This is a genomic window from Pseudomonas profundi (genome assembly GCF_008638305.1).
Lineage (GTDB): Bacteria > Pseudomonadota > Gammaproteobacteria > Pseudomonadales > Pseudomonadaceae > Halopseudomonas > Halopseudomonas profundi.
Window position 1 is genome coordinate 57,672 of record NZ_VTPZ01000012.1, and the last position, 57,671, is coordinate 115,342.

Below are 57,671 nucleotides of genomic sequence, written 5' to 3' on the forward strand. Positions count from 1 at the left end.
GGGACGTCAAAGATGTCGGGGCTGTCAGCGGGGCGGCTGATTTTGATTTCCAGGGCGATAAGGGCGCCTGGTTATTGCACCAGGGTACAGCCAGCGTACAGCTGGAGCGGTTGAGTTGGCCGGCATTGGCGAATCTGCCCGCCGACGTGCGTCCGGTCTCCCTGCAGGCTGTTATTGAACCAGAGCCGGGTTCCACTGAAGGCTGGCGGGCCGCGTTGCCGCTGACGTTCAGCGCGACCCTGGGCGGTCCGGTTACCGGTACGCTCGATACCAGGCTCAGTCTGACCAACAACCCGGCGCTGCAAGCTGAGTTACATCAGGGTCGTCTGCAACTGGTGGGTGGCCGTATCGATTATGCCGGCGCCCGATTCCAGGATCTGCGGGCCGATTTGTCTTTCGAGGGGCTGGTCAATCAACAGTTGCTGAGCCTTACCCTGGGCAAGTCATCCCGTCTTGATTCAGCTGCATTGCGACTGGGCGAGGCAGACGTCTCGCTGATCGATACGCGACTGGAACTGGCCGGACTCAAGCTAGATATACCGTTTGACGGCCAGGACGCCACACGGCTCGACGCACCCATCCGCCTTGGCGCTTCCAGACTGGAGCATGCCATGCTACGCCCGCAAAGTTGGAGCCTGGTTGGCAGGCTGGGCTATGGCGAAAAAGGCCTGGACTGGAAGGGCGTGGCGGCGGCGGCAAGCGGTTTGCAGTTCGGTCTGGACATGACCTGGCCAACAAACGCCGGCTGGCGGGCACGGCTGACGCCTGACGCAATCTTCCTGCGCGCGGACAATCCGCTCGCGCTGACGCTCACCGATTGGCCTGCATTGCTTGACCTGAGCGCAGGCAAGTTGACCGCCAACTTCGATGCCAGCGGTCATTCCTCTATCGAGCGGCTGTCCGGGCGGATCGACCTTTCGGGCGGCAGCGGCATATATGACCGCACGGAATTCAGCGGCCTTGATCTGCCGCTGACCATGGAACTGAAAGGTGAACAGGTCACCCTGGCAACATCGGCTATAACGCTACAGTCCATCAATCCCGGCCTGCCAGTCGGCCCTGCCCGTTTTGACGGCCGCTATCAAGCGACACTCGGGCAAACGCTGGCTGGCGAGCTGCATATCGAACACGCCTCCACTGATTTGCTGGGCGGTCGGCTATTGCTGCAACCGACCACACTCGATTTTTCCCATGCGCGTCAGAAGCTCATGGTGCAGATGCAGGGCGTCGAGCTGACCGAGCTGTTCAAAGCCTATCCAGCGGAAGGGCTCAGTGGGCACGGCATTATTGACGGTCAGTTGCCGGTCACCCTGACGGATAACGGCGTAATCATCGAGAATGGTTCGCTGAGGGCGCGTGAGCCGGGTGGTGCCCTGCAGTATCGCTCGGACAGGCTTGCCGGGCTCGGCGACAACCCCGGCATGCGTGAGCTGGTGCTAGCGCTGGATGATTTCCGGTACAGTGTGCTCGCGAGCGATATCGACTATGCCGAAAACGGTACACTCGTACTCGGCCTGCGTCTTGAGGGGCATAATCCAGAGCTGCAGCAGGGCCGTCCGGTGCACCTCAATGTACGTCTGGAAGAAGATATCCCGGCGCTGCTGGCCAGCCTTCAGCTGAGCGGACAGGTCAGCGATATCATTCAGAAACGGGTTCAGGAGCGGCTGCTGCAGCGGCGCTGACCCAGCAGAGGAGAGCCTCATGCGTTGGCGAATGTTTCCGATAGCGGCAATGGCTGTGGTGTTCATGGCAGGTTGCGCACCCACGGTAAAGCTGGAAGCGCCCAGTGAACCAATCAACATCAACCTGAACGTGAAGATTCAGCATGAGATCTACGTCAGGGTCGACAAGGAGCTCGATGAGCTCTTCAGTGAATCGAGTGGGTTGTTCTGACAATCCCGGGGGAATGACATGCGTATGACTATCAGGATGGGCGGCCTTTTACTGGCGCTGATGATGAGTATGCCGGTGCTGGCGATGAGCCTGAACGAGGCGATGTCGGCGTTGCCGGCGGCTAAAGCGGCCGGCCAGCTTGGCGAGCAACCCAATGGTTATCTCAGTGTGGTGAACCCGGGCGGCGAGGCGGCGGAAATTGCCAGTCAGATCAACCAGGCACGCCGTAATGAATATCAGAAACTGGCCAAGGAAAACGGTATCCAGCAAAGTGACGTGGAGTCGATGGCCGGCAAAAAGGCCATCGAGCGTACAGCGCCGGGGCAGTACATCATGCTCAATGGGGTGTGGATGAAGAAGTGATGTGACTCGGGGGCGGTTCATCTCAACCGTCCCTGAGTAGGTCTTACGTAGGCGTTAGCTGGCGCGAGGCGACAGGGCTGCGCCGACACGCTGCAAGTACCTCCCTGTAAGCTCGTCGATGACATCCCTGTCATCGCACGGTCGGCTCAGTCCTGTCGCCTCGCTTCGCATGAATGTTCGAGTTGCCGGATGGCAAATTCCAAACAGGTTTTTCTTCGTATCACGCGGATGTTCGAACAAGCCTGCCGGCTGTCAGGGTGGAGCAAGTGTTGAAAACAGGGATGTTTTCACCAAGCCCCCATGGATGGGTTCACGGCGTCTTGCGTAATCCTGACTGATGGTGGGCGACTGGCTCCTGACCTGGCAGCACATGCAAACGCANTGATGGTGGGCGACTGGCTCCTGACCTGGCAGCACATGCAAACGCATTGTCGTGAAATAGCGAGTCTGTGTTGGAGCTCGGGTTAGCTGTCGCCTCGCTTTGCATGAACGTTCGAGTTGCCGGATGGCAAATTCCAAGCAGGTTTTTCTTCGTATCACGCGGATGTTCGAACAAGCCCACCGGCTGTCAGGGTGGAGCAAGTGTTGAAAACAGGGATGTTTTCACCAAGCCCCCACGGATGGGTTCACGGCGTTTTGCTCAATCCTGGCTGACGGTGGGCGACAGGCTTCGATCTGGCCTGGTGGATCGCTGCGCTGAATCTCCCCTAACCCCTCTTTTTCAAAGAGGGGGACTGGTCGGAGTGGTGGCTGGTTAGGTTTCAGGCTCGGACATACCTAATGCTGCAATTACGCCGATGCAGGACCAGGCCCACCGGCTCTCAGGGGTCGGTTGAGCCTTACTTGTCGGCGTCCGCGTCCTCCTTGCGTTCCTCATCCTTTTTGAAGTTCTCCCAGTCTTCCCAGTCATGTGGCGTGCCGGCCTTGGGCGGCTCGGGGTGGGTAGCACGTTCCAGTGATTTGCCCTTCAGGCTTGAGTCCTTGAGTTCGTCCTTTTTGTCTTCTTCCAGTCCATGCTTTTTCAGATATTCGTCGGCGCGCATATAACCTCCGCAGGAGTCGGCAAAAACCGGTGTGGTTATATCTCCGACAAGCCGAATCCGGCACTGTTGCATTTTGCCTGGTGCAGGTCGGTCGGCGAGACAGGTTATCGCCACGACATTGTGCTGCAAGCTCGTACGGGCGCCTTCGCATTCTGCTAGGCTTCCGGCTTTGTCGGCATATCTAAGGGATGAGTTTGATGCTTACGATTGACCTACTCAATAATTATGCATTCTGGCTGGTGCTCGGGTTTCTGCTGCTGATTTCGGAGCTGGCCGCTCCGGGCGTGGTTGCGGTGTTTTTTGGAATCGGCGCGCTGGTAGTCGGACTGCTTACGCTCGTGGGCGTGATTGACAGTCTGCCGGTGCAGCTGTTGTGTTTCTCGGTGGTCAGCCTGCTGGCGCTGTTCGGCTTGCGCCGGCGGTTTCGCCGTTGGTTGCATGGTGACGTATCCGACCGGGCCAGCGGGCCGGATGAGGGCGATCTGGTCGGCGCACGGGTTGCCGTACTGGAGGATTTCGAGCAGGGCGTAGGCGCAGTGCAGTTGAACGGCGCCAAATGGGACGCCGAGTCCGACGAACCATTGAAAACAGGCGACGCTGCGTGGGTTTCGGCCCACCGCGGCATCGTTTTAAGGGTGACTGCAAAGTGCCCTGTGACAGCTGAATAACCACACAACGGAGTAACAGCATGGAAATCGCTACAATCATTTCATTGGCCTTCCTGGCCCTCATCGTCATCACCATCGCCAAGACCGCGCAGATTGTGCCGCAACGGTCAGCCTACGTGGTCGAACGGCTGGGCAAGTACACCAAGACCCTGGACGCGGGCTTTCATCTGCTGATTCCCTTCGTCGACCGGATCGCCTATCGCCATACCCTCAAGGAAGAAGCCATCGACGTAGAGCGTCAGGCCTGTGTGACCAAGGACAACATCCAGGTAGTGGTCAACGGCGTGATCTATCTGCAGGTGGTCGATCCCAAGGCCGCAAGCTACGGCATCAACGATTACCGCTACGCCGCCATGCAGCTGGCGCAGACCACGCTTCGTTCGGTGGTCGGCAAGATCGATCTGGACAAGACCTTCGAGGAACGCGAGACCATCAACGTGCAGGTCGTCGACGCACTGGACGAAGCTGCCCGGCCCTGGGGTGTGAAAGTGATGCGCTATGAGATCGCCGATATCGAGTTGCCCGCGACCATTCTCGATGCGCTTGAGAAACAGATGCGCGCCGAGCGGGAGCGTCGTGCGGTGGTGGCACAGTCCGAAGGCGAGCGTCAGGCCAAGATCAACGTTTCCGAGGGGATCAAGCAGGAGACCATCAACCTCTCCGAAGCCGACAAGATGCGCCAGATCAACGAAGCCGAGGGTAAGGCGCGTCAGATCGAACTGGTCGCTGAGGCCACCGCCCAGGGCTTGCGCCTGGTTGCCGAGGCGATCAATACCCAGGGCGGCAAGGATGCTGTTGCGCTGCGCGTTGCCGAGCAGTATGTGAATGAGTTCGGCAAACTGGCCAAGACCAACAACACCATGATTCTGCCCGCGGAGCTGAGCAATATCGGCGCTGCCGTCGCGGCGATTACCAAGACTCTGGATACGGTCAAGCAACCGAACGTTTAACCCACTTCGGCCAGCGCACCGGCATTGCCGGTGCGCCAGGCGCTGCAGCAGGCTCCCTGTTTTACCGCATCAACCTCTTACCCCTCAGCTCCCGCTGTAGCGGCCTTGCCGCGATTTTCCTTGTACCCCTCCAGCACCGACAGCAACGCCGGAATAACCAGCAGCACCAGCATGGTCGAGAAGCCCAGGCCGAAGGCGATTGATGTCGCCATGGGTATCAGAAACTGTGCCTGCAGCGAGGTCTCGAAGAGCAGGGGCAACAGGCCGCCAATAGTGGTTAGCGAGGTCAGCAGCACAGCGCGCAGCCGCTGGACTACCGCTTCGCTGATGGCGTCATTGATGTCTAACCCCAGCTTGCGCTGATCCTGATAGAAGCTCACCAGAATGATCGAATTGTTGACCACGATCCCGGACAGGCCGAACAGACCGAACATCGACAGGATGGTCATGTGCAGTCCCATGAACCAGTGCCCGAGCAGGGCACCGACCAGTGCTAGTGGGATCACTGACATGACGATCAGCGGCGTGGTCCAGGAGGTGAATACCCAGACCAGCACCGCATACATCAGCAACAGGCCAATGATCAGCCCTGCCTTCATGTCGGCCATGGTCTCGCGCTGGTCCGCCGAGCGGCCTTCGAAGCTGTAACGAACGTTGTGCGCAGCGGCCAGGTCGGGCAGCACGCCGTTGATGACTTCCATCACCTCACCGGCGGTGGTCTGCGTCGGGTCGAGGTCGGCGGTGACCTCCACGGCCAGATGGCCTTCTGCATGGCGCAGTGCTTCAAAACCCTGCCCCGCACTGAAAGTAGCGACCTGACCCAGCGGCACGAAGCGACCATCGTCCAGCCGGATAGTCATATCCCCGAGGCTGGCCAGTTGTTCACGCTCCTTGCGCGGTAGCTGCACGCGTACTTCGATTTCATCCGAGCGATGCTGATAGATCTGGGCAAGGCGGCCGTCGTAGGCGGCGCGCAATTGTCGTCCAAGGCTTTCCGTACTCAGTCCCAGCGCCTGGCCGTAGGGCGTGAGGCTGTAGATCAATTGCTCGCGGCCCCAGGCCATATCGTCTTCGGTGCTGATGACGCCGCCAATGGACGCAATCATCACGCCCAGGGCGTCGGCGGCGTCTTTCAGTTGCACCGGATCATCGCCGGTCAGGCGCACATTGATATCCTTGCCGGGCGGGCCCCCGGTGCGCTCATTGATCACCAGTCGATCGATACCGGCGGGGAGTTCGATGCGCTCGCGCCAGGCGCGGATGAATTGCTGGTTTCGAACGTCACGGTGATCCGGCGATTGCAGCTCGACCATGATCGATCCAAGCTGGTCACCGGCCCGACCCATGCCAGAGGGGCCGGTTACTTCACCCAGGCTCACCACTGCGGTCAGGATCAAGTCTTCACCCAGCGCCTGCTCGGTGTCATTCAGGGTTTCCTGCAGATGAATCAGGAACTGATCGACCTGCTCGCGTGGCGTGCCCGCGACGAAGCTCACACTGGCATTGAGCACCTGCGGTTCCGGCGTCGGGAAGAAACTGAAGCCAATGCGCCCCCCGCTGATCAGCCCGACGGTAAGGATGACGCTGACCAGCGCGCAGGCGAGGGTGGCGCCCCGGTGGCGCAGCGACAGTTCACTCAAACGCCGGAATCGCTGCTGACGGAAACGATCGAAACCCACATCGAAGCGCGCACGTACGGCGTCCACCCGATTGCCCACGCTGCGTAGCCAGCCTGTACCGGTATTGATCGGCTTCGGTTGGAAGGCATTGCGCAGATGGTGGGGCAGGACCAGAAAACATTCGAGCAGTGAGGCGATGAGGACACAGATCATCACCGTCGGGATGTCGCCGAGAATGCTGCCGTAGATGCCACCGATCATCAGCAGCGGCATGAAGGCGGCAATGGTGGTGAGCGAGGAGGCCACGACGGGCCAGAGCATGCGGTGCGCCGCGCCGTCCGACGCCAGCCCTGGCTGCTCGCCATTGCGAAAATGCGCATCAGCATCTTCACCGACCACGATCGCATCGTCGACGATCACACCCAGCGCCATGATCAACGCGAACAACGAGATCATGTTGATCGATCCACCGATCAACCAGAACACCGCCAGTGCGGCGAGGAACGCGGTGGGAATACCGACCGCGACCCATAGCGCCACGCGACCGGGCAGGAAGAAATACAGCAACAGGATGACCAGTGCCAGCCCTCCGACGCCGTTATTGATGAGCAGGCTGATGCGCTCGTCGATAGCTTCCCAGGCCTGATCATGTACGTGTAGGGAAAGGTCCGGCGGCAAGGTCGGGCGCACTTCGGCAAGCCAGTCGTTGAGGATTTCCGCCGCCACCAATGAGTCGCCATTCTCGGCGCGCTGTAGTATCAGCTCCACCGCCGGATAGCCTTTGAAGCGTAGCTCCGGCTGATTGCGCATGGCTTCCTGGCGGATGTTCGCCACATCCCCCAGGCGCAGGTGATTACCTTCGCCGGGTTCCAGCGGGAGGTTGGCGAATTGCTCGGGCGCGCGGCGCTGCTCGACTGCACGGAGCTCGCGGGCGGCGTCCAGCTCACCGGCCAGACCGGCGGGCAAATCCCGGGATTCGGCAGCGACCCGTTCTGCCACCTGATCCAGCGACATGCCCAGCTCCTGCAGTCGCTGATTGGAAATCTCGATACTGATCTGCTGTTCCGGCAGTCCACGGATTTCGACACGGTCAACGCCGTGATCGAGCAGGTCAATTTCCAGCCGGTTGGCGGCGCTGCGCAATTCGTGGTCGGCCAGCGGGCCATATAGCAGAATCTTGGCCACCGGCTCGTAGCGGGCAACCCGCGTGACTTCCGGACGTTCCGCATCGCCTGGGAGGTTGCGGAACTCGTCCACCTGCTGGCGCGCATCGTCCAGCGCCACGATTGGATCGGTGCCTTCACGGAATTCCAGGGTGATACTCGAAACGCCCTGGGCAGAGGTCGAGGTCATCGATTTGAGGTTTTCGATGTTGCGCAGCCGCTGTTCCAGTGGCTGGGTGATTGCCTGCTCGACGTCCTCCGCGGCAGCGCCGCTCCAGATGACCCGCACGGTGACGAAATCCAGTGCGAAGGTCGGAAAGAACTGGATGTTCATGCGCATCAGGCCGAGCACGCCGCCGCCGAGCATGATCAGCATCAGCAGGTTGGCGGCGACCTTGTGCCGGACGAAGAAGCTGATCGCGCTCGACTTGCCATTCATCGCGCCGGCTCCGGCGGATTACCCTTGTCCGCCTCGACGGCATCCACCTTCAGACCCTGCATGGCGTTGGGCAGATGGGTGGTAATGATCTGCATGCCGGGTTGCAGCTCCGGGGATTGCACCAGCACCCAACGCTCGCCCGACTCCATGAGAATTTCGCCGACTTGCTGAATGGCCAGTCGGTGCATGCGCTCATCCAGCAGCTGATAGATGGTGTCATTGCCATAGATGGAGCTGTAGGGGAGCGCCACACTGTTGTCAGTGGCCGGTCGCGCTACGCTGATCGCCAGCAGGTTGCCCGCGCGCAAGCCGGGGTGCGGCTGATCCAGCGTGAAGAGCGCCTCGACCCCGCGCGTATCGGCTTGGCCAGCAATGCGTTGCAGGGTCAGCTGCACCGGTGGATCGGTATTCAATGCCGTGGCGGGCAATCGCTTGCCGTTGTTCAATGCGCTGATGAATGCCTGGCTATAGATCTGCGGCAGGGTGGCGCGCACTTCCATGTCTCGCAGCGGGTAGAAATCCAGCAATGCCGCGTTGGCTGCGACCTGATCACCGACCGCCACGCGTACCTCACCAACAATGCCGGCAAAGGGCGCAAGGAAGCGGCTGCGTTCGACGTCTCGTTGTGTGCTTTCCAGTTCGGCACGGGCGCGCTCGACGCGCGCCTCCAGGCCGGCCATGCGGCTGGGATACCCTTCGATGTTACGTTCGCGAATGGCAACGGTGAGCGCTGCCCTGTCCAGCGCGTCGGTGGCCGCGTCCAGTTCGGCCTGCGGCGACAGTCCGCGATCAACCAGTTGCTGCATGCGCTCCAGGGCCTTGTTGGCGTTGGCCTGGATGCGGCGCTCGAGTTTCAGCGCACTTTGATCATTTTTGTGAGCCAGGCGCGCGTTCTCCAGCTGGGACTCGGCATCGGCCAGATCCGCGCGCGCCTGTTGCAGCCGGGGCATCACATCCGCTTCGTCCAGCGCCACCAGCAGTTCGCCTTCATCAACCAACTCGCCGTCACGCACCGGCAGTTCGCCGATTCGCCCCGCCATCGGCGCCACACTGGTCAGGCGCAGGGGGGACTCGAGCCGGCCATATAGAGTCAGGCTGGGTTGGAAGGCTTCGGGTTGAATGTGCAGGGTTTCTACCCGCCAGCTACGCTCAGTCGGTGTCACCGGTTCGGGTACCGGTCTGGTCACTTTGAGCAGGATGAAGCCGAGAATGCCGACAGCAATAATTGTTATAGGTACGAGGCGCTTGCGCATTGTGTATCTCAGGCAGAAAAATCAGTGGCTCTGTATAGCCTTTTGCAGGCATTCGTAGCAATAGCCGCGGTGACGCAGATGGCTGGCCTGTGAGCGAAGCGGCCCCTTGCCCGGTCTATCCCGGCTTAACGCAGCCTATAGCGTGATATATCGGCGGTGGATGCACGTTTCTGAAGGGCCAGCGTCAGGCTAGTTTCATGCTGTCGACCTACTCAAAAAAAACAATACGCGGAGTGCCATTGTGAATAGCGAAATGCCCTGGTTGCGATCCTATCCGGACAATGTTGACTGGAACGCCGCTTTGCCGGCTCGGCCTGTATATGAGCTGCTGTCCGATGCGGTACGCCATTTTCCCGACAATCCCGCCATCAATTTCCTCGGTCATCGGCTCAGTTATCGTCAGCTGGATGACCTGATCTCCCGGGCTGCAGCGGGCCTGCAGCATCTGGGCGTAGGCCCTGGCGTGCATGTTGGCCTGTACCTGCCTAACACGCCGCATTATTACATCAGTTTTTTCGCGGTCCTGCGGGCCGGCGGCACCGTGGTCAATTATTCGCCGCTGGATGCCGAGCGCACGCTCGAGCACAAGATCGAGGATAGCGAGACCGAAGTGATGGTGACGCTGGATCTGGCCGCGTTCTACCCGAAGATGGCCAGTCTGCGTCAGCGAACCCGGTTGCAGACCCTGGTTGTTGGCGGCATGACGGATTTCTGCGGGCCGGGCGTGACTCCCGGTGCTGATCAGCTTGGGCCATCGGTGGAGGTTGGGTTCGACTCGAGCTGCGTTGCGTTTACCCACCTGCTGGATAACACCGGTGAGTATCGTGCCTTCGCGCTGGACGGTCCCGAGTCGACGCTGGCGGTGCTGCAATACACCGGCGGCACCACGGGTGCGCCCAAGGGCGCGATGCTTACCCACGGCAACATCGCTTCGGCCTGCGCACAGCTGAAGGAAATCCTCGATGTGGCGCTGGCCCCTGGCCAGGAACGGGTGCTGGCAGTGCTGCCGCCTTTTCATATCTATGCGCTGATGATCAACATGGTGTTTGGCCTGAGCATGGCGGCTGAGGTTTACCTGCATCCGCGCTTCGACGCGCCGACGGTGTTACGGGAGATCAGCGAGAACAAGATCACCACCTTTCCGGGTGTGCCGACCATGTTTATTGGCCTGCTGGGACACCCCGACACGCCGCAGCATGACCTGACCTCCCTTAAGCTGTGTAATTCGGGCGGTGCGCCGTTGCCTACCGAAGTTCAGCAGCGCTATCTCGACATGGCCGGCTGCAGTCTGCGTGAAGGGTGGGGTATGACTGAGACGACGACGACCGGGACGTTCTCGCCCATGGGCGCTGAACCGCGCCCTGGCTCCTGTGGCATTCCGATGCCAGGTACGCGTATCCGCATCGCTCCGCTGGACGGCTCCTCAGGCAGCCTCGCCCCGGGGGAGCGCGGCGAAGTCTGCATCAGTGGTCCAAATGTGACGGTAGGCTACTGGAAGCGCCCGGATGCAACTGCCGAAGCCATGACAGATGACGGCTATCTGCGTACCGGTGACATCGGTTATATGAACGAGGATGGCTACCTCTATATCGTCGACCGGACCAAGGACATGATTCTGTGCAGCGGTTTCAACGTTTACCCGCGCACCATCGAAGAAGCGATTTATGAACATCCCTCGGTCGAGGAGGTCTCTGTTATCGGTGTGGACGATGCCTATCGGGGGCAAGCGCCCAAGGCGTTCATCAAGCTCAAGGCTGGCGCGCAGGCTTTCGATTTTGCAGAGCTCCAGGCGTTTCTGGAGCCGCGTCTGGGCCGGCATGAACGACTGCAGGCAATGGCCATACGCGACGCCTTGCCGAAAACACCCGTCGGCAAGCTGTCAAAAAAGGAGCTGTACGAAGAAGAGCGGGTGCAATTGACCAGTCAGACCGCCTGAACGGCAGCACCCGGTGTGCGCTTTGCTATGAATGGGCGCTGGCTTTGTCGGATAATGCAGGGCCTGTGAATGTGCCGTTGCCACTACAACGAAGCATCTACAGGCCTTATTCCATTCATAGAACGCAAGGTTTTCATTTCATGCTGATGGCACTGCTCGCTGTAATTGCCGGACTCGCACTACTCGTCTGGAGCGCTGACCGCTTCGTTGATGGCGCCTCGGCCACGGCTACTCATGCGGGTATGCCGCCGCTGTTGATCGGTATGCTGGTCATCGGCTTTGGTACTTCGGCTCCGGAAATGGTCGTTTCGGCGTTGGCAGCCTCGCAGGGCAACCCCGGGCTGGCGCTGGGCAATGCCTACGGCTCCAATATCACCAACATCGCGTTGATCATCGGCCTGGTCGCAGTGATCAGCCCCATCGTCGTGCACTCGCAGGTTGTACGCAAAGAGCTGCCTGTGTTGCTCGGCATTACGCTGCTCGCCGGTTATCAGTTGATTGACGGGAATCTCAGCCGGATGGACGCCTGGGTGCTGCTCGGCGCCTTCGCTTTGCTCATGGGCTGGTCAATCGTGCAGGGCATGCGCGGTCGCGGCGACACGCTGGAAGAGAACTACGACAGCGAGCTCAAGGAACACGCCATGCCATTGAAGAAGGCATTGTTCTGGCTGATCCTGGGTCTGGTGCTGCTGGTAGTCAGTTCCCGCGTGCTGGTCTGGGGCGCAGTGTTCATCGCCCAGAGTCTTGGCGTCAGCGATCTTATTATCGGTCTTACTGTGGTGGCGATAGGTACATCCCTGCCGGAACTGGCCTCTGCGCTGGTGGCGGTGCGCAAGAATGAGCATGACCTGGCACTGGGTAACGTCATCGGTTCGGGCATGTTCAATACGCTCGCCGTGGTGGGCATTGCTGCGGGCATCATGCCGCTGGCGGTCGAGCCGGTGGTGCTGTATCGCGACTGGATGGTGATGGCGGCCTTGACCGTAGCGCTACTGGTCATGTGTATCGGGCTGAACGGCAAGCAGGGGCGCATCAACAGAGTGGAAGGTGGGGTGCTGATGCTGGCGTATGTCTGTTACACCGGCTATCTCGTCTATACCATGATCAACCCGGGATAAGACCGGTCCCTAAAAAATCCGGTCCGGTCGGGCTCTTTGCCGAGTGCGTTCCGTGTAACATGACCCGACCACCCGGAATCGTCTGAGCCATCATGACCGACGCTACACAACAGAAAGTACCGCAGCACAAACCCCGGCCGATGGTCGATCTACTGGTCAGTATCGTTATCCCTTCGGTGATACTGATGAAGTTCAGCGGTGAGGATGACCTCGGTGCTGCGCAGGCATTGATGCTCGCGCTGGCCTTTCCCATCTGCTGGGGTCTGTTCGAGCTGGTGCGCTATCGCAAATTCAACTTCATCGCCATGCTCGGCGTGATCAGTGTGTTTCTGACTGGTGGCATCGGCCTGATGGAGCTGGACCCCAAATGGCTGGCGATCAAGGAAGCGGCGGTGCCGGGTCTGATCGGCATCGCCGTGCTGGTGTCCACCCGCACGTCTTACCCGCTGATTCGCACGCTGCTATACAACGACAGGGTATTGAATGTGCGCCGGGTCAATGAGCGGCTGGAAGAGCGTGGGCTGATGGACATATTCGAATTGCGCTTGTTGAAAGCCACCTACTTTCTGGCGGGCACCTTCTTTTTCTCCTCACTGGCCAATTACACCCTGGCCAAATGGATAGTGGTCAGCCCGGCGGGGACCAGCGCGTTCAATGAGGAATTGGGGCGCATGACCCTGGTCAGCTATCCGGTGATAGCCATTCCTTCGATGGTCATGATGATGGCGATTCTGTTCTATCTCTGGCGCACCATTCATGGCCTGACCGGCCTGAAGATGGAAGACATCGTCGCGCACCCACCGAAATAGATCAGAGGAAGCCATTGCGGCTTCCTCTGCTTGCGTTACATCCGCTCTAACGCTTCGCGGAGCCTGGCAACGGTCTGCTCAACATTGTGCAGCTTGTCCAGGCCGAACAGGCCGATGCGGAAGGTCTTGAAGCTGGCCGGCTCGTCGCACATCAACGGCACGCCTGATGCCGTCTGCAGGCCGTGCTCGATGAACGCCTTGCCGCTCTGGATGCCATCGTCGCTGGTATAGCTGACGACAACGCCGGGCGCCTCGAAACCCTCTGCAGCAATGCTCTTGAAACCCTTCTCGGCCAGCAATGCGCGTACCGCCTTGCCCAGCGCCAATTGCTCCTGCTTGACCTTGTCGAAACCGTAGTCGCGTGTTTCCAGCATGGTGTCGCGGAACTGCTTCAGTGCGTCGGTGGGCAGAGTAGCGTGGTAGGCGTGGCCGCCGTTCTCGTAGGCTTGCATGATCTGCAGCCATTTTTTCAGGTCGCAGGCGAAGCTGTTGCTGCTGGTCTCGGCGATACGCTCAAGCGCCAGCGGGCTGAACATGACCAGCGCGCTGCAGGGCGAGGCGCTCCAGCCCTTCTGCGGGGCGCTAATCAATACGTCCACGCCGCACGCCTGCATGTCGACCCAGAGTGTGCCGGAGGCAACACAGTCAAGTACGAACAAACCACCCACCTCGTGTACCGCATCGGCTACCGCGCGAAGGTAATCGTCCGGTAGAACGATGCCTGAAGCGGTTTCCACGTGGGGGGCAAATACCAGATCCGGTTTGCGCTCGCGGATGGTCGCCACGACTTCATCGATTGGCGCAGGGGCAAAAGGGGACTGTTCGTCAGCGCCGGTTTGCCGCGCTTTGAGCACGATCTCTTCGGCTGGCAACCGGGCCGCTTCGAAAATCTGACTCCAACGGTAGCTGAACCAGCCGTTGCGGATCACCAGGCAGCGCTTGTCCTGGGCAAACTGGCGAGCAACTGCTTCCATGCCATAGGTGCCGCCGCCCGGCACCACCGCCACACCGGCGGCCTGGTAGACGTCCTTGAGCGTGCCGGAAATGTCCCGCATGACCTGCTGAAAGGTGGTGGACATGTGGTTGAGCGAGCGGTCGGTGAAAACCACAGAATATTCGAGTAAACCATCGGGATCGATGCTTGGGTGCAGGCTGGACACGGCAGGTTCTCCAAATCAGGCGGAAGGTTGCGCCGGACCGGGCCGACGCGCCAAAGGTCCTATGCTACCTGATCTGAGCGATCATTTACTGCTGATGCTTTATGGCAACTGTGTTGGTTCTCTGGGCGAGTGAAAGAAATGCCAGAGGTGTGGCCGGCCAATCCGCGATCGCGCCGAGGCGATACGCGATACCCGCCAAGCCAGCCCTGTCGGCGCGCAGGCGCACGCCAACCCCAACCCCAGGGAAACCCCAAACCGCAGCCGAAGCGCACCCCTGGCGGTGTAGCGCGTCTGCGCTACGCCAAATCCGCAGCAACGCGAAACCCTGTGGGCGCATCCGAACGCGGCCCGAGACGCACGCCAACCCCAGGGAACCCCAGCCTCCCGCCTCCGGCTCTCACCGCTCGACCCAACAGCACCCCGCCGAGCCGGGCCGAAATATCACCCGGTACACAAACTCCAGCAGGCATCTCGGGCGGCATCGATATCGGCTTGATCCAGCCTCAGATAGCCATCGCGCTCAGCCTTCATCAGATTGACGAAGGCGCCCCATACCAGGGCCATCAGCACCTCGGCACGGATATCGCTGCGATAAATGCCTTTCTTTTGCATGCTGCGGTAATAGGACAGAACGGGGGCGAGGATCTTGCGTTCGAGCTCGCGGCTGGCCTGGTCCAGATACGGACGGTGGTCCTGTAATTCCATGAAGCGGTAGGAGTCGGGTGCTTCCCGGGTGAACTCGATCATGCGCTGCCAGATGACCGCAAACTGCTGCTGTGGTCCCAGGCTTTCGTCCAGTTCGCCGTAAAGACGCTTGCTCATGGCGAGCTTTTCCTCGCGGAACAGCTCGTTGACCAAGACTTCCTTGCTGACGAAGTAGCGGTAGATAGTACCCGTTCCCACGCCGGCCTGTTCGGCAAGCGTAGGCATCGGTACGCCATTGACACCACCTTCGGCAAACACAGTCAGCGCAGCGCGAAGGATCGCGCTGCGCTTGTCCTTGATCCGTGGCCGTGGTGCCTTGTTTCCCTTCGAATGACTATTCATTTGGGCATTCTAAAGGCAAGCGGCCGGTTTTTGCAGCCCTCGTCCGTTCTGTCAGGTGTGAAATGTCTGGTAGGGCTGAAAAATACAGATATTGGTACCGCCCATGCTGTTGCCATCGGTGAGCTCGGTGAAGTAAGTGAAGCTCGTGTCGGCCTTGAGTTCGGCCTGGATGGTCAGTTTGTTGCGGTTCTTGCCTGCGTCCGGATCGGCGAAGCGCTGCAGGAAAATATTGTCCCACCAGTACAGGTTCTGAGGGTCGAATTCCTTACTGTTGCGGGCTTCACAGATACGGAAAACGTAATAAGCATCGACCCCGCTCAGTTCCTTGAACGACTCACAGCGGATTTCGACATTCTGCAACGACGCCTCTGCGGGCAACTTTTCGCCATTGCCCGGGGTATAGCTGGCTTTGAGGCGGTCGCGGATGGGCAGGTAGGCGCTCATCAGGCGTTCCGAGGGAGCGTTATCCTGGATGCGGGAAATAGTCTTGGTCGCCCCATCCTTGCACTTCACTTCGATGATGTATTCACCGGGCTCCATGAAGCCAGTGAGCAGGTTGATCATGTACCAATGGGAATTGGTGGTGCGGTCGTAGATATGACCGTTGAGATTGCTGATGGTGTAGGGCTGATTGGCCACTTCGACGAGGTATCCATTGGGACCACGCGCCGTGATGCTTTCGATCAGCTCGTGTACGGGCGCGCCGCCACTGGGATGGAAGGCGATCAGAAACTTGTGCTGTTCCTTGGGTAGGCCCGTGTCCTCGAAGTCCATATAGACGTTGCACGCCATCAGATCGTAGATCTCGACTTTGCCCTGGTTCATACGCGTCTCCTGCTGATTGTTTTTATGGCGACAGTTAATGAATGAACGTTCGTTCATTGACAAGGTTAACGCCGGCATCGGCGCTTGCCAAGTATTTGATGCAGCTTGCAGTGCGTTCTGATCGTTGGATTCAGATCCCGATTGGCGGCGGGCGAGTAAACAAGGCGGGAGGGAGACAGAAGAGAAAGCAGTAGATGACGTTGTATCGCCGGTTATCCGCCGTAGCGAGCGTCAGATAACCGGGGCAATGCCGGGGCTAGCTCAGGAGCTCGCGTTTGGGTTGCGGGCGCGCCGATCGGCGCTGCGCACAATCAGCCAGGCGAGCAGGGTGCAGAGCGCGACAGCCAGCAGGATGACGCTGGCAATGGCATTGATTTCAGGCTTGACGCCCAGGCGCACCGAGGAGAATACCTCCATCGGCAGCGTGGTGGCGCCCGGGCCCGACACAAAGCTGGCGAGTACCAGATCGTCCAGCGACAGGGAAAATGCCAACAACCAGCCGGCGGCAATCGATGGAGCGATCATCGGAACCGTGATCTGCAGAAAGGTCTTCCAGGGCGGGCAGCCAAGATCCAGCGCGGCTTCCTCCACTGACTGGTCAATTTCCCCGAGCCGGCTGCTGACGACAATGGCCACGTAGGAAGTAGCAAAGGTGGTGTGCGCGATCCATATGGTCACCATACCTCGCTCGGCCGGCCAGCCGACGGCCTGAGCCATGGCTACGAACAGTAGCAGCAGCGAAAGACCGGTAATTACCTCAGGCATGACCAGAGGTGCAGTGACCAGACCCGAGAACAGCGTCCGACCACGGAAGCGCTTGATGCGGGTCATGGCGAAGGCCGCCAATGTGCCCAGCGCCACGGCGGCGGTGGCGGTGAAGAAGGCGATCTGCAGACTGCGCTTGACCGCGCTCATCAGCCCGGTGTTATCCAGCAGGCCGATGTACCAGTGGATCGACCAGCCGCCCCATACCGTCACCAGTCGCGAGGCGTTGAACGAATAGATGACCAGAATCACCATCGGAAGATAGAGGAATACCAGGCCCAGCCAGAGCATGGCAGTGGAGAATGCCGGACGCCTGTTCATGCGTTTCGCTCCATGGCCCGTGACTGGTTGTAATGAAACAGGATGATCGGGATCAACAGCAGAGCGAGCATGACGATGGCCAGCGCGGAGGCAACCGGCCAGTCACGGTTGTTGAAGAATTCCTGCCAGAGCACCCGGCCGATCATCAAGGTCTCGGGTCCACCCAGCAGTTCGGGCACCACAAACTCGCCCACCACCGGGATGAATACCAGCATCGATCCGGCAATGATGCCGCTCCTGGATAGCGGTACGGTGATCTTCCAGAACGCTTTGATCTTGCCAGCGCCGAGGTCCATGGCGGCCTCGAGCAGGGTGTCGTCATGCTTGATCAGGTTGGCGTAGAGCGGCAGGATCATGAACGGCAGGTAAGCGTAAACGACGCCTATATAGACCGCCGTATCAGTGTTGAGAATCTGCAGCGGCGAGTCGATCAGGCCGGCCCACATCAGCGTCGAATTGAGCAGGCCATTGGTGCTCAGGATGCCCATCCAGGCGTATACGCGAATCAGTATGGCGGTCCAGGTAGGCATCATGATCAACAACAGATAGATCAGCTGCTTGTCCCGTGGCGCGCGGGTAATGGCATACGCCATCGGATAGCCCAGCGCCAGGCAGATCAGTGTCGAAAACAGGGCAATCTTCAGCGAGCCGAGATAGGCCGCGTAATACAACGAGTCCTCGCTGAGGAAGATGTAATTGCCGAGATTGATCGCAATGCTCAGCGACTGTTCGGCATATTCCAGCAGGGGCTGATACGGCGGTATGGCGATCGCCGCTTCCGAAAAGCTGATCTTCAATACGATCGCAAAGGGCAGCAGGAAAAACAGGAACAGCCACAGGTAGGGTGCGCTGATAACCCAGAAGCGACCGGTCGGCAGTAGGCGAGATGTCAGCTTGCTCATGAGGGCAGGACGACCCCGCTGTCGTTTTCCCAGCTGATGTAAACCTTGTCATCCCAGGTCATGCGCGGCATGCGGCGTTCGGAGTTGGCAAAGAACGCCTGCACGATCAGGCCACTGTCGAGTTTGATGTAATACACCGAATGCCCGCCGAGATAGGCAATGTCATGCACTTCACCGTGCGCCCAGTTATATTCCTGGTCGGGTTTGTCAGGGCTGACCCAGACCTTTTCCGGACGCAGGGCGAAAATGGTATGCCGGTCTTCTGCGCGGGTGCTGATGCCGTGCCCAATATAGATAGGCCGATCCAGCTTGGGACATTCGATGATGGCGTGGTCTTCCATGTCGACCGTCAGTTCACCCTCGAAGATATTCACGCTGCCAACAAATTCCGCCACGTGACGGCTTGCCGGGCTTTCGTAGATATCCATCGGCGTGCCGACCTGGGCAATCCAGCCCTGGTGCATGATGGCGATGCGTTGTGCCATGGTCATGGCTTCTTCCTGATCATGGGTCACCATGATGCAGGTCACACCGACGCGCTCGATGATCTCCACCAGCTCCAGTTGCATTTGCGAGCGCAGCTTCTTGTCCAGCGCGCCCATGGGCTCGTCCAGCAGCAGCAACTTGGGGCTTTTTGCAAGCGAACGCGCCAGGGCCACGCGCTGGCGCTGGCCGCCGGAAAGCTGATGCGGCTTGCGCCGGGCATATTCGCTCATGCGTACCAGCTTGAGCATTTCCGCCACGCGGTCTTTGATTTCAGCTTTGGACATCCTGTCCTGCTTCAGGCCGAAGGCGATATTCTGCTCCACGGTCATATGCGGGAACAGTGCATAGGACTGGAACATCATGTTGATCGGCCGTTGGTGCGGCGGTAGGTCAGTCAGATCCTGACCATCGAGCAATACCCGGCCTTCGCTCGGCCGCTCGAAGCCGGCGAGCATACGCAGCAAGGTGGACTTGCCGGAGCCGGACCCGCCGAGCAAGGCAAAGATTTCGCCACGATTCACCGTCAGACTGACATCGTCGACCGCCAACGCATCATCGAAGCGTTTGCTGATTCGTTCGATCTTGACGAATTCGTCAGGCTTGGCCTTGGCCATGGCCTGCTTCATGGCTCCTGCAGCGCCAACCATAGTGTTCTCCGTGCTCGGTATCGAATGAAGGCGTTACAGCTGTTGAGGCCTGATGTGCGCACCAAACCTCAACAGTGCCTGTGCTGACTCAGCGACCGGATTTGATCCGGTTCCAGGAGCGGGTAACGATCCGTTGCGCCGCCAGCGGACGCGGTTCGGCAACATACAGCTTCTGCATGACTTCTTCGGTGGGGTAGATGGCTGGATCGTTGAGGATTTCGGGGTCGATCAGCTCATTGGCAGCCTTGTTCGGGTTGGCATAGGCAACGTAATCGGTGATCGGCGCGACGACGTCGGGGCGCAGGATGTAGTTGATGAAGGTGTGCGCGTTATCCGGGTTGGGCGCATCCTTCGGAATCGCCATCATGTCGAACCACAACTGAGTGCCTTCCTTCGGAATGGTATAGGCAATATCGACGTTATTGTTCGCTTCCTCGGCGCGGGCAGCGGCCTGGAATACGTCACCGGAGAAGCCGACGGCAACACAGATATCACCATTGGCGAGGTCGCTGATGTACCGCGAGGAATGGAAGTAGCGAACCGAATCGCGCACGCTCAGCAGTAGTTCTTCGGCCTTTTTCAGGTCGTCCTTGTCGGTACTGTTCGGATCCAGGCCCAGATAGCCGAGCGCTGAGGTGATCATGTCATCGCCGGAATCCAGCATGGTAATACCGCAGCTGGCCAATTTGCTGGCAACCTCGGGCTTGAACACCAGATCCCAGGAATCGGTCGGCGCATTGTCGCCAAGCGCGGCCTTGACCTTCTCGACGTTGTAACCGATGCCGTTCGTGCCCCACATGTAAGGAATGGAGTGTTTGCTGCCCGGGTCGATGCTTTTCACCTGCTCCATTAGCTGCGGGTCGAGATGCTTCATGTTCGGCAGCTTGTCGTGGTCCAGCTCCATGTAGACGTCAGCAGCGATCTGTTTGCTGAGAAAGTGGTTGGAGGGCACCACCAGATCGAAGCCGGAGCGGCCTGTCAGCAGCCGAGCGTCGAGGACTTCGTTGGAGTCATAGACATCGTAGGTCACGTCAATGCCGGTTTCCTTCTCGAAATTGGCGATGGTGTCTTCGGCGATATAGTCGGACCAGTTGAAAATCTTCAGTTGACCGTTCGCCTGCGCAGTCGCAGCGCCACCAAGCAGGGCAGCAGTCGCCAGGGCCAGAAACGTTTTTTGTACCGGGTTTTTCATAGCGCCTCCTGTGCAGGCTCCAGCCACAGTATGTTGCCTGCCTTGTTATAAGCCGGGCGGTAGCCCTGGCTCGATTATCAATTCCTTTCTGCCGGTTCAGTTTGCAGTCAAACCGAACCGGTAATGAGCAGATTAGCTGCCCTGTGCCTTTTTACAGTGCCCGACCGGGCGGCGAATTCTATTCGACGCGCCGGTGTTCGGATAGTCGTCGGCTTGTATCAAACGCCCAATTGCTCGGCCGTCAGGTCCAGACAGCGCCAGATCAGAGCCGCCAGCTCGTCGATCTCGGCAACACTGATGACCAGTGGCGGCGACATGATCATGGTGTCGCCCACAGCGCGCATCACCAGGCCATTACTGACACAAATGTCCCGACAGAGCGAGCCGGTACTGCCTTTGTCGGCAAATCGTTCGCGTGTTGCCTTGTCTTTCACCAGTTCGATCGCGCCGAGCAAGCCTGCGCCGCGCGCTTCACCAACCAGCCGGTGTTCGGCCAGCTCGGCAATCTTTATCTGCAAATAGGGTGCCGCTTCGTTTTTCACATAATCGACAATCTTTTCGTCGCGCAGAATACGCAGATTTTCCAGCGCTACTGCGGCAGCGACCGGGTGGCCCGAATAGGTGTAGCCATGGAAGAACTCGCCGCCTTCGTCAATCAGGGTGCGTGCCACCCGGTCGCCTACTATCACGCCGCCCATCGGCAGATAGCCAGAAGTCATGCCCTTGGCGATCGGCATCAGGTCCGGCTCGAGATCAAAATACTGGCTGCCGAACCACTCGCCGGTGCGCCCGAAGCCACAGATGACTTCGTCGACTACCAGCAGAATGTCGCGTTCGGCAAGGATGCGTTTGACCTCCGGCCAGTACGTTGCCGGTGGAATGATCACGCCTCCGGCACCCTGAATGGGTTCCGCTATGAAAGCAGCAACCTGATCTTCACCCAGCTCGTTGATCTTCGCTTCCAGCTCACGCGCGGCCCAGATACCGAACTCGTCGGGGGGCATGTCACCGCCTTCTTCGAACCAATACGGTTGAGGAATATGCACGATGCCGGGGATCGGCAGATCGCCCTGGGCATGCATGGGCGCCATGCCACCCAGGCTCGCGGCGGCAACGGTCGAGCCGTGATAGCCGTTTACCCGGCCGATGACAGTCTTTTTCGCGGGCTTGCCCTTGAGATCCCAATAACGCCGAACCATGCGCAGCACGGTATCGTTGGCTTCTGAACCTGAACCGGTGAAAAACACATGATTCATGTGCGGCGGCGCCAACTCGGCAATCGCCGCGGCAAGCTTCACCGCAGGCGGATTGGCGCACTGGAAGAAACTGTTGTAGTAGGGCAGCTCGATCATTTGCTTGAAAGCGGCTTCGGCCAGCTCGGTACGGCCGTAGCCGATGTTGACGCACCACAGCCCAGCCATGGCATCCAGAATCTGGCGGCATTCGCTATCCCACAGATAGACACCCTCGGCGCGCTCGATAATCCGCGTACCGCGCTCGCCCAGATCCTTGTGATCGGTAAAGGGGTGCAGATAGTGCGCGGTGTCCAGCGCCTGAAGCTGCGCGGTGGTGTAAGTACTCTCAGTGCTCATGCGAAATCCTCTACTTCATTGCTGGCGCGGCCATGGTTCGGTGAGTCAGCGCGGAGTCTTGATGGTGGCTACCAAGGTCGCTGTGGTCAGACACTCAGGAGCAAAAATTCACGTTCCCACGAGCTGATCACCCGCTTGTAATTCTCATGCTCCACGCGTTTGACCGAAACGTAGCCACGGCAGAACTTCTCACCCAGTACCTCGGAGATATCCTTGCATTGCTCCATGCGTTCCAGCGCGGCCTCGAGAGAAAAGGGCAGGCGCAAGTTGCGCCGTTCATAAGCGCGACCCTTGACCGGAGCGGAGGGATCAATCTTGCCGACCATACCCAGATAGCCGCACAGCAGGCTGCCGGCAATGGCGATATAAGGGTTGGCATCGGCGCCCGGGAGGCGGTTCTCGATGCGGCGATTCTGCGGATCGGAATCCGGCACCCGCAGCCCTGCGGTCCGGTTCTCCTCTCCCCATTCAACGTTAACCGGCGCCGAGGTGTCGGGCAGGAAACGGCGGAAGGAGTTCACGTTGGGCGCAAACAGCGGCAGCACTTCGGGGATGTACCGTTGCAGGCCACCGATGTGATACAGGAAGAGCTTGCTCATCGAGCCATCGGCGTTGGAGAACACGTTCTTGCCGGTTTTCAGGTCAAGAATGCTCTGGTGCAGATGCATCGCGCTGCCGGGTTCGTTGGTGATCGGCTTGGCCATGAACGTCGCGGTGATATCATGCTTGAGCGCGGCTTCGCGCATGGTGCGCTTGAACACCAGAATCTGGTCGGCCAGGTGCAGCGGGTCGCCGTGACGGAAGTTGATTTCCATCTGCGCGGTGCCTTCTTCATGGATCAATGTATCCAGATCCAGCCCCTGGGCTTCGCACCAGTCGTACATGTCCTCGAACAAGGGGTCGAATTCGTTGGCCGCATCAATCGAGAACGACTGGCGCCCGGTCTCCTGGCGACCAGAGCGGCCAATCGGCGGCTGCAGCGGCAGGTCCGGATCCTCGTTGCGCTTGGTCAGATAGAACTCCATTTCCGGTGCCACAATCGGCTGCCAGCCTTTTTCCTCGTACAGCTTGAGCACCTTCTTCAGCACGTTGCGCGGCGCCATCTCGATCGGCACGCCTTTCTTGTCATAGCAATCGTGGATGATCTGCGCAGTCGGCTCGATGGCCCAGGGCACCAGATAGATCGCCGTGTGATCCGGCTTGCAGATCATGTCGATATCGGCGGGGTCGAGAAGGTCGTAATAGATGTCGTCCTCGACATAATCACCGGTCACCGATTGCAACAGGATGCTCTCGGGTAGACGCATGCCTTTTTCCGAAATGAACTTGAGTGTCGGTGCAATCTTTCCACGGGCAATGCCGGTCAGGTCGCTGACCATGCATTCGACTTCGGTGATCTTGCGTTCCTTCAACCAGCTTTCGATATGATTCATAACTTCCTCAGAGTTGCCGGGCGGCATAAGCCCGGCAGGCGTCGCCAAACGCATTGAATATAGCGGAGTAGAAAGCGTTCTCGGTGACTTTCCATTCCGGATGCCATTGCACACCCAGCGCAAAGCCGGGCGCGTCAATGACGGAGAAGCCTTCGATCAGGCCGTCAGGTGCGAATGCTTCAGGCCGCAGCCCGGGTGCCAGATCCTTCACGCCCTGCGTATGCAGGGAATTGACCTGGGCCGTGCTGCAGCCGGAGACTCGATGAAGCAGGCCCCCCGGTTCAATGCGGACTTCATGTGCGGGGCCATACTGCACGTCCACCGGCCGGCTTTTGTCCTCGTGGTGTTCAATATAGCCTGTCACTTCGTGAAGACGTGGATGCAAGGTTCCGCCGAAGGCGACGTTCATTTCCTGGAAGCCCCGACACAGGCCGAGCACCGGCACGCCACGCTCGATGGCAGCCTTGATGAGGGGGAGTGTCGTTTCGTCGCGCTGAGGATCATGATGGGTACCCTCCACGCTCGGAGCCCCCTTATAATGATGCGGTTCAACATTGGACGGTGAGCCGGTGAACAGCAGACCATGGAAAGTGTCCAGCAGTTGGCCAGGATCTATGCGATTACCGAGCGCGGGAATCAATAGTGGTAAACCGCCGGCTCCATTGACGACTGCGAGGATGTACTTCTCGCCAGCGATGTGAAATGGATGCAGCCCCGTCGTGTCCGTGCAACAGGAAATACCGATAAGTGGCGTGTTCTGAGACGACATGGTTAGGCTCTGAGCAGGATGGCCGTGTGCGGATTGTTGTTCGATTTTTCATACAATAGCAACAAAAAATAGCCGGTACAAAAACCCTCTTGCGCGCCCATCAACAATACTCGAAACACCTCGTTGAGCCCGCGTAAATAGCGGGAAAAGCAGTGCGCCGCGCTCTAATCTGAGGGCTTCGGCTCGCTTGACTCGATCTGGCCTTTCGGATTTACTCTGACCACAGAACCACTGTGGTTGATATATTTTACAAACAACAGGTGACAACCCATGCAACCCCAACCCGGAGCGGATACTGTGGTGCCGATAACCGAAACGGTAAACAGTATCCAGGAAGCTGAGGCATTTCTTGCCGAGCATCCGGAAGTGCACTTTATCGACCTGCTGATCGCGGATATGAACGGCATCGTCCGCGGCAAGCGCATCGACCGCTCTGCTCTGATGAAAGCCTTCGAGCGAGGCATCGCCTTGCCTGCGTCGGTCTTCGCGCTAAACATCCAGGGCACAACCGTCGAGGAAACCGGGCTTGGGCTTGAGATGGGCGATGCCGACCGCATCTGTCTGCCGATTCCCGGCACGCTTTGCATGGAGCCCTGGCAAAAGCGCCCCACCGCGCAGCTGCTGATGACCATGTATGAGCTGGACCGTAAAACCCCCTTCTTCGCTGACCCGCGGTATGTATTGCAACGCATCGTCGAGCGTTTCAGCGAGCTGGGTCTCAAGCCGGTTTCGGCGTTCGAGCTTGAGTTCTACCTGATCGATCAGGAGAACATCACTGGTCGCCCCCAGCCGCCGCGCTCGCCGATGTCCGGCAAACGGCCCAATTCGGTGCAGGTCTACTCCATGGACGACCTGGACGAGTACGCCGAATTCCTGCAGGACGTCATCGAGGCTGCCCACGAGCAGGGCATCCCCGCTGACGCCATTGTGGCTGAATCCGCACCGGGCCAGTTCGAGGTTAACCTGCACCACGTGGATGATCCGGTGGTCGCCTGTGATTACAACGTTCTGCTCAAGCGGGTGATCAAGAACGTCGCCTATGACCATGAGATGGACACCACCTTCATGGCCAAGCCGTATTACGATCAGGCCGGCAACGGCATGCACGTACACATCAGTCTCATCGACAAGGACGGGGTGAACATCTTTGCGCCGAACCCGGACGGCAGTCTGAGTGACAGGCTGCGCTGGTCAATCGGTGGCTTGCTGCAGACGCTGCCGGAATATATGGCGTTCCTGTGTCCCAATGTGAATTCCTACCGGCGCTTCAGCCCCAGCTTCTTCGTGCCCTGCGCACCGACCTGGGGCATTGATAACCGCACCGTGGCCGTCCGTGTGCCGGGCGGGGAGCCAGACGCCATGCGCATCGAGCATCGCCTGGCCGGTGCCGATGCCAATCCCTATCTGCTGATGGCTGCGTTGTTGTCGGCGATCCATTACGGCATCACCAACAAGATCGAACCGCCGCCCATGACCGAAGGCAACGCCTACGATCAGCATGAGGCATCGCTGCCGACCAACCTGCGCGACGCACTGCGCTTGCTGGAGCACTCCAAGGTCATGCAGGAGTACATCGGCGAGGAATATCTGGATGTGTTTGTGCTGTGCAAGGAAAGCGAGCAGGAGGAGTTCGAGCGAACCATCTCTGACCTTGAATACATGTGGTACCTGCACACGGTCTGAGCATTGAGCCACGCGACCTGAATCCCGCCCCCGTGGCGGGATTTTTGTATGTGCGTGTTATTGTCTCTGCGAGAAGGCCGGACGGTTGGATCCTTGATTATCAAAGACATTGAGTCGGCGCAACGCTCGTCGCGAGGCGCTTGGCGAAGGCTGAGCAAATGGCGGGAGGACAGGCGGCTTCGACGCCTGAACATTTCCGCCGATGACTGGCAGCAGGCGCTGGGCGACTGGGCCGTATACCGTCGTTACTCGGTGCCGGAACGCCGCTGGCTGCATGAAGCGGCGCTGCGATTGCTCCTGCGCAAACATTTTGTCGGTGTGGGCGGTCTGGAACTCAGCGACGCCATCCGTCTTCGTATTGCGGGCATGACCGCGGTGCCGGTGCTGGGGATAGGACTGAATTGGTACGACGGCTGGCAGACTCTGATCCTGTACGACGGCCCTTTTGTTGCCAACCACAGCTGGCAGGATGAATACGGCATTGTTCATCAGGAAACCAGCGAGCGCAGCGGAGAAGCCTGGGAGCGCGGGCCGGTCGTTCTGTCGCTGCAGGACGTGCTGAACGCTGGCCAGCACGACGGTTACAACGTGGTCATTCATGAGCTGGCGCATACCCTGGATATGCGTAGCGCCTCAGCCAATGGCGCGCCGCCATTGCATTCCGGCATGGACCCGGTGGCCTGGAAGCGCGACCTGTCTGCTGCCTGGGATGATCTGGCGCACCGTGCAGAGCTTGGCGAGCGGTTGCCCATGGATAGCTACGCGCTTGAAGACGCGGCCGAATTCTTCGCTGTACTCTCCGAAACCTTCTTTGAATCGCCGGGCTCGCTGCAGTCCGCCTGGCCGGCTGTGTACGGTCATCTTGTCGCATTTTATCGTCAGGACCCTCTGGCCCTGACTTAGCAGAATCGGCCCGGCGGCGACCCGCTCCGTCTACTCGTTCAAAACATGAAAAAGTCTCGTTCGGCGACTGTTCGTTTTTATGTCTACTCTTTGGGCTGCACTCCCGTGTAGACAATAAATACAAGAACGAGGTTTACCTATGTTTCGCAAAGATTCCCACTTTGGTTTTACGGTATCGCGGCAGCTGACAGCGGCTTGTCTGTTGATGTTGGCAGGCGCTCTGGCGGGTTGCTCGGACAGTGACAACGACGATGATGATCACGCAGGAGACGGTGGTGGTGGCGGTACCCCGCAGCCCGCGCTGACTGGCGTTTTTGTCGATAGCCCGGTTGCTGGTCTGCGTTATGAAACCGACAGTCTGAACGGTCACACCGATGCGCAGGGCCGTTTTCAATATAACGCCGATGAGACGGTCAGCTTTTATATAGGTGATTACCCGCTGGGCTCTGCGCCAGCGGAGCAGTCCTTGAGTCCGCTGGATCTGGTTGACGGGGCTGAAGGTGTTGAGAACGAGACGGTAAACAACATCGCCGTCCTGCTGCAGACGCTGGATCAGGATGGCGATCTGAACAACGGCATTCAGATCACCGATGAGATCGCCGGCCGGGTTTCCGGCTATGCCGACCTGATCAGCCTTGAACAGCCTGTTGGTGAGTTCCGTACGGCCCTTGAGCCTTTACTCGATGATCTCAACGCAGCCGAGCCGCCTGTGTTTACGGATACTGATCCGCGCCCGCGCACTGCAATGGATGCGGAAAATGCCCGTGAGCACCTGGCCCGATCCATTTCCCCAGGCAAGACGGTGACAACCCGATATGGCGAGCTGGCCGGATTCCAGGCAGGAGAAGGCGCCTGGGCCTGGTACGGCATTCCCTACGCCAAGCCACCGGTTGGCGAGTTGCGCTGGAAACCACCGGTCAAGCCGGATGCTTGGGACGGTGTGCGCCAGGCTACTGCCTGGGCCGACCAGTCCGCGCAAAACCCACGCTATGAATCCTTTGGTGAAGGCGGCATGAGCGAGGACAGCCTGTACCTGAATGTCACAGCGCCGGATGGGTACGAGGGTGAGCGGCTCCCGGTGATGGTCTGGTTCCATGGTGGCGGCTTCGCCATCCTGACCGGCAATACCAAGGCGTTCAATAACACCTCATTGCCCAAGGAGGGTGTCGTCGTGGTGACAGTCAATCACCGTCTCGGGCCGTTCGGTTATATGGCGCACCCCGCGCTGACCGCCGAGTCCCCGGAGAATACGTCCGGCAATTATGGCCAGCTCGATCTGATCGCCGCGCTGGAATGGGTGCGTGACAACATCGAGGCCTTTGGCGGAGATCCAGCCAATGTCACGATTTTTGGTGAGTCGGGAGGAGGCGGAAAGGTGCTTTCCCTGATCAACTCACCGATGGCTGAAGGGCTGTTCCACAAGGCCATCGTGCAAAGCGGCATGGCCGGCCCCGAGGACGAGCTGATGCCAGTCGAGAACATGCTGGCCAATGAAGAGGCCGACGGCGTGGCCGTGGCCGAAGCGCTGGGCGTTCAGGATGAAGAAGACGTTGCCGCGGCGCTGCGGGCCATCCCCTGGCACGAACTTGCAGTGAAGGTTGATGAGACCGGGCGGGTCTTCTCACCCAACGTGGATGGTGTGTATATGCTTGACGGTATACGGGACAGCTTTGAGGCCAGACAGCATAACGATGTGCCGATCATTGCTGGCGCCAACCAGGGCGATACCCCTGCTTTGATCGAAGGCCTGAAGTGGTACATGCCGTGGATGGCCGAGCATAACGAGTCAGAGGTCTTCGCCTATGTATTCGATCATCTGCCGAATAACTGGTCGAGTCAGGGCGCGTTGGCTTACCACGGCGCCGAACTGGTGTACGTGTTCGACTATCCTGGTAGCTTCCTTTCCCATTACCTGCTGGGGCTGACGGGGCTTGAGGATCCGGTGGGTGGCGATACGCCGACACCCCAGGGGTTCATGGCCAATCCCCCCGGCTGGAATCCCAACGACGTCCAGGTAACTGACAATATGCGCGCCATGTGGGCCAACTTCGCGCGTACCGGCAATCCATCCATCGAACAGGTGGACTGGCCTGCTTATACCAGACAGAACGATACCTACCTGCGTATCAGCCAGGATTTGAATGTCGAAACGGGACTGGATACGGCGTTCCCTGAGCCTGAAACATCCGAGAGCGAGGTCGAGTGAAGGATTAGCAAAGAGGCAGGATTGAAACGCCGTGTCAGTCGCGACACGGCGTTTTGGTTTTACCAGCTACCGAAGGGAATGCCGTGGCCATCGATGTACTCCTGAGCCGCCGGCGCCAGGGGTAGGGCGTAGCGGCCGTTGGTGAGTCCTTCGCTGGGTCCCTCAGGACTGATTGTGCCTTCGAAGCGTCCTATCTCAAGAGGCTCCAGACAGTCACCGCTCAACCATGCCTTGGCAATGCCTCCGGGCGCCAGGCCGATAGTGATTATTTTTCTGTAGTCCTGAATTTGCTTGCCATCAAAGCGGCAGAAAGCGGAGTAGGGGGTAAGCATCTCCTCTCGATATTTTTCGGAGATAGGGATTGCTACACGGTAGGTTTGCGGTTCGGCCAATGATTGCCAGCGAACGAAGACGATTTCCGGTAGATCGACACCGGTCATGGGACGCGTCGCCCCCGCTCCGGGCCTGGCGGGCTATCCACGAGGGTTGCCGCGGTTATTCGGAGGATTCTGTATCGCAGAAACGCCCCCGTGTACCCCGTAATAGGCCAATCCTCGCTGATCCAGCACGTCAACGCTTTCGACCCAAACCTCCATATAGTTGGGTGCTAACAAGCCAATTTCCCAGGTTCGGTAGGGCAACTCAGGTGGTGGCAGTCGGAGCGGGTCGGGTTCGCGTTTGTTGGCGCAAGCGGTTAAAGCGATAAAAAGCCCGAATACAAGCAGGACCTTTCTCATACGGGGTAGCCCCGCTGTGGCCGGTCTGCATACAGGGCGCGTTTATTCTGATTTCTAGGTTTGTTCACCAGCAACCCGCTAACGGAGCTCCAGTTGGCGGAACTGTGTATATATTTGCTATGCAGAAAGCGCCTTTCAATTTTGTCGAGCGTAGCGCTGCGCCCAGCCATCGCAGAATATATAACCTTGTCCGCGATTGGCTTTAGATCCTCTGGAATGGCGAATACGGGTGTCTCGGGAAGGGGCTTGAAGGCTGCATGATCTTCGGTCGCCTTCGCATGCATTATCCGTAACGCGATTCTTGATAATTCGCCGTGTACCGGTCTATCAAGCCCTAACGCCAGAAGCATGTTTTCTGATCCCTGGCTGTTACGACCATTTCCAGGCACCGGCAAACGAACACTCAAGGAAATCAGTCCACCCTCTCCCGGCAGTCCTCTTTCCAGAAGCTGACGCTCTTCCTCTGCCCGAGCCCGCCATTCTCTGGATCGTACCAGCTTCGTCCTGTCGACGCTTTGCATCGAATAATAGGCATCGCGGAAAAGACGGGGCCGGCCGATCAGCACACGTTCACGTATCAGCAGAGGATAGCCGCCGCCGAGGTTCGAATGCATGCCTGGCAACGCCAGTTCCTCATGGAAGTCATCCACGCGGTTAAGGCTGAAATTATGTCGATGTTCGTCGGCTGCAGTCAGGTGCACAACCTTACGAGCACAGCCGGGCGGCATATACAGGTTTATTCCGGGGTTGCGCTCGCCACCCACGTTGACATCCCCGCGTAGCGGATCGAGGACGGCCGCGACGGTATCAAAGAGACTTATGAAGTTGATGCTGACATGGCGCAACCATTCGAATCCAGGCGCCATCGCTGGAAGACCCTCGTTTAGTTGAGCCGCAAAAACGCCGCCGTTGGGCTTGAGCACCTCATTGGCAAAATGACGTGCGGCGGCTGCGCCACGGCTGAACCCGAAGATATCAAACTCGATCTTCTCTATCAGGAGTTTCGGGTTGCCATTCACTAATCTGCGCAGCGTTCCGGTCACCAGAGAAGGGCTTTCTTGAACCCGAGCGACTATGCCCGTCTTGCCTTTCCCTGTCGCTTGCCCCCATCTGACGTCATCGCTGCCACCCGTGGTGCCAATCCCATCGATATAGACCTTCAGGCTTGCCTGAACGGCGGTCGGCTCTACCACCGCATCGCTCTGGTCCTCATACAGGTCATACAAAAGCGCCACGTTGCTTCGCTCGTTCCCATAACTGCTACCGGGCAACTGGTCATAGCGGCCGTCACCGTCGGTGTCACGGTAGTCGTAGGTTTCGCATAGCTGACGGATATGGGTCAGGGTCTGTTCATCGAATTCGTGCAGATCCTGGCGGCGGCACTCCGCGGTGAATGCAGCGTTGCCAAGGTTGTTTCCCGTGCCGTCAAAGAACATACCCACGCGCAAGGTGATGCGTTGCTGCAGGGGTAGCTCGCGCTCTTCCTCCTCCTCTTCTTCCTCTTCCAGAGAATAGGGCAGGCCATCGATAAGAGTATTTTCCTTGAGTGGTCCGGCGGTGTCGTCCAGGCCTGGGGCAAGCAGGCTGCCAGCACCCGCAGCGACCGATGGAGCTGAGGCTGCGTGACTCTCGCCGCCGGGGTCCGTGGCCGTGCTCACATTGCCCCCAATGGTGATGGTGCCAGAGCCTCCAGTTATCACGTCGCCATGACTGCCGGTGCTGCCCAGCACTGCTGCCGGACGCCCATTGATCAGGACTGAGGGGATTATCGTTCCGTCAATTGCACTGCCGCAGGCGGTTTGATCGCCTTGACGGGCCGCGGGCTGGCCGTCGAAGAGTACATCTGTCGAGCCAGTGACAATGGCATTGCTGCCGTGACCGTCTTTCGGGCACTGGGTGGGGTCGCCCATCCGGGCGGCGGGTTTGCCTGACATGCCAAGCTCATTTTGGCGGGTAGAGCTACAGAAGATTAGACCCTAGGGCCATTGGCTGTGCTGGACAATCCGCTTGACGCTTGGGTGTGACACGGTGCCAGCATTTTCGGGTTGAAGAGGGTTTGTGGGGCCTGCGCTAGTACACGTTGCTGTGTGATTGTTTGGGGCACAAACAGGGGAGTGGGCGCCTCAACGGTCCGTGGCTGGGGCAGCTAATTCCTATTTACTACCGCGTGACCCAGCTTTGCCTGGTGGTTTGGTGACCCTTTTAGTACGAGCTGGTTGTTCTGACTGGTTTTTTAACAAACTTTTGACTCATGTCCGAATGATGATAATGTGATATCAACTCGACATGGATTTCAGGGGCACCAGAGATGAGCTTTGCAGACGCATTGGATGATCTTGACGCAGCGAACGGCCCAAAGTGGAAGGCCGAGCCCAAACAGGCGACGGTTCGGGCACGGTTGGAGTGGTTTCTACGGAAACGCAAACTAAAAAAAGAAATTCCCGGTTTTTCCGCCAGCGTGAGCAGTTTCGCCTCATCCGATGTGACCTTTGCCGAACACGTTCGGCTTTGGGGCGGAACCTCTGTTTCCAATGCCCGCATCGGTAGGTTTACATACCTGGCCGGGACCAAAACGGCCAACATCACCATTGGTTCGTTTTGTAGTATCGGACCGGGCACTCGCCTCGGCGGGATGGGCGATCACCCAACCTACATGATTAGTACCCACCCGGTTTTCTATTCGACTCTCAAACAATCGGGAACAACCTTCACCGACGTAGATTATTTTGATGAACTAAAACAAACGCATATTGGACATGACGTCTGGGTCGGAGCTAACGCTGTTGTGCTTGATGGCGTGAGAGTCGGCAACGGGGCGATCATTGCCGCAGGCGCAGTGGTTACATCCGATGTGCCTGCTTATGCGATCGTGGGCGGGACCCCGGCGAAAGTGATCAAGTTCCGATTCACCGATACCGAGATCGCGCGCCTGGAATACTTGAAATGGTGGAACTTCCCGACCGATTTGCTACGCGAACATGCTGACCTGATCCGAGCAGCAAACGTTGACGTGCTGTTCGAGAAGCTTGCCGTTAAAGCACTGAAACCTGTGTTGGGCATAACGTACCGTAAGCCCCTGACACCGATTTCAGAGCGCGACCAACCGGCTCCGCCCTTCACCAAAGAATATGCACGGGCCAATAGCGAAGCTGAAAGTTGAGGCTGCGTTAAAAGCGCCCGGCCCGCGCATCACTCAGCCCCACCAGGCATCGCGTGTTTTTATCGTCTTGCCGACTTCGGTGTCATTGGGTCATGCGCGGTATTGAGTGAATTTTTGCAGTAGCAACTGCAATTTGCGCGCCTCAGGCGGCACATCAACTTCTTTGAATATGGTCATTCGGACAATGCTCCCTCTTTTCAGACCTTTTACCGGAGGCCGATATCAAAGCCTCTACTGAACACTCTGGCTCAAATTGGAAACAGCGCATTGACGTGATACGGAATGAGCTCCGCAATGGCGCCTTGCGGAATATCGTTGCTGTAATAACGGGCACAGCTGGAGCACAAGCGCTGACGATGGTATTCATGCCAATCGTCGCCAGGCTTTATGGACCGGAAAGTTATGGCGTGCTGGGCGTGTTCATGGGTCTGGTGATGATGGTCGTCCCAATAGCTGCGTTGACTTTTCCTATGGCTATTGCCTTGGCTCGAAAAGATGCTGAGGCACTGGCGCTATGTAGGCTGTCGCTGTGGGTTGCCGCGGCTTTGTCCTTTGGCTCCGCCGTGGTTCTCAGTATCTTCGGCACGCCGCTAGCCAACCGAATAGGCGTTGAAGAAGCTGCTCCCTATCTGATGCTGCTGCCAGTAGTAATGTTTTTTGGAGGGGCGCTGGAAACGGCACAGCAATGGTTGTTCAGAAAACAATTATTCCATGTCACGGCTAAAATTGCAGTTCTGCATTCCCTGACCCATAACCTTGTTCGATGCGCAGGTGGGTTGATCTATGCGTCACCTGCTGTGTTGGTGACAACGACCGCCATCGGTTCATTTTTACACGGCAGCATGCTGTTCGCTGCTATCAGGCGGTGGTCGACCGATAGAAAGCTGGAAGAAGAGCCCAAGCCGTCCGCTTGGACCGCTGCGGAGCTGGTGCGGACGTACAAGCAGTTCCCGCTATTCCGAGCGCCCCAGATGTTCATCAATGCGATATCGCAAAACTTGCCAACCCTGATGCTCGCTGCCTATTTCGGTGCAGCGGCAGCAGGCTACTTTGCGCTGTGCCGACAAACTCTCAGCATGCCTACCCACCTGGTAGGCAAGTCGGTAGCAGACGTCTACTACCCAAAACTGACGCGCGCCATCCAGCAGCATGATCGCATCACGGGTATGCTAATTAGAGCGGTCGCAGGGCTAGCTGTCGTGGGGCTGATACCCTTCGGGATGGTTTTCTGTTTTGGTCCATGGCTGTTTTCTGTGGTGTTTGGTGCAGCCTGGGAAGAGGCCGGCGAATTCGCTCGATGGCTGGCACTTGCAGAGTATGCAATCTTTATCAGCCGCCCCTGCACCGTTGCTTTTCCGGCCCTTTCTATACAAGGGCTCGGGCTGGCGGTTGAAATAGCCAGCACTGGGTTACGCATAGTCGCTCTATTAATCGGAGCCCTTATTCTAGGCACTACCCTGGGAACGATCACCGTCTTTGCCTTTGCGAACGTAATAATCTACGTAGTCGTCATAGGCGTTGTGCTTTTAAAGGCATATAGCAGAGATCATCATGAATGCAGAAAAACCTAGAGCTGGTTAGGCTTTTCTAGACCTATCCGTTTTCAGCTGCCCCGATTTTGATCAGAGGCTACAGCTATGCGTTATGCTATCGGCATTCAGTCATTCGCCGGAGAAAACCATGTCCCGCCCTGTTACCGTCGCCGCTACCCAGATGAGCTGCAGCTGGGATCGTCAGGACAATATTGCCAAGGCAGAGCGCCTGGTGCGTGAGGCTGCAGCCAAAGGCGCGCAGATCATTCTGATTCAGGAGCTGTTCGAGACTCCGTATTTCTGCCAGAAGCCGAATCCGGAATACCTTCAGCTCGCAACGGAAGTCGATAAAAACCCGGCGATCAAGCATTTCCAGGCGTTGGCCAGGGAGCTGGAAGTGGTGTTGCCGATCAGCTTTTTCGAGCTGGCCGGGCGTGCCCGTTTCAACAGCATCGCGATTATCGATGCCGATGGCCGCAATCTGGGCGTGTACCGCAAGAGTCATATTCCGGACGGTCCCGGTTACCATGAGAAGTACTACTTCAACCCCGGCGACACCGGATTCAAGGTGTGGAACACTCGTTACGCGACCATTGGGGTGGGTATCTGCTGGGACCAATGGTTTCCGGAAACGGCCCGCAGCATGGCGCTGATGGGCGCGGAAATCCTGTTCTATCCGACCGCGATCGGCAGCGAGCCACATGATCCGACGATCAGCTCGCGCAATCATTGGCAGCGGGTGCAGCAGGGCCACGCCGGCGCCAACCTGATGCCGCTGGTTGCCAGCAACCGCATCGGGCTGGAAGAGCAGGACGGGTACGACATTACCTTCTATGGCTCGTCCTTCATTGCCGACCAGTTTGGCGAGAAGGTGCAGGAAGCCAGCCAGACTGACGAAGCCGTTCTGGTGCAGCAGTTTGATCTGGACCAGCTGGAGCATATTCGCAGCGCCTGGGGTGTATACCGCGACCGTCGTCCGAACCTGTACGGGCCCATCAAGTCGCTGGACGGTTCACTGGAGTCCTGATCGCCTATGTACAGTCTGCACAGCACCCCGCGTCACGACGGTTACTCCATGCCTGCCGAGTGGGCGCCTCATGCGCAAACCTGGATGGTCTGGCCGGAGCGTACCGATAACTGGCGCATGGGCGCGAAGCCAGCCCAGGCCGCCTTTGCCGAGGTGGCGCGAGCTATCGCCAGTTTCGAGCCGGTCACCGTGTGCGTCTCCGCCGCCCAATACGAGAATGCCAGCTTGCAGCTGGATCACCCCGGTATTCGCGTGATCGAGATCAGCTCGGATGATGCCTGGGTACGTGATACCGGTCCGACCTTTGTCATCAACGGACAGGGCGGTTTACGCGGCGTGGATTGGACATTCAACGCCTGGGGTGGCTTCAGAGGCGGGCTCTACTGGCCGTGGCAGCGTGATGATCAGGTGGCGGACAAGATCCTCGGTCTGGAGCGTTGTCCGCGTTACCGCACAGAGGGGTTCGTGCTGGAAGGCGGTGCCATCCATGTGGACGGTGAGGGGACCGTACTCACTACCGAAGAATGCCTGCTCAATCCAAACCGCAATCCGGATCTGGCGCGTCAGGAAATCGAGCTTATGCTGGCGGACTACCTGAATATCGAAAAAGTCATCTGGCTGCCCTTTGGGCTGTTCAATGACGAGACCGACGGCCATATCGATAACTTCTGTTGCTTTGTACGGCCGGGCGAGGTGTTGCTGGCCTGGACCGACGACGAAGACGATCCGAATTTTCAACGCTGTCAGGCTGCGTTAAAAGTCCTGCAAGCCAGTCGCGACGCGCAGGGCAGGGAGCTGGTGGTGCATCGCATGCCCATCCCGGGGCCGCTCTACGCGACTGCTGAGGAATGTGTTGGCGTGGATCGGGTTACAGGCACGCAGCCGCGTGATCCCTCGATCCGCCTGGCCGGCTCATACGTCAACTTTCTAATCGTGAACGATGGGATAGTGGTCCCGGGTTTCGATGATCCCCAGGACCAGCCCGCCCTGGAAATACTCCAGGAGCTATTTCCGGAGCGGCGGGTAGTGATGGTGCCTGGACGGGAAATTCTGCTCGGTGGTGGCAATATACATTGCATCACCCAGCAGCAACCGGCGCGTTAGGGGCGCCGGGCTGGTTGTAAGCGACGTGCGCGTGGTGGCTTGCCACCGGAAAATCCTCGCTCTGGTTATACGCTGGGCGGGATCCAGTCCTCGATTCGTAAGCCCGGGACACGCTCAAACTCGCGCCGATTGTTGGTAACTACGATCAGCCCCTGCGAGCGGGCGTGACCAGCGATCATCTGGTCGTAGGGGCCGATCGGCGTGCCTGCTTTGGCGAGTTCAGCACGGAGCTGGCCCGTGTGTGCGGCGGCTGCCTGGTCGTAGCTCAGCACTTCCAGACGCGTTGCAAACCCTTCTATGACGGCCAGGTTGCGCTCGGGATTTGAGGACTTCTCCGCACCGTAGATCAGCTCCATCAGCGTTATGGTGCTTATGCACATCTGACCGTGATGTTGCGTAAAAGCCTCGCGTACAGACTGAGGTCGGTTTTTGATGGTGAAAATGCATATATTGGTGTCGAGCATGAATTTCAGCATCAGAACGCCTCGCGTTCCTGCTCTGGTGGTTGCTCGCGATCGATCATGAAATCGGCAGTGACGCCTTCTCCTTCAAACCAGCTATCCCAGGATTCCCCGGCTGGCGCGATGAGTCGAGCTCTACCGAGCCTGACAATATCAACTCGATGCACGTCATCAGGCAGTGCGGCAGCCTTGGGCAGTCGTACCGCCTGGCTGCGGTTGCTTTGAAAGACAGAGCCTTGTTCCATCGAGCACCTCCAAAGGTCTTAAAACACACAGCCAATGATAGTCAGGTCGAGGGATATGTCAACGGGATATACATGCAGATCCGGCTGCTTTATTACGGTTACGTGGTGCTTGAAAGCAACCCAGTAAAAAGCCCACCATACGAATCGCATGACGGGCTTGGGTTATCAGTGGACTACCTGATCTTTTCCATGGCAGCTTTTATCGGCCCGGCCCCACCAGCTCCCGCCCACGCTGAACCGCTGCCACTACCTGAGCCGGAGCGGTGCCGCCAATATGGTTGCGCGCGTTCACCGAGCCTTCCAGCGTTAGCACCTCGAACACGTCCTGCTCGATCTGGTCGCTGAACTGGCGCAGCTCGTCCAGGCTCATCTCGGCCAGATCCTTTTTGTTGTCCACGCCATACTTGACCGCATGCCCGACGATCTCGTGGCAGTCGCGGAAGGGCAGGCCCCTGCGTACCAGGTAATCGGCCAGGTCAGTCGCCGTGGAGAAGCCACGCAGGGCCGCTTCACGCATCGCCTCGACCTTCGGTTCGATTGCGGGAATCATGTCGGCAAAGGCGCGCAGGCTGTCGCGCAGGGTATCGACTGCATCGAACAGCGGTTCCTTGTCTTCCTGATTGTCCTTGTTGTAAGCCAGCGGCTGACTTTTCATAAGGGTCAGCAGACCCATCAGGTGACCGTAAACGCGGCCGGTCTTGCCGCGCACCAGTTCAGGCACGTCGGGGTTCTTTTTCTGCGGCATGATCGAGGAGCCGGTGCAGAAGCGGTCGGGCAGATCGATAAAGTTGAACTGCGAACTGGTCCAGAGCACCAGTTCTTCGGAGAAGCGCGACAGGTGCATCATTGCCACGCTCGCTGCTGCGCAGAATTCGATAGCGAAATCGCGATCGGAGACGCCATCCAGGGAATTGCCGGAGATCGCGTCGAAGCCCAGCAACCCGCAAGTGATGCTGCGGTCGATGGGGTAGGTTGTACCTGCCAGGGCAGCGCTGCCCAGGGGCATACGGTTGACCCGCTTGCGGCAATCGAGCAGGCGCTCGCTGTCACGCACCAGCATTTCGAACCATGCCAGCAGATGATGACCAAAGGTCACCGGTTGCGCGGTCTGCAGGTGAGTGAAGCCCGGCATGATGACGGCCGAATGTTTTTCCGCCTGATCAAGCAGCCCGGTCTGCAGGCGATTGAGTTCAGCCAGAATGATATCGATTTCATCGCGCAGCCAGAGGCGGTTGTCGGTGGCGACCTGATCGTTACGCGAACGGCCAGTATGCAGTTTCTTGCCAGTGATGCCGATACGGTCAGTCAGTCTGGCCTCGATGTTCATATGGACATCTTCGAGCTCGACGCTCCAGGCGAACTCTCCGGCTTCGATTTCACTCCGGATCGCCTGCAGGCCGTCAATGATGGTGTCGCGCTCGTCGTCGGTGAGTACGCCAACCCGGGCGAGCATCGTAGCGTGAGCAATAGAGCCCTGGATGTCATGCTTGTACAGGCGCTTGTCGAAATCCACCGAGGCGGTGAAACGTGCTACGAAGGCGTCGACCGGTTCGCTGAAACGGCCACCCCATGATTGATTGGTAGTCTGATCTTGGCTCATGTGTCGGATCGATCCGCTGACAATTTGAAGACGCATAGCATACCATCACAGGCTAGGACGATGCCGGTCGGCTAATGGACCAATGGAGATCCGCCACATGAAGAATGGAATCTGGTCGCTGCTGAATAAGCCCCATGAAGGAGAGGATTTCTTTCTTCCGGATCTGTGCTCATCTGTGGCCGTATTTACCCTGGTGGTATTGGCCGAGCTGGTGGTCATGCTGTGGGTGCTGGCGCAGCCGGGAACGGGTGTTTTCGACTGGTTGCAGTTGGCTATGGCATCGTTGTTTGTGCAGTGGATTGTGCTGCTGTCCGCCGCACTGCTGTGCCGACTGCGGCCCTGGATGCAGCGCCGCCCGTTGTGGCTGGCAATTTCCGCGTGCTACGCCGTAGTGATTGGCCTGACCCTGCTATTCACCGTGCTTGCCGAGTGGGTACTGCAGCACGGCATGACCGGCGCGCCGCCGTTGCGTGTCGATCTGCTGCTTCGCCACGGCCTGATCGCTCTGATCATGACCAGTCTGCTGCTGCGTTATTTTTATCTGCATCAACAGCGACAATTCCAGGTCCAGTCGGAGCTGCAGTCGCGCTTGCAGTCGCTGCAATCACGGATCCGGCCGCACTTTCTGTTCAACAGCCTCAATAGCATCGTCAGCCTCATCGGCAGTCAGCCACAGCAAGCGGAGAATGCGGTGCTGGACCTGGCCGATCTGTTCCGCGCCAATCTGTCCGAGGCCGGCGGCGTGGCCACCTGGGCCCAGGAGAAGCGTCTGTGTGAAGGCTATTTGCGTATCGAAAAGTATCGACTTGGCCAGCGACTCGAAGTGCATTGGCGTACCGAATCGCTACCGCCGGACACGCCCATGCCGCTGCTTACCCTGCAACCGCTCCTGGAAAACGCCATCCTGCATGGCCTGTCGCCACAGCTGGAAGGCGGCGACATCAGCATTTATGCGGCCTATGTCAATGGGCGGGTTGAACTGGAGGTCTCGAATAGTTGTCCAGAGGTACTAGATAGCCACCAGGGAGCCCGCATGGCGCTACAAAATATAAGAGCACGGCTTGCTGCCCTCTTTGGTCCACAGTCCCGAGTCGAGATCTGGCGAGACGGTCCGCGCTTCTTCAGCAAGCTGGTCTATCCTTGTATAGAACAATCGCCAACTTACCAGAGAAGTCATTGAGGCATGAAAGTACTGATCGCCGATGATGAACCCCTAGCCCGCGAGCGTCTGGCCCGACTGGTCGCCGCGCTGCCGGAGTATAGTGTGGTGCCGGAGATGGCCGCCAATGGGCAAGAGGCGCTGAAGCTCATCGAAGAGCATCATCCGGATATCGCGCTGCTTGATATCCGCATGCCGGGGCTTGATGGCCTGCAAACTGCGGCGAAACTGTGCGAACTCAGCGATGCACCGGCTGTGGTGTTCTGCACTGCCCATGGTGAATACGCTCTGGATGCCTTCGCCGTCAGCGCGGTGGGATATCTGCTCAAGCCGGTGCGCAGCGAGGATCTGGCAAGTGCGCTGGCCAAGGCGCAAAAACCCAATCGGTTGCAACTGGCCAATCTGGGCAAGGCTGGCGTAATCGAGGCGACCAATCAGGCGCGCAGTCATATCAGTGCTCGCACGCGCCGTGGCGTGGAGTTGGTGCCCATTGAAGATGTGTTGTATTTCATCGCCGACCACAAATACGTGACCCTTCGCCACTGTGAGGGGGAAGTATTGCTGGATGAACCGCTCAAATCGCTTGAAGACGAATTTGGTGATTACTTCGTGCGCATCCACCGCAACGCCCTGGTGGCGCGCAACCGTATCGAGCGGCTGCAGCGCAGTGCCATGGGTCACTTCCATCTTCAATTGAAAGGCCTGCCAGACGAGACCCTGACTGTCAGCCGGCGCCATGTGCCGGGTGTGCGCAAACTGATGGAGCAGCTGTGACGCGGATCGCTACCGCATGGATGCCTGTACAGCCATGGCGTATCATGCCGGCTGGCAATGAAAGAGAATCCCATGAGTCGACAACTGCGAATCGCCACCCGCAAGAGCGCACTGGCCCTGTGGCAGGCCGAATACGTCAAGGCGCGTCTTGAAGCAATACACCCCGGACTGAGCGTATCGCTGGTTCCCATGGTGAGTCGCGGCGACAAGCTGCTGGATTCGCCCCTGGCAAAGATCGGCGGCAAGGGTCTTTTCGTAAAAGAGCTTGAGGCGGCATTGACCGCGAACGAAGCCGACCTGGCCGTACACTCCATGAAAGACGTGCCGATGCAGTTTCCCGAAGGGCTGGGTCTGTATGTCATTTGCGAGCGAGAAGATCCGCGCGACGCCTTTGTGTCCAATAATCACGAGAGCGTCGACAGCCTGCCGCACGGCAGCATAGTCGGTACCTCCAGTCTGCGACGCCAGGCTCAGATCATGGCGCGCCGTCCGGACCTGAAAGTAAATTTCCTGCGCGGTAACGTGAATACCCGTCTGGCCAAGCTGGATGCTGGCGACTATGACGCCATCATCCTTGCCGCTGCAGGTCTGATGCGGCTGGGCTTTCATGATCGTATCCGTTACGCCATGCCGCCGGAGGAAAGCCTGCCGGCAGGAGGCCAGGGCGCAGTGGGCATCGAATGCCGTACGGATGACGCCGAACTGCATGCTCTGTTGGCTCCGTTGAACGACGAGGACAGCGCATTGCGCGTGCGTGCCGAGCGCGCGCTCAATCACCGCTTGAATGGCGGCTGTCAGGTGCCCATCGCCTGTTACGCAGAGCGTCAGAACGGCGAGATCTGGCTGCGCGGCATGGTCGGAGATCCAGACGGTACTCAGATGCTCACAGCCGAAGCCCGGGGCCCCGAAGCTACACCGGAAGAGTTGGGTATAGCTGTCGCAGAGGACCTGCTGTCCCAAGGCGCTCAGACCATCCTTGATGCGGTCTATCTGGGGGCTGCGCCGGAGTGAGTACAGCGGTCCTGTTGACCCGCTCGGATGCTGATAATCAGCGTCTGGCGAATAAGCTGGCACGCCTGGGGATCTCTGCGCTAAGCGTGCCATTGCTGCGCATAGACGAGCTGGACGAGACGCCGGAGCAGCAACGACTGATCCTTGATATCGACCGCTATCATGCGGTCATGGTGGTGAGTCCGGTTGCAGCTCGTCTGGGTCTGGAGCGTCTCGATGCAGCATGGCCGCAGCCGCCGGTGGGTATTGACTGGTTCGCTGTCGGTGAGACAACGGCAAGCGTTCTCAGGGCGTACGGGCTGCCAGTGCACACGCCTGACTCGGGGCAGGACAGCGAAGCGCTGTTGCGTTTGCCCGTATGGAGTGAGTTGCTGGCGCGTCCGGATCTGAAAATACTGGTCTGGCGCGGCGTCGGTGGCCGCGAGCATTTGGCTAATCACGTTCGGGCAGTCGGCGGGCAAGTAGATTATCTTGAATTGTATCGACGCGAACCGCCGCAGGGTTTGGCCACGGCGCTTGAATCTGCCAGCCAGGCGGATGTGCGCGGCATCGTATTGGCGAGTGGCCAGGGACTGGAGCACTGGCACGCTGCGGCGGGCAGGCACTGGCCCGAGCAGAGAACCTGGCGTTGCTGGGTGCCGAGCCAACGCGTCGCCGAGCGAGCCAAAGCGCTCGGCTGCAACGACATCATAGTATGCGAAGGCGCGGACGATTCCGCAGTATTGACGGCAATAGCCGCTCATCCGCTGACGCGATAAGGGGAATAGCGTGGAACCGACAGTACCTGACAAGAACGACCGGAACGATGAAGCCGGGACAAACAAGCCAGACGCGTCACAAGCCACGACAACCGGAAAACCCGGTGAATCTGCGACCGGAACCAGCCAGCCCAGCGTATCTGCTCCGGGCGAAGCGGCAGCACCCACTGCGGCTCCCGAGCCGCCTGTTACGGCCGCTCCCACAACGGAACCTGGCAAAACAGGCGCCGCTAAGACCGAGCCCTCCCAGACGGACAAGCCCGGCGCAGCCAAGCCCACCGGATCCACGACCAGGCCAAAGGATGTCGGGGCTGGCAAGCCGCCACCGGTCAAGCCGCGCGATACTTCAACGTCCGGCTCCGGGGGCGGACGTGGGCTTTCGGCTCTGGCGCTGTTGGTCGCTCTGGGCGCGCTGGGCCTGAGCGGCTGGCAGTGGTATCAACAGCAATCGGAGCCGGATGTTTCTGCGACGCTGGATGCACGGTTTGATCAATTGGCCGCCGATCAGGAACAATCGCTCCGCCAGGTGCGCGAACAGATGCAACAGCAGTTGCAGGATCTTCCGTCCAGTGCGGAGGTCGACGAAACGCGGCGGCTGGCAGCAGATCTGCAGCGTAGCCAACAGGCACTGTCCCAACAGCTTGAGGAAATGCGTGGCGATACTGACGCCGACTGGAAGCTGGACGAAGCGGAATACATGCTCCGGCTGGCATCGCTCCGTCTACTGGCAGCGCAGGATGTCGAGTCCGCCGGCGAATTATTGCAACTGGTCGACCGGATCCTCCGAGAGCAGCCGGACAGCGGCGTTTTTGCCGTGCGTGAAGAGCTTGCACGGTTCCAGACGCAGCTGGAAAGCCTGCCGGAAATCGACCGTCCGGGTGTCTATCTACGGCTTGCGGCATTGCGAGATCGGGTAAACGATATCGTTGCCCTGCCGGTACGTGAATTCAGTCCGGACGAGCAGAGCGCCACCAGCTCCGACCCCGAGGCAAGCCGCTTCGATCGGGTCATGGCGCGTCTCGAGCGCTACGTGCGGGTTGATTTTCAACGCGGCAAGGTCATCACTCCGCAACTTACTGCAGCGGAAATGAACCGGGTCCGGCGCACGCTTCAGCTGGCTATCGAGCAGGCGCAATGGGCCGCCTTACGGGGCGAAGCCGAGATATTCCAGTCCAGCCTCGAACAGGCCGACTCGGTACTACAGCGCTTCTTTGAAGGCGACAATCCCGAGGTCAATTCGCTGCGAGAGCAGCTGGCGAATGTGGCCGAACAGGACATCTCGCTCGACCCGCCGGATATAGCACCCGTTCAGCAAGCCCTGGCAACCTACATGCAGAGCCGCCGAAGCCAGTCCAATGGTCAGCGCGACGGCAGTGGAGAGAGTGGCGACAACGCAGGGGAGAGCGGCAATGAGTAAAAGCTACATTGCCATCCTCATCGTACTGCTGGTGGCTGCCGTACTTGGCATGGCGGTGGCGGAAGATCCAGGCTACCTGCTGATTGCCTGGCGCAATCTCTCCATTGAGACCAGTGTCTGGGTAGGCGTCGCTTTCATCATCGGGCTCTGGCTGCTCGTTGCGCTGCTGCGCACCGTGTTCCGGCTGCTCGGCGCATCGGGTAGACGGATCAATCCCTGGTCGCAGCACAACCGGCATCGTCGTGCTGGTGTGGTAACCACCCGTGGGCTGCTCGAGTTTGCCGAGGGGCATTGGTCCAATTCATTGCGCCTGCTCAAGCGTTCCGCGCCCCATGCAGAACAGCCACTGATCAATTATCTCGCTGCTGCCCGCGCCGCCAATGAGCTGGAGGATTTCACCGAGTGTGACAACCTGCTGCGTGAAGCCTACGAGACAACACCCCGCGCTGAAGTTGCCATTGCGGTGACCCAGGCACAGCTACAGATGGCGCGCGGTCAGCTTGAGCAGGCATTGGCTACCCTGACGCGCGTCCGCAAGGACCACCCCCGGCATCTTTATGCGTTGAAACTGATGAGCCAGCTGTATGCCCGCCTTGAGGATTGGCAGCGCTTGCAGCAACTGTTGCCCGAGTTGCGCAAGCACGAGGTGTTGCGGCCGGAAGAGCTGAAATTGCTCGAATACCGCGTGTATACCGAACTGCTGACGCAGGCGGGGCTGCGCGGCATTCACCACGAGCCCGGGCAGGGCAATCCGCTTAACGAGATCTGGCAGCAGATGCCGAAGCAGCTGCGCCAGGATCCAAGACTGGTTGAAGTGTACGCGCTGCAGCTCCATGCCATGGGCGATGGTGCCCGGGCGGAGGAAGTGCTGCGCAGCGCGCTGAAGCATGCCTTCAATGACCGTCTTGTTCATCACTACGGGCTGGTTTCCGGTAAGGAGCCGGCACGGCAACTGGCGACGGCCGAGCAGTGGCTGGCGCAGCATCCACACGATGCCACGTTGCTGCTGGCGCTGGGCCGGTTGGCGTTGCGCAACAATCTGTGGGGCAAGGCGCGAACCTATCTTGAGGCGAGTTTTGCCAGCAAGCCGGATATTCAGACATGCGCCGAGCTGGTGCGATTGCTGGAGCATATGGGTGATGATGTGGCGAGTCAGCTGGTACAGCGCAAGGGCTTCGGACTGATGATGCATGATCTGCCAGCGCTGCCCTTGCCGCAACTGAGCAACAGTACGGCGGAATAAACGCATATGCTCCAGCAACAGGATTCCGCCGCCATTGTGCGGCGTGCGGTACGCCGTGGGCTGATCATTCTGGTGGTGTTCTTGCTGCTGGTCGGCTCGTGGGAAAGCCGCCAACGTATTGGTTATCAGCCAGTCGAGGCGACCATGGTAACGGAGCGCTCGGTGCCTGGCGAGTGGCTTGGTGAGGTGCGTGAGCTTGGCGTTCGTTACCGCTGGCAGGCGAGTCAGTATCTGGTATTCATTCCGGTGGGCATGCTGGATGCCTTGAGCGGGCTGAATGAGCTTGCCGAAGGCGATCGGGTCGCCCTGGCAATTGACCCGCAGGAGCCGCACCAAGCGATATTCGACCGCCTGACTCAGCGCTACCCGGTGACGCTGGCGACTGTTGGGCTATTGTTGGTGGCGTTGCTGATATTGCTTGCTCTGGCAGGTCTGCGGCGCGGACGTCGGCGCAGCTGAAGCTTCCCCTCAGCCGCGTGGAGCGTAGGCAAATACATCGGAATGCATCCGTTGCTCCGGCATGCCCGCTGCCGTCAGTGCGTCCAGGGTCGCATAGACCATCCCGGGCGAGCCGCTGACATAGAACTCATAGCGTTCCAGATCAGACAGATCTTCACACACCGCCTCAGGCAACAAGCCCTGACGACCTGACCAGCCCGGATCGTCACTGACGACTTTGTGCAGATAAATGTTTGGTTCAGCCTGCCATTGCTGCCAATACGGCGCCTGGTAAAAATCAGCTGCACTGCGTACGCCCCAGTACAGATGGATGGGATGCTCGAACCCGATACGAATACTGTGCTGGATCATGCTCTGCATTTGCGCCAGGCCGGTACCGGCAGCGATCATCACCAACGGGCGGTCAGGCAGATCGGCCAGATGCGCGTCACCAAAGGGTATCTTCACGCGCGCCATGCGCTCGCGGCGAATGTGTTCCACCAAGGCCCAGGCGGAATGCTCACGCACCAGGATATGCAGCTCAATCAGACGATCTTCGCCTGCTTCCGAGGCGATGGAAAAGGCCGAGGCCTGTTCGTCCGGGCGCTCCAGCAGCAGGTACTGGCCGGCATGGTAGCGTAGCGGCTTACCCGCCGGCGGGCGCAGCCGGATCCGCCAGACGTCGCCGCTCAGCAGCTCGGCATCGATAAGTTGGCAAGACAGATTACGCAGCGGCAACTCGCCCGGCCCCAGCACGTTTTCCCAGTACAGTTCGCAATCGTTCAGCGGCTCTGTCACGCAGGTGTAAAGCTCGCCGCTGTGCTGCGGAGTATCGGCGCCGGTCTTGCGGACGGTTCCGCTGATAAGGTTGGCGGCGCAGATATGGCAATTCCCGTTTCGGCAGCTTTGCGGGACATCGAAGCCCAGGCGCCTGGCGGCATCAAGGATGCGTTCACCGGGCAATAGCTCCAGAACGTGGCCTGAGGGCTGCAGCGTTACCTTCATGTATCGATTCCCAACTCGGCCCAGATTGCATCGACGCGCTGTACAACAGCCGGATCCTGACTGATTGCGACGCCCCATTCGCGGGTCGTTTCGCCGGGCCATTTATTGGTGGCATCCAGCCCCATCTTGCTACCGAGACCGGATACGGGCGATGCGAAATCGAGATAATCGATGGGTGTGTTGTCGATCATCACCGTGTCACGCTTCGGATCCATGCGCGTGGTAATCGCCCAGATCACATCGTTCCAGTCACGAATATTGATGTCGTCATCGGTAACGATGACGAACTTGGTGTACATGAACTGACGCAGGAATGACCAGACGCCAAGCATCACGCGCTTTGCATGGCCCGGGTACTGTTTCTTCATCGAGACGACGGCCATGCGATACGAGCAGCCTTCCGGCGGCAGGTAGAAGTCGGTAATCTCGGGAAACTGCTTTTGCAGGATAGGTACAAACACCTCGTTTAGCGCCACGCCCAGAATAGCCGGCTCATCCGGCGGGCGGCCGGTATAGGTGCTGTGGTAGATCGGCTTCTCGCGGCGCGTAATACGCTCGACGGTAAACACAGGAAAGCGGTCCACCTCGTTGTAATAACCGGTGTGGTCGCCAAAAGGGCCTTCCTCGGCCATTTCGCCCGGATGGATAACCCCCTCCAGAACGATCTCGGCACCGGCTGGGACCTGAAGGTCCGAGCCGCGGCACTTGACCAGCTCGGTGCGCTGGCCACGCAGCAAACCGGCAAAAGCGTATTCTGAAAGACTGTCAGGAACAGGTGTTACCGCGCCAAGGATGGTCGCCGGATCGGCACCGAGCGCCACCGCAACCGGAAAGGGCTGGCCGGGATGTTTATCACACCATTCCTTGAAGTCCAGCGCGCCCCCGCGGTGGCTAAGCCAGCGCATGATGACCTTGTTGCGACCTATCAGCTGCTGGCGATAAATGCCCAGGTTCTGACGTTCCTTGTTCGGGCCTTTGGTGACCACCAGCCCCCAGGTTATCAAGGGCCCGGCGTCGCCAGGCCAGCAGGTCTGGACCGGTATCGCTCCGAGATCGACATCGTCGCCTTCCAGGACCACCGCCTGGCAAGGGCCGTCACGCAGCACCTTGGGGGCCATGGAAATGACCTTCTTGAAGATCGGCAGCTTGGACCAGGCATCCTTGAGGCCTTTCGGCGGATCAGGCTCCTTGAGAAACGCCAACAGCTTGCCGATTTCACGCAATTCGCTGACATCGTCAGCGCCCATGCCCAGCGCCACCCGCTCGGGGGTGCCGAACAGATTGCCCAGTACCGGCATATCAAACCCGGTCGGGTTTTCAAACAGCAGCGCGGGGCCGGCCTTGCGCAGGGTGCGGTCGCAAATCTCGGTCATTTCGAGCACGGGGGAGACGGGCGTCTGGATACGCTTGAGCTCACCGCGCTCTTCCAGGCCCTTGATGAAATCACGGAGGTCGGAATACTGCATCTGAGCTTTATGCCTCAATTTGCAAGCGGCAATTCAAGGAGTGATGTTGCTGCTCGTGGGAGGGGTGCCAGTTAGCTTCAGGCGGGCCTGAAAAGGGCCCGTCTGAAGCATGCGCGGCAGTTTAGTTCTTGCTGCGCTTCATGGACTGGAAGAATTCGTCGTTGGTCTTGGTGTCCTTCAGACGATCCAGCAGGAATTCGATCGCAGCGATTTCGTCCATGGAGTGCAGGATCTTGCGCAGGATCCACATCCGCTGCAACTCGTCTTCGCTGGTCAGCAGCTCTTCGCGGCGGGTACCGGAACGGTTGATGTTGATAGCGGGGAAGACGCGCTTCTCGGCAATCTTGCGATCCAGATGGATCTCCATGTTGCCGGTGCCCTTGAATTCCTCGTAGATCACTTCGTCCATCTTCGAGCCGGTATCAACCAGTGCGGTAGCAATGATGGTCAGGCTGCCGCCTTCCTCGATGTTGCGCGCAGCGCCGAAGAAACGCTTGGGCTTTTCCAGGGCGTGGGCGTCAACACCACCAGTGAGAACCTTGCCGGAGCTCGGGATCACGGTGTTGTAGGCGCGGGCCAGACGGGTAATCGAGTCGAGCAGAATGATGACATCCTTCTTGTGCTCAACCAGACGCTTGGCCTTCTCGATCACCATCTCGGCGACCTGCACGTGACGACTGGGTGGCTCGTCAAATGTAGAGGCAACCACTTCACCGCGTACGGTGCGCTGCATCTCGGTCACTTCTTCCGGACGCTCGTCAATCAGCAGAACAATCAGGTGGCACTCGGGATTGTTTCGCGCGATGTTCGAGGCGATGTTCTGCAACATCAGCGTCTTACCGGCTTTCGGCGGTGCGACCAGCAACCCCCGCTGACCCTTGCCGATGGGCGCACACAGATCAATAATCCGCGCCATGAGATCTTCAGTGGAACCGTTACCGGCTTCCATCTTCAATCGGTCATCAGGGAAAAGGGGCGTCAGGTTTTCAAAAAGAATCTTGTTCTTGGTATTTTCCGGGCGGTCGAAGTTGATCGAATCAACCTTGAGCAGCGCGAAATACCGTTCACCATCCTTGGGAGGGCGAATTTTGCCAGCGATCGAATCACCGGTTCTCAGATTGAAACGGCGAATCTGGCTTGGGGAAACATATATATCGTCCGGCCCGGCAAGATAGGAGGAGTCAGCCGATCGAAGGAAACCAAAACCGTCTTGCAGAATTTCCAGAACACCATCGCCATGGATATCTTCACCACTTTTGGCGTGCTTCTTCAGAATGCCGAAGATGACATCCTGCTTCCGCGATCGGCCCATATTTTCGAGGCCCATCTGGTCGGCAATTTCTAACAGTTCGGTAATTGGTTTTTGTTTAAGTTCGGTCAGGTTCATAGGTTCGATGAGTATGATGTCTTTCGGCAGGACGGTTAGTAACAGGCCGCCACGTGAGGATGGGGCGATGGATTTGGCTGAAGTTGGGAAGCCATTGCCGCGGGGGGCGACAGGGAGTTGGAATGCAAATCTAGCACTGCAACACGGTTGCGTCTAGAGAAAACGCAGAGAAAAAACCCTCCCTGGACCGAAAAGTCCAGGGAGTGTGAACATCAGATGTTGCTATCAAGAAATGCCGACAACTGAGACTTGGACAGAGCACCGACCTTGGTCGCTTCTACATTGCCATCCTTGAACAGCATGAGAGTCGGGATGCCGCGCACGCCATACTTGGGTGGGGTGTCGGTGTTTTCATCGATGTTCAGTTTGCAAATCTTGAGTTTGCCATCGTAGTCCTTGGCGATTTCATCCAGAACCGGGGCGATCATCTTGCATGGGCCACACCACTCAGCCCAGTAATCGACCAACACGGGGCTATCTGCCTTAAGCACTTCAGTTTCGAAGCTGCTATCGGTGACATGCACGATCAAATCACTCATGAGTCTCTCCAGGGAGTTTTTAGTAAGCAGGCAGGAATGGCAGACATGATAGCACCACCCTGCGACATAGCAAAAGCCAGCGGGTTAGATCTCTTGACGTGATCGCCGGCCGGGCAAAAGCACAGTTCGGGATGCTAGAATTCGCAGACGACAATCCGAGGTGCCGCATGGCAAACAAGCAAAGGTCCGATTTTCCGCTGGTGGCCGCGATTGATCTGGGTTCGAACAGTTTCCACATGGCGCTGGCCCGGGTTGAGCACGGCGAGATGCGTATCCTCGAGCGGCTGGGCGAGAAGGTTCAGTTGGCGGCGGGACTTAACGAGGAACGTGAACTAGACGACGATGCCATGCAGCGAGGGCTCGACTGCGTCAGGCGTTTTGCTCAGATGATCAATGGGTTGCCGGTTGGCGCCGTGAGAATAGTTGGCACCAGCGCGCTGCGTGATGCGCGTAACCGAAGCCAGTTCATCAATCAGGTGCAGCAGCTGCTTGGACATCAGGTGGATGTGATTTCCGGGCGGGAAGAAGCACGGTTGATTTACCTCGGTGTTGCGCACACCTTGTCCGATGACGAAGGCAAGCGTCTGGTGGTTGACATTGGCGGGGGCAGTACGGAGTTCATAGTAGGCGAACGTTTCGAGACGCTGCTGCGTGAAAGTCTGCCGATTGGCTGCGTCAGTTACACCCGCAAATTCTTCGCCGACGGCAACATCTCCGCCAGCAACTACTCCCGCGCCTATACGCTTGCCCGCCTTGATCTGATGCAGATCGAGCAGAACATTCAGCGCCTGGAGTGGCGGGAAGCGGTTGGCGCCTCCGGTACTATCCGCTCTATCGGCCAATGTCTACAGGCCGCCGGGCAGGGGCAGGGAGATGTCACCCGTGAAGGCCTGCAGCGTCTCAAGCGCAAGCTGATCAAGGTGGGCGATGTCGACAAGTTATCGCTGCCGGGGCTGAAGAGTGATCGTCGTCCTATCCTGCCGGCTGGCGTGGCTATCCTCGAAGCGATCTTTGACGCGTTGGATGTTGACCGCATGGGGCATTCCGAGGGCGCGCTGCGCGAAGGTGTGCTATATGACCTGTTAGGCCGGCACCGCCATGAGGATGTCAGGGAACGTACCCTTAGTGCGCTGGCAGAGCGTTACCACGTCGATCCAGGTCAGGCTTGCCGTGTCGAACGCAAGGCAATGAGTTTGCTCGGCAAGGTTGCCGAAGCCTGGGGGCTTGAGGACGCCAAGCACGCCGACCTGCTGGGTTGGGCGGCACGCCTGCACGAAGTGGGCAAGGGCATCGCGCACAACCAATATCACAAGCACGGCGCTTATTTGCTGGCGCATTCCGATCTGGCCGGGTTCTCACGTCAGGAGCAGCACGCTCTTGCCCTGCTTATTCGCGCGCAGAAGCGCAGTCTGCCCGGTAAGGAGCGACTCAGCGAGTTCGGTGAGGAAAGCGTACTGATGCTGCGGCTGTGCATGCTGCTGCGTCTGGCTATCCTCTATCACCATATCCGGGGCTATCAGGAAATGCCGGCCCTCAAGGTGCAGGCCGGGGACGATTTTCTGGTACTGGAGTTTCCGTCGGGCTGGCTGGATCGCAATCCGTTGACCCAGGCTGACTTCGATCAGGAAGCGCAGTTCTGGGCCAAGGTGGGTTATACGCTGACGGTGCGTTGAGGCGAGTTGCTGAGTTTTTCCAGCAGCGCGCTCTGCGCGCTGCGCGGGATCTGGTTACCAGTCGGCGTGCTGCGCACATAGGTGCCGTCCGGTTGCAGAATCCAGCTCTGGGTATTGTCAGTCAGAAATACCTGTAGCTCCTGCTTGGCTCGGGTAACCAGCTTTTTGCCCTCGAGCGGGAAACAGGTTTCAACACGGTGATCGAGGTTGCGCTCCATCAGATCCGCACTGGACAACCACACCTGCTCGACCCCTCCATTCAGAAAGTAATACACGCGGCTGTGCTCAAGGAAGCGACCGATAATTGAGCGCACTGTGATGTTATGCGACACGCCCGGAATGCCGGGACGCAGACAACACATGCCGCGCACGATCAGGTCGATTTTTACCCCGGACTGTGACGCCTTGTACATTGCCTTGATGATCTTGGCGTCCGTCAGCGAATTGACCTTGGCGATGACATGCGCAGGCTTGCCGGCCTGGGCCGCCAGCGTTTCGCGGTTGATCAGCTCCAGCAAACGCTTCTTCAGCGTGAAAGGTGCCTGCAGGAGCTTCTTCATGCGCAGCATCTTGCCCATACCGATCAACTGGTTGAACAGCTTGTGTACGTCTTCGGTCATCGCCAGGTCGGACGTCAGAATGCTGTAATCGGTATATAGCCGGGCGTTCCCTGCGTGGTAGTTACCCGTGCCCATATGCGCGTAGCGGCGCAGGATGCGGTCTTCACGGCGCAAAATAAGCATCATTTTGGCGTGCGTCTTGTAACCCACCACGCCGTAGATCACTACGGCTCCGGCCTGTTGCAAGCGGCTTGCCAGCTGCAGGTTGGATTCCTCGTCAAAACGCGCACGCAGCTCGATCACCACGGTGACTTCCTTGCCGTTGCGGGCTGCTTCCACCAGCGCGTTGACGATTTCCGAGTTCGCCCCGGTGCGGTACAGCGTCTGTTTGATCGCCAATACGTTGGTATCCTGCGCCGCCTGGCGCAACAGATCGGTTACCGGGCTGAAGGATTCGTAGGGATGCAGCAACAGGATGTCCTGCTTGCTGATTGCCTGAAACAGATTGTCCGCACTGGACAATATCTTCGGCAGGCCAGAGCTGAACGGCGGGAATTGCAATTCCGGGTGATTTTCCAGCGCCGTGACCGAGAACAGCCGGGTCAGATTGACCGGACCCTGGACCTGATACAGCTCCTGATCAGTCAAGCCGAATTGCTTGAGCAGGAAATCAGTCAAGGGTTTCGGACAATTGCTGGCGACTTCGAGACGCACTGCATCGCCGTAGCGGCGTGATAAAAGCTCGCCACGTAGAGCGCGCGCCAGATCATCTACCTCGTCGGGATCCACGATCAAGTCCGCGTTGCGCGTCAGGCGGAACTGATAGCAACCCAGCACCTTCATGCCGGGAAACAGATCATCGGCATGTGCGTGGATGACAGAGGAGAGGAACACAAAGTCGTCCTCCCCGGTGGACAGTTCCTGCGGCAGGCGGATAAGCCGGGGCAGGGAGCGCGGGGCCGGAATGATCGCCAGGCCGGAATCGCGGCCGAAGGCATCCGTCCCTTCAAGCTGGCAGATGAAGTTGAGACTCTTGTTCACCAGCAACGGGAAGGGGTGCGTGGGGTCCAGCCCGATGGGGCTAATGATCGGCGCTACTTCCTGACGAAAATACCGCCGTACCCACATGGTCTGCTTGTGGGTCCACTGATGCCTGCGTACGAAGCGGATGCCCTCCGCAGCCAGCTGGGGCAGCAGCACGTCGTTGAGAATCGAGTACTGACGGCTGACCTGCTCGTGAGCCAGCTCGCTGATCCGGCTCAGCACCTGCTGCGGTTGCAGCCCGTCGGGACCGGTCTGTTCACGGGCGAAGGTAATCTGTTTCTTCAGGCCTGCCACACGGATTTCGAAAAATTCATCCATGTTGCCGGAGAAGATAAGCAGGAACTTCAGCCGCTCAAGTAGCGGATAGGACTCATCGAGCGCCTGTTCCAGGACACGGATATTGAACTGCAGCTGCGACAACTCGCGATGGATAAACAGTTCCGGCGCGTTGATATCAGCCGCAAAGGGGGTCGGCGCTGCCGGCTCTACAACCGGCATCAGGCGCGTCTCGTCGCTCTCGGACTCCGGAATAACAAAGCTGTCCTGCGGGGTGTGATCGGACGCGGCAATCGGATCATCTTCGCGTGCGCGGTTGGGCTGCTGCATCATTTCCTCTTAGCTGCGCTCGCGTAACTGGCGGGCTGCGGTCTTGGCGTAATAAGTCAATATGGCGTCGGCGCCGGCACGTTTGAAGCTGATCAGTGATTCAAGAATCACCGCATCGCTGAGCCAGCCGTTGGCAATGGCGGCCTGGTGCATGGCGTACTCGCCGCTCACCTGATAGACGAAGGTGGGGACGCCGAAGGTATCCTTCACCCGACGAATGATGTCCAGATAGGGCATGCCAGGCTTGATCATGACCATGTCGGCGCCTTCGGCCATATCCTCGGCGATTTCCTGGAGGGCCTCGTTGCTGTTGGCCGGATCCATCTGATAAGTCGCCTTATTGCTCTTGCCGAGGTTGCCGGCCGAGCCGACAGCGTCGCGGAAGGGGCCGTAATAAGCGCTGGCATACTTGGCAGAATAGGAAAGAATCCGGGTGTGAACATGACCGGCTGACTCCAGAGCCTGGCGCATGGCGCCCACGCGGCCATCCATCATGTCCGAGGGCGCGACGATATCTGCACCGGCTTCGGCATGCGACAGCGTCTGTTTTACCAGCGCTTCGATGGTTATGTCGTTCTGTACGTAGCCGTTGTCATCGATGATCCCGTCCTGCCCATGCGTGGTAAAAGGGTCGAGTGCGACGTCGGTGATGATGCCCAGTTCAGGGAAGCGTTCCTTCAGCGCACGGGTGGCACGTTGCGCCAGGCCTTCCGGATTCCAGGCTTCGGCGGCGTCGAGGGATTTGCGCTCCAGGGGCGTGACGGGGAACAGCGCAAGAGCAGGAATCCCTAGCTCGACGATCTCGGCCGCTTCTTCCAGAAGCAGATCAATGGACAGTCGCTCGATGCCAGGCATCGAGGCGATCGGTTCGCGCTGTTGCGTGCCTTCCAGTACGAATACGGGGTAGATCAGGTCGTCAGGGCTCAGCTGGTTCTCACGCACCAGCCGGCGCGAAAAATCATCGCGGCGCAGGCGGCGAGGACGGCTGAGAGGGTACTGACGACTGGTATTGGCAAAGCTCACATGGACTCCCGAGGCGCAGACAAAGCGCCCATCTGGTTGACATTTATACGTCCAGATTATGACGGAATTGAGACAGTAAGCGTAATGCCATTTGATCCTGAAGATTTTCGGCGGGCTCTGGCGCCAGCTCGACGCGGTTGCGGCCCAGTGCTTTGGCCCGATACAGCGCAGTGTCGGCGGCAGCCACCAGCGTATCGAAAGTGAAGCCTTGCTGGTCGGTGCAGGCGATACCCAGGCTGGCGCTCAGCTTGACCGGCGCGCTGGCCGACTGCCACGGCTGGTCGCACAGACCCAGGCGAATACGTTCGGCTACCTGTCTGGCGCTTTCGGTATCAAGGCCGGGCAATATCAGTATGAACTCTTCGCCACCGAAACGGCCGAGCAAATCGTTCGAGCGCATATGTTGACGGATGCGCGCTACCATATGACAGAGCGCGGCGTCCCCGGTCTGATGGCCGAACTCGTCATTGATGCGCTTGAAGTGATCGGCATCCAGCATCAGCAAGGTTACAGGGAATGACTGCTCACTTGCGACCTGGAGGACCCGGGTCGCCTGTTCCTGCAGGCTGCGCCGGTTGAGCGTGTCAGTCAGTGCGTCACGTTGGGACAGAGTGTGCAGCGCCATCGTGGTGCGGTAGTGGGTCATCAGTATGAAACCGCTGGCCAGGCCAATCTGGGCGACCATGGCGCCGAGTAGTGTCACGCTCTGCATCGGACTGTTTACCACAACGTGATCTGCTCCCAGTTTCAGGCTGGACAGCGCGCGCAGGGTCAGGCCGATAGCGCAGAACAGGGCAACGCCACCGGTAAACCAGTAAGCCGTGCGTAACGGCCGCTCAGCCGGAATCAACAATTCTCTGGCGCAGAGCATACTCATGCCGGCGAGTATGATTGACGATACGCCGAGACGGGCTGCATAGCTTTCCTGTTGAAAGCTGAAGATTGACATGAGGACTATCATTGTCGCCGCAGCGGCAATCGGGCCGGTCTGAGGTTGGCTCAAGCCCTTGAACGCCCGGATGCCGAGCCATGATACGCCGATGCCTAATGCCATCAGGCCGTTGCCGATGACAACTGAAAGACTATCGTGGACGACATCGAGATTGGTGTTGAGGAGCAGGCCGAGCATCAGAGCGAAGTTGCCGACAGCCCAATGGCGCAGACCTTTATCGGCACCCGCATGCCACGCCGCTATCGACAATAGCAACGTCATGCACAGGGTAACCAGCGACAGGGTTACGCCCAATGTGATGAGGTCAAGTGCTGCGGGCATCTGAGACTATCGTCCTTGTCCGGCAGAGGGCGGCCGGCTACTTCGAATATCCGGGTTAGGATCCGTTTGGTATTACAACCATACCAGCAGACCATTGGGTCCTGGATCGGTTCAATTTGGAAATGTGGCCAAGTCGGCAGTTAAATCCTCGCCCCAGCGCAACGAATTGTGCCAGCAATCCCGGCGCTTCGCTCAATCGGGTGAGGCTTGAACTGCATACCGAGTTCTACTGGCCTTTTGAGATACCCAGGAATGAAAAAGGTTCATCGCAATCTGTTGGTAGTGTTGCTGTTGGCGTGCTGGATGGCGGGGCTTGTATGGGCGCTGACCTGGTACGAGAGTCGCTATGTAAGAATATTCGAGCGTCCGGCATTCTTTGACGGGATACCGGTGTCTCCACCGTTTGAGGCGGCGCGCGTGCAGGTTCTGCATGTCTGGCAGTCCGGCTGCCCTTGCAACGGCGGGCATCAGGCCTATGTGAATGACATGACCGAGCGCTTTGCTGCCGAGGGGGTGGTGTTTGCGCGTTCAGGGGCGCGTGGCGCGGACGCCTTGCCGCAAGCGTTACGCCAGTTGCCTTATTGGCCGATGCCGGAGGCGTGGTCCGCCTGGCCGGGAGCACCAGCCGTCGCGATCTGGGGAGCAGATGGCCGTCTAGCCTATGTAGGGCCTTATAGTGACGGTGCGAGCTGTAGCGAGGAGAGCAGTTTTGTCGAGCCGGTAATCCAGGCTTTATTGGCCGGTCGGAAGGTCAACATCACCCGGCAGGATACGCTGTCCTGCCTGTGCGAAATCGACTGATTACATTCTGGACAACAGCCGGTCCAGAGAATTGGCGAAGGCCTGCTTGTCCCGGTCGTTATAGGGAGCTGGACCACTGCGACCGGCCAGGCCGGCTCCGCGTAGCTCGTCCATGAGATTGCGTACTGCCAAACGTTCACCGACGCTTGATTCGTCGTAGATTTCGCCTCGGGGGTTGATTGCGGTTACCTTGCGTTCAACCAGGCCGGCCGCCAGGGGAATGTCTGCAGTGACGACCAGATCGCCGGGGCGTGAATGATCAATGATGTACTGGTCGGCCACGTCAGGACCGCTCGGCACTATCACCTGGCGCACACCTGGCCCGGGAGGAAGCTGCTGCGCGCTGTTTGCGACCAGCACCAGCTCGATCTGTCGGCGCCTTGCGGCCTTGACCACAATGTCCCGAACCGGGCGAGGGCAGGCGTCAGCATCAATCCATAGCG

50 protein-coding genes (2 of these 50 cut by a window edge) are annotated in these 57,671 nt (G+C 58.9%); 24 read left to right on the forward strand and 26 right to left on the reverse strand.

What is annotated here, in order from left to right; all coding sequences use genetic code 11:
- The 3 genes in view from FZE95_RS15200 to FZE95_RS15210 are tightly spaced (at most 19 nt apart) and all read left to right on the forward strand, a layout consistent with a single transcriptional unit that may run on beyond the window.
- Positions 1-1,682: the 3' portion of an intermembrane phospholipid transport protein YdbH family protein gene (locus FZE95_RS15200; protein ID WP_163981853.1), read on the forward strand. Its footprint begins 943 nt before the window's first position; the window shows 1,682 of its 2,625 coding nt (coding positions 944-2,625); the start codon falls outside the window, past its left edge; it ends in the stop codon at positions 1,680-1,682.
- A gap of 19 nt (positions 1,683-1,701) precedes the next feature.
- On the forward strand, positions 1,702-1,893 hold the full coding sequence (locus FZE95_RS15205) for a YnbE family lipoprotein (RefSeq protein ID WP_150301728.1): 192 nt from the start codon (positions 1,702-1,704) through the stop codon (positions 1,891-1,893).
- A gap of 18 nt (positions 1,894-1,911) precedes the next feature.
- The gene (locus FZE95_RS15210; protein WP_150301729.1) at positions 1,912-2,256 is read left to right on the forward strand and encodes a YdbL family protein; all 345 of its coding nucleotides are present in this window, start codon (positions 1,912-1,914) and stop codon (positions 2,254-2,256) included.
- Between the two features lie 839 nt (positions 2,257-3,095).
- On the opposite strand, the gene FZE95_RS15215 is transcribed toward FZE95_RS15210, so the two are convergent.
- On the reverse strand, positions 3,096-3,299 hold the full coding sequence (locus tag FZE95_RS15215) for a hypothetical protein (RefSeq protein ID WP_150301730.1): 204 nt from the start codon (positions 3,297-3,299) through the stop codon (positions 3,096-3,098).
- A 197-nt stretch (positions 3,300-3,496) separates the two neighbouring features.
- Between FZE95_RS15215 and FZE95_RS15220 the strand changes: the two genes are divergently transcribed.
- The gene (locus FZE95_RS15220; RefSeq protein WP_150301731.1) at positions 3,497-3,967 is read left to right on the forward strand and encodes an NfeD family protein; all 471 of its coding nucleotides are present in this window, start codon (positions 3,497-3,499) and stop codon (positions 3,965-3,967) included.
- A 20-nt stretch (positions 3,968-3,987) separates the two neighbouring features.
- Entirely contained in the window at positions 3,988-4,917 is a 930-nt protein-coding gene (locus FZE95_RS15225; RefSeq protein ID WP_150301732.1) for an SPFH domain-containing protein, read from the forward strand.
- Between the two features lie 77 nt (positions 4,918-4,994).
- Here the strand turns inward: FZE95_RS15225 and FZE95_RS15230 are convergent, their stop codons facing one another.
- Together FZE95_RS15230 and FZE95_RS15235 are read right to left on the reverse strand one after the other, a co-directional pair.
- A complete protein-coding gene (locus FZE95_RS15230; RefSeq protein WP_150301733.1) occupies positions 4,995-8,138 on the reverse strand; it encodes an efflux RND transporter permease subunit in 3,144 nt (1,047 codons plus the stop codon).
- Positions 8,135-9,391, reverse strand: coding sequence for an efflux RND transporter periplasmic adaptor subunit (locus FZE95_RS15235; protein WP_150301734.1), 1,257 nt, complete (start codon positions 9,389-9,391; stop codon positions 8,135-8,137). The genes FZE95_RS15230 and FZE95_RS15235 overlap by 4 nt, the downstream gene beginning before the upstream one ends.
- Positions 9,392-9,632: 241 nt before the next feature.
- Here FZE95_RS15235 and FZE95_RS15240 point away from each other — a divergent pair, with 241 nt between their 5' ends.
- From FZE95_RS15240 to FZE95_RS15250, 3 genes are all read left to right on the forward strand, one after another.
- Complete coding sequence (locus FZE95_RS15240) at positions 9,633-11,327, forward strand: long-chain-fatty-acid--CoA ligase (protein ID WP_223825084.1); 1,695 nt, start codon at positions 9,633-9,635, stop codon at positions 11,325-11,327.
- Positions 11,328-11,467: 140 nt separating this feature from the next.
- The gene (locus tag FZE95_RS15245) at positions 11,468-12,445 is read left to right on the forward strand and encodes a calcium/sodium antiporter (protein WP_178100932.1); all 978 of its coding nucleotides are present in this window, start codon (positions 11,468-11,470) and stop codon (positions 12,443-12,445) included.
- 92 nt (positions 12,446-12,537) lie between these two features.
- Complete coding sequence (locus FZE95_RS15250) at positions 12,538-13,254, forward strand: VC0807 family protein (RefSeq protein ID WP_150301735.1); 717 nt, start codon at positions 12,538-12,540, stop codon at positions 13,252-13,254.
- Positions 13,255-13,289: 35 nt separating this feature from the next.
- Here the strand turns inward: FZE95_RS15250 and FZE95_RS15255 are convergent, their stop codons facing one another.
- The 10 genes from FZE95_RS15255 to FZE95_RS15300 all read right to left on the reverse strand — a co-directional run bounded on the left by FZE95_RS15255 (position 13,290) and on the right by FZE95_RS15300 (position 24,393).
- Positions 13,290-14,414, reverse strand: a complete 1,125-nt coding sequence (locus tag FZE95_RS15255) for an aminotransferase class V-fold PLP-dependent enzyme (protein WP_150301736.1) — start codon at positions 14,412-14,414, stop codon at positions 13,290-13,292.
- A gap of 441 nt (positions 14,415-14,855) precedes the next feature.
- Complete coding sequence (locus FZE95_RS15260) at positions 14,856-15,461, reverse strand: TetR/AcrR family transcriptional regulator (RefSeq protein ID WP_150301737.1); 606 nt, start codon at positions 15,459-15,461, stop codon at positions 14,856-14,858.
- A gap of 51 nt (positions 15,462-15,512) precedes the next feature.
- Positions 15,513-16,286, reverse strand: a complete 774-nt coding sequence (locus FZE95_RS15265) for a hypothetical protein (protein WP_150301738.1) — start codon at positions 16,284-16,286, stop codon at positions 15,513-15,515.
- A 261-nt stretch (positions 16,287-16,547) separates the two neighbouring features.
- Positions 16,548-17,372 (reverse strand): ABC transporter permease subunit, encoded by an 825-nt coding sequence (locus FZE95_RS15270; protein WP_150301739.1) that lies wholly within the window; start codon positions 17,370-17,372, stop codon positions 16,548-16,550.
- Entirely contained in the window at positions 17,369-18,274 is a 906-nt protein-coding gene (locus FZE95_RS15275) for an ABC transporter permease subunit (protein WP_150301740.1), read from the reverse strand. The genes FZE95_RS15270 and FZE95_RS15275 overlap by 4 nt, the downstream gene beginning before the upstream one ends.
- The gene (locus tag FZE95_RS15280) at positions 18,271-19,407 is read right to left on the reverse strand and encodes an ABC transporter ATP-binding protein (RefSeq protein ID WP_150301741.1); all 1,137 of its coding nucleotides are present in this window, start codon (positions 19,405-19,407) and stop codon (positions 18,271-18,273) included. Before FZE95_RS15280 ends, FZE95_RS15275 begins: the two co-directional genes overlap by 4 nt.
- 88 nt (positions 19,408-19,495) lie before the next feature.
- Positions 19,496-20,599, reverse strand: coding sequence for a polyamine ABC transporter substrate-binding protein (locus FZE95_RS15285; protein WP_150301742.1), 1,104 nt, complete (start codon positions 20,597-20,599; stop codon positions 19,496-19,498).
- Positions 20,600-20,817: 218 nt separating this feature from the next.
- Positions 20,818-22,191 carry an aspartate aminotransferase family protein gene (locus FZE95_RS15290; protein ID WP_150301743.1) on the reverse strand — a complete coding sequence of 458 codons (1,374 nt, stop codon included), beginning with the start codon at positions 22,189-22,191 and terminating at the stop codon, positions 20,818-20,820.
- A gap of 86 nt (positions 22,192-22,277) precedes the next feature.
- Positions 22,278-23,624 carry a glutamine synthetase family protein gene (locus tag FZE95_RS15295; RefSeq protein ID WP_150301744.1) on the reverse strand — a complete coding sequence of 449 codons (1,347 nt, stop codon included), beginning with the start codon at positions 23,622-23,624 and terminating at the stop codon, positions 22,278-22,280.
- A 7-nt stretch (positions 23,625-23,631) separates the two neighbouring features.
- Positions 23,632-24,393 (reverse strand): gamma-glutamyl-gamma-aminobutyrate hydrolase family protein, encoded by a 762-nt coding sequence (locus tag FZE95_RS15300; RefSeq protein ID WP_150301745.1) that lies wholly within the window; start codon positions 24,391-24,393, stop codon positions 23,632-23,634.
- A gap of 270 nt (positions 24,394-24,663) precedes the next feature.
- Here FZE95_RS15300 and FZE95_RS15305 point away from each other — a divergent pair, with 270 nt between their 5' ends.
- The 3 genes from FZE95_RS15305 (at position 24,664) to FZE95_RS15315 (ending at position 29,185) form a co-directional block, all read left to right on the forward strand.
- Positions 24,664-26,076 (forward strand): glutamine synthetase family protein, encoded by a 1,413-nt coding sequence (locus FZE95_RS15305; RefSeq protein ID WP_150301746.1) that lies wholly within the window; start codon positions 24,664-24,666, stop codon positions 26,074-26,076.
- Between the two features lie 93 nt (positions 26,077-26,169).
- Positions 26,170-26,979 (forward strand): M90 family metallopeptidase, encoded by an 810-nt coding sequence (locus FZE95_RS15310; RefSeq protein WP_223825085.1) that lies wholly within the window; start codon positions 26,170-26,172, stop codon positions 26,977-26,979.
- A 139-nt stretch (positions 26,980-27,118) separates the two neighbouring features.
- The gene (locus tag FZE95_RS15315) at positions 27,119-29,185 is read left to right on the forward strand and encodes a carboxylesterase/lipase family protein (RefSeq protein WP_150301748.1); all 2,067 of its coding nucleotides are present in this window, start codon (positions 27,119-27,121) and stop codon (positions 29,183-29,185) included.
- Between the two features lie 59 nt (positions 29,186-29,244).
- On the opposite strand, the gene FZE95_RS19795 is transcribed toward FZE95_RS15315, so the two are convergent.
- Positions 29,245-29,625, reverse strand: coding sequence for a DUF2931 family protein (locus FZE95_RS19795; protein WP_223825086.1), 381 nt, complete (start codon positions 29,623-29,625; stop codon positions 29,245-29,247).
- Between the two features lie 293 nt (positions 29,626-29,918).
- The gene (locus FZE95_RS15325; RefSeq protein WP_150301749.1) at positions 29,919-31,856 is read right to left on the reverse strand and encodes a PAAR domain-containing protein; all 1,938 of its coding nucleotides are present in this window, start codon (positions 31,854-31,856) and stop codon (positions 29,919-29,921) included.
- A 374-nt stretch (positions 31,857-32,230) separates the two neighbouring features.
- Between FZE95_RS15325 and FZE95_RS19980 the strand changes: the two genes are divergently transcribed.
- From FZE95_RS19980 to aguA, 4 genes are all read left to right on the forward strand, one after another.
- Positions 32,231-33,082 carry a CatB-related O-acetyltransferase gene (locus FZE95_RS19980; RefSeq protein ID WP_150301750.1) on the forward strand — a complete coding sequence of 284 codons (852 nt, stop codon included), beginning with the start codon at positions 32,231-32,233 and terminating at the stop codon, positions 33,080-33,082.
- A gap of 266 nt (positions 33,083-33,348) precedes the next feature.
- The gene (locus FZE95_RS15335) at positions 33,349-34,653 is read left to right on the forward strand and encodes a lipopolysaccharide biosynthesis protein (protein ID WP_223825089.1); all 1,305 of its coding nucleotides are present in this window, start codon (positions 33,349-33,351) and stop codon (positions 34,651-34,653) included.
- A 109-nt stretch (positions 34,654-34,762) separates the two neighbouring features.
- Positions 34,763-35,641 (forward strand): N-carbamoylputrescine amidase, encoded by an 879-nt coding sequence (gene aguB / locus FZE95_RS15340; protein ID WP_150301752.1) that lies wholly within the window; start codon positions 34,763-34,765, stop codon positions 35,639-35,641.
- Between the two features lie 6 nt (positions 35,642-35,647).
- Positions 35,648-36,745 carry an agmatine deiminase gene (aguA, locus tag FZE95_RS15345; RefSeq protein ID WP_150301753.1) on the forward strand — a complete coding sequence of 366 codons (1,098 nt, stop codon included), beginning with the start codon at positions 35,648-35,650 and terminating at the stop codon, positions 36,743-36,745.
- A 65-nt stretch (positions 36,746-36,810) separates the two neighbouring features.
- On the opposite strand, the gene vapC is transcribed toward aguA, so the two are convergent.
- The 3 genes from vapC to argH all read right to left on the reverse strand — a co-directional run bounded on the left by vapC (position 36,811) and on the right by argH (position 39,051).
- Positions 36,811-37,221 carry a type II toxin-antitoxin system tRNA(fMet)-specific endonuclease VapC gene (gene vapC, locus FZE95_RS15350; protein WP_150301754.1) on the reverse strand — a complete coding sequence of 137 codons (411 nt, stop codon included), beginning with the start codon at positions 37,219-37,221 and terminating at the stop codon, positions 36,811-36,813.
- Positions 37,221-37,451 (reverse strand): type II toxin-antitoxin system VapB family antitoxin, encoded by a 231-nt coding sequence (gene vapB, locus FZE95_RS15355; protein WP_150301755.1) that lies wholly within the window; start codon positions 37,449-37,451, stop codon positions 37,221-37,223. The genes vapC and vapB overlap by 1 nt, the downstream gene beginning before the upstream one ends.
- Positions 37,452-37,650: 199 nt before the next feature.
- Positions 37,651-39,051: an argininosuccinate lyase gene (gene argH, locus FZE95_RS15360; RefSeq protein ID WP_150301756.1), complete on the reverse strand. Its 1,401-nt coding sequence runs from the start codon at positions 39,049-39,051 to the stop codon at positions 37,651-37,653.
- Positions 39,052-39,148: 97 nt separating this feature from the next.
- Between argH and FZE95_RS15365 the strand changes: the two genes are divergently transcribed.
- The 7 genes from FZE95_RS15365 (at position 39,149) to FZE95_RS15395 (ending at position 45,872) form a co-directional block, all read left to right on the forward strand.
- Positions 39,149-40,231: a sensor histidine kinase gene (locus FZE95_RS15365; RefSeq protein ID WP_223825087.1), complete on the forward strand. Its 1,083-nt coding sequence runs from the start codon at positions 39,149-39,151 to the stop codon at positions 40,229-40,231.
- Between the two features lie 3 nt (positions 40,232-40,234).
- A complete protein-coding gene (locus tag FZE95_RS15370; protein WP_150301758.1) occupies positions 40,235-40,984 on the forward strand; it encodes a LytR/AlgR family response regulator transcription factor in 750 nt (249 codons plus the stop codon).
- 72 nt (positions 40,985-41,056) lie between these two features.
- On the forward strand, positions 41,057-41,995 hold the full coding sequence (gene hemC / locus FZE95_RS15375) for a hydroxymethylbilane synthase (RefSeq protein WP_150301759.1): 939 nt from the start codon (positions 41,057-41,059) through the stop codon (positions 41,993-41,995).
- Positions 41,992-42,753, forward strand: a complete 762-nt coding sequence (locus FZE95_RS15380) for a uroporphyrinogen-III synthase (protein WP_150301760.1) — start codon at positions 41,992-41,994, stop codon at positions 42,751-42,753. The genes hemC and FZE95_RS15380 overlap by 4 nt, the downstream gene beginning before the upstream one ends.
- A 10-nt stretch (positions 42,754-42,763) precedes the next feature.
- Positions 42,764-44,170: a uroporphyrinogen-III C-methyltransferase gene (locus tag FZE95_RS15385; RefSeq protein WP_150301761.1), complete on the forward strand. Its 1,407-nt coding sequence runs from the start codon at positions 42,764-42,766 to the stop codon at positions 44,168-44,170.
- The gene (locus FZE95_RS15390; protein ID WP_163981835.1) at positions 44,163-45,413 is read left to right on the forward strand and encodes a heme biosynthesis HemY N-terminal domain-containing protein; all 1,251 of its coding nucleotides are present in this window, start codon (positions 44,163-44,165) and stop codon (positions 45,411-45,413) included. Before FZE95_RS15385 ends, FZE95_RS15390 begins: the two co-directional genes overlap by 8 nt.
- A gap of 6 nt (positions 45,414-45,419) precedes the next feature.
- Positions 45,420-45,872, forward strand: a complete 453-nt coding sequence (locus FZE95_RS15395) for a DUF3592 domain-containing protein (RefSeq protein WP_150301763.1) — start codon at positions 45,420-45,422, stop codon at positions 45,870-45,872.
- A gap of 9 nt (positions 45,873-45,881) precedes the next feature.
- On the opposite strand, the gene FZE95_RS15400 is transcribed toward FZE95_RS15395, so the two are convergent.
- The 4 genes from FZE95_RS15400 to trxA all read right to left on the reverse strand — a co-directional run bounded on the left by FZE95_RS15400 (position 45,882) and on the right by trxA (position 50,248).
- Complete coding sequence (locus tag FZE95_RS15400) at positions 45,882-46,856, reverse strand: 2Fe-2S iron-sulfur cluster-binding protein (protein WP_150301764.1); 975 nt, start codon at positions 46,854-46,856, stop codon at positions 45,882-45,884.
- Complete coding sequence (ubiD, locus tag FZE95_RS15405) at positions 46,853-48,322, reverse strand: 4-hydroxy-3-polyprenylbenzoate decarboxylase (RefSeq protein WP_150301765.1); 1,470 nt, start codon at positions 48,320-48,322, stop codon at positions 46,853-46,855. The genes FZE95_RS15400 and ubiD overlap by 4 nt, the downstream gene beginning before the upstream one ends.
- Positions 48,323-48,443: 121 nt before the next feature.
- Positions 48,444-49,709 (reverse strand): transcription termination factor Rho, encoded by a 1,266-nt coding sequence (gene rho / locus FZE95_RS15410; RefSeq protein ID WP_150301766.1) that lies wholly within the window; start codon positions 49,707-49,709, stop codon positions 48,444-48,446.
- A gap of 212 nt (positions 49,710-49,921) precedes the next feature.
- Positions 49,922-50,248, reverse strand: a complete 327-nt coding sequence (trxA, locus tag FZE95_RS15415; RefSeq protein WP_150301767.1) for a thioredoxin TrxA — start codon at positions 50,246-50,248, stop codon at positions 49,922-49,924.
- A 167-nt stretch (positions 50,249-50,415) separates the two neighbouring features.
- Between trxA and ppx the strand changes: the two genes are divergently transcribed.
- The gene (gene ppx, locus FZE95_RS15420; protein WP_150301768.1) at positions 50,416-51,921 is read left to right on the forward strand and encodes an exopolyphosphatase; all 1,506 of its coding nucleotides are present in this window, start codon (positions 50,416-50,418) and stop codon (positions 51,919-51,921) included.
- Here the strand turns inward: ppx and ppk1 are convergent.
- From ppk1 to FZE95_RS15435, 3 genes are read right to left on the reverse strand one after another with little or no spacing between them, the layout of a single operon-like run.
- Complete coding sequence (ppk1, locus tag FZE95_RS15425) at positions 51,900-54,131, reverse strand: polyphosphate kinase 1 (protein WP_150301769.1); 2,232 nt, start codon at positions 54,129-54,131, stop codon at positions 51,900-51,902. The genes ppx and ppk1 overlap by 22 nt on opposite strands.
- A 9-nt stretch (positions 54,132-54,140) precedes the next feature.
- Entirely contained in the window at positions 54,141-55,154 is a 1,014-nt protein-coding gene (gene hemB / locus FZE95_RS15430; RefSeq protein ID WP_150301770.1) for a porphobilinogen synthase, read from the reverse strand.
- Between the two features lie 43 nt (positions 55,155-55,197).
- A complete protein-coding gene (locus FZE95_RS15435; protein WP_150301771.1) occupies positions 55,198-56,427 on the reverse strand; it encodes a GGDEF domain-containing protein in 1,230 nt (409 codons plus the stop codon).
- Between the two features lie 252 nt (positions 56,428-56,679).
- On the opposite strand from FZE95_RS15435, the gene FZE95_RS15440 reads away from it, so the two are divergent.
- Entirely contained in the window at positions 56,680-57,228 is a 549-nt protein-coding gene (locus FZE95_RS15440) for a DUF6436 domain-containing protein (RefSeq protein WP_150301772.1), read from the forward strand.
- On the opposite strand, the gene FZE95_RS15445 is transcribed toward FZE95_RS15440, so the two are convergent.
- On the reverse strand, positions 57,229-57,671 hold the 3' portion of the coding sequence (locus FZE95_RS15445; protein ID WP_150301773.1) for a YaiI/YqxD family protein. It continues 4 nt past the right edge of the window; only the last 443 of its 447 coding nucleotides appear in the window; its start codon lies off the right edge, out of view — the gene reads right to left on this strand; it ends in the stop codon at positions 57,229-57,231. It lies immediately after the preceding gene.

Excerpts from the sequence above, each read along its gene's own strand:
- vapB (WP_150301755.1), bottom strand. The coding sequence starts at position 37,451 with ATGGAACAAGGCTCTGTCTTTCAAAGCAACCGCAGCCAGGCGGTACGA.
- FZE95_RS15220 (WP_150301731.1), top strand. The coding sequence starts at position 3,497 with ATGCTTACGATTGACCTACTCAATAATTATGCATTCTGGCTGGTGCTC.
- FZE95_RS15370 (WP_150301758.1), top strand. The coding sequence starts at position 40,235 with ATGAAAGTACTGATCGCCGATGATGAACCCCTAGCCCGCGAGCGTCTG.
- ppk1 (WP_150301769.1), bottom strand. The coding sequence starts at position 54,131 with ATGCAGCAGCCCAACCGCGCACGCGAAGATGATCCGATTGCCGCGTCC.
- aguB (WP_150301752.1), top strand. The coding sequence starts at position 34,763 with ATGTCCCGCCCTGTTACCGTCGCCGCTACCCAGATGAGCTGCAGCTGG.
- FZE95_RS15325 (WP_150301749.1), bottom strand. The coding sequence starts at position 31,856 with ATGTCAGGCAAACCCGCCGCCCGGATGGGCGACCCCACCCAGTGCCCG.
- FZE95_RS15390 (WP_163981835.1), top strand. The coding sequence starts at position 44,163 with ATGAGTAAAAGCTACATTGCCATCCTCATCGTACTGCTGGTGGCTGCC.
- trxA (WP_150301767.1), bottom strand. The coding sequence starts at position 50,248 with ATGAGTGATTTGATCGTGCATGTCACCGATAGCAGCTTCGAAACTGAA.
- rho (WP_150301766.1), bottom strand. The coding sequence starts at position 49,709 with ATGAACCTGACCGAACTTAAACAAAAACCAATTACCGAACTGTTAGAA.
- argH (WP_150301756.1), bottom strand. The coding sequence starts at position 39,051 with ATGAGCCAAGATCAGACTACCAATCAATCATGGGGTGGCCGTTTCAGC.
- FZE95_RS19795 (WP_223825086.1), bottom strand. The coding sequence starts at position 29,625 with ATGACCGGTGTCGATCTACCGGAAATCGTCTTCGTTCGCTGGCAATCA.
- FZE95_RS15265 (WP_150301738.1), bottom strand. The coding sequence starts at position 16,286 with ATGAACCAGGGCAAAGTCGAGATCTACGATCTGATGGCGTGCAACGTC.
- FZE95_RS15250 (WP_150301735.1), top strand. The coding sequence starts at position 12,538 with ATGACCGACGCTACACAACAGAAAGTACCGCAGCACAAACCCCGGCCG.
- ppx (WP_150301768.1), top strand. The coding sequence starts at position 50,416 with ATGGCAAACAAGCAAAGGTCCGATTTTCCGCTGGTGGCCGCGATTGAT.
- FZE95_RS15395 (WP_150301763.1), top strand. The coding sequence starts at position 45,420 with ATGCTCCAGCAACAGGATTCCGCCGCCATTGTGCGGCGTGCGGTACGC.
- vapC (WP_150301754.1), bottom strand. The coding sequence starts at position 37,221 with ATGCTGAAATTCATGCTCGACACCAATATATGCATTTTCACCATCAAA.
- aguA (WP_150301753.1), top strand. The coding sequence starts at position 35,648 with ATGTACAGTCTGCACAGCACCCCGCGTCACGACGGTTACTCCATGCCT.
- FZE95_RS15280 (WP_150301741.1), bottom strand. The coding sequence starts at position 19,407 with ATGGTTGGCGCTGCAGGAGCCATGAAGCAGGCCATGGCCAAGGCCAAG.
- FZE95_RS15270 (WP_150301739.1), bottom strand. The coding sequence starts at position 17,372 with ATGAACAGGCGTCCGGCATTCTCCACTGCCATGCTCTGGCTGGGCCTG.
- FZE95_RS15295 (WP_150301744.1), bottom strand. The coding sequence starts at position 23,624 with ATGAATCATATCGAAAGCTGGTTGAAGGAACGCAAGATCACCGAAGTC.
- FZE95_RS15275 (WP_150301740.1), bottom strand. The coding sequence starts at position 18,274 with ATGAGCAAGCTGACATCTCGCCTACTGCCGACCGGTCGCTTCTGGGTT.
- FZE95_RS15440 (WP_150301772.1), top strand. The coding sequence starts at position 56,680 with ATGAAAAAGGTTCATCGCAATCTGTTGGTAGTGTTGCTGTTGGCGTGC.
- FZE95_RS15300 (WP_150301745.1), bottom strand. The coding sequence starts at position 24,393 with ATGTCGTCTCAGAACACGCCACTTATCGGTATTTCCTGTTGCACGGAC.
- ubiD (WP_150301765.1), bottom strand. The coding sequence starts at position 48,322 with ATGCAGTATTCCGACCTCCGTGATTTCATCAAGGGCCTGGAAGAGCGC.
- FZE95_RS15215 (WP_150301730.1), bottom strand. The coding sequence starts at position 3,299 with ATGCGCGCCGACGAATATCTGAAAAAGCATGGACTGGAAGAAGACAAA.
- FZE95_RS15400 (WP_150301764.1), bottom strand. The coding sequence starts at position 46,856 with ATGAAGGTAACGCTGCAGCCCTCAGGCCACGTTCTGGAGCTATTGCCC.
- FZE95_RS15285 (WP_150301742.1), bottom strand. The coding sequence starts at position 20,599 with ATGAAAAACCCGGTACAAAAAACGTTTCTGGCCCTGGCGACTGCTGCC.
- FZE95_RS15245 (WP_178100932.1), top strand. The coding sequence starts at position 11,468 with ATGCTGATGGCACTGCTCGCTGTAATTGCCGGACTCGCACTACTCGTC.
- hemC (WP_150301759.1), top strand. The coding sequence starts at position 41,057 with ATGAGTCGACAACTGCGAATCGCCACCCGCAAGAGCGCACTGGCCCTG.
- FZE95_RS15365 (WP_223825087.1), top strand. The coding sequence starts at position 39,149 with ATGAAGAATGGAATCTGGTCGCTGCTGAATAAGCCCCATGAAGGAGAG.
- FZE95_RS15305 (WP_150301746.1), top strand. The coding sequence starts at position 24,664 with ATGCAACCCCAACCCGGAGCGGATACTGTGGTGCCGATAACCGAAACG.
- FZE95_RS15290 (WP_150301743.1), bottom strand. The coding sequence starts at position 22,191 with ATGAGCACTGAGAGTACTTACACCACCGCGCAGCTTCAGGCGCTGGAC.
- FZE95_RS15260 (WP_150301737.1), bottom strand. The coding sequence starts at position 15,461 with ATGAATAGTCATTCGAAGGGAAACAAGGCACCACGGCCACGGATCAAG.
- FZE95_RS15225 (WP_150301732.1), top strand. The coding sequence starts at position 3,988 with ATGGAAATCGCTACAATCATTTCATTGGCCTTCCTGGCCCTCATCGTC.
- FZE95_RS15235 (WP_150301734.1), bottom strand. The coding sequence starts at position 9,391 with ATGCGCAAGCGCCTCGTACCTATAACAATTATTGCTGTCGGCATTCTC.
- FZE95_RS15210 (WP_150301729.1), top strand. The coding sequence starts at position 1,912 with ATGCGTATGACTATCAGGATGGGCGGCCTTTTACTGGCGCTGATGATG.
- FZE95_RS19980 (WP_150301750.1), top strand. The coding sequence starts at position 32,231 with ATGAGCTTTGCAGACGCATTGGATGATCTTGACGCAGCGAACGGCCCA.
- FZE95_RS15230 (WP_150301733.1), bottom strand. The coding sequence starts at position 8,138 with ATGAATGGCAAGTCGAGCGCGATCAGCTTCTTCGTCCGGCACAAGGTC.
- FZE95_RS15205 (WP_150301728.1), top strand. The coding sequence starts at position 1,702 with ATGCGTTGGCGAATGTTTCCGATAGCGGCAATGGCTGTGGTGTTCATG.
- FZE95_RS15435 (WP_150301771.1), bottom strand. The coding sequence starts at position 56,427 with ATGCCCGCAGCACTTGACCTCATCACATTGGGCGTAACCCTGTCGCTG.
- FZE95_RS15315 (WP_150301748.1), top strand. The coding sequence starts at position 27,119 with ATGTTTCGCAAAGATTCCCACTTTGGTTTTACGGTATCGCGGCAGCTG.